The 57,671-nt window shown below is 44.8% G+C and carries 50 protein-coding genes and 4 tRNA genes (2 of these 54 running past the window's edge); 26 read left to right on the forward strand and 28 right to left on the reverse strand.

Annotation, left to right across the window (positions count from 1 at the left end; genetic code table 11):
- The 3 genes from HOP38_RS15220 to HOP38_RS15230 all read left to right on the forward strand — a co-directional run.
- A protein-coding gene (locus HOP38_RS15220; RefSeq protein ID WP_031494464.1) for a hypothetical protein crosses the window boundary here: on the forward strand, nt 1–1,074 show its 3' portion. It extends 255 nt beyond the left edge of the window; only the last 1,074 of its 1,329 coding nucleotides appear in the window; the start codon falls outside the window, past its left edge; it ends in the stop codon at nt 1,072–1,074.
- Between the two features lie 4 nt (nt 1,075–1,078).
- Nucleotides 1,079–2,341 (forward strand): lipid IV(A) 3-deoxy-D-manno-octulosonic acid transferase, encoded by a 1,263-nt coding sequence (gene waaA / locus HOP38_RS15225; RefSeq protein ID WP_198558421.1) that lies wholly within the window; start codon nt 1,079–1,081, stop codon nt 2,339–2,341.
- Nucleotides 2,342–2,645: 304 nt separating this feature from the next.
- Nucleotides 2,646–3,671, forward strand: a complete 1,026-nt coding sequence (locus HOP38_RS15230) for an O-antigen ligase family protein (protein ID WP_198558422.1) — start codon at nt 2,646–2,648, stop codon at nt 3,669–3,671.
- A 32-nt stretch (nt 3,672–3,703) separates the two neighbouring features.
- On the opposite strand, the gene HOP38_RS15235 is transcribed toward HOP38_RS15230, so the two are convergent.
- A complete protein-coding gene (locus HOP38_RS15235; RefSeq protein WP_242456547.1) occupies nt 3,704–4,447 on the reverse strand; it encodes a 3-deoxy-D-manno-octulosonic acid kinase in 744 nt (247 codons plus the stop codon).
- 75 nt (nt 4,448–4,522) lie between these two features.
- Here HOP38_RS15235 and HOP38_RS15240 point away from each other — a divergent pair, with 75 nt between their 5' ends.
- The gene (locus HOP38_RS15240; protein WP_198558424.1) at nt 4,523–5,575 is read left to right on the forward strand and encodes a glycosyltransferase family 9 protein; all 1,053 of its coding nucleotides are present in this window, start codon (nt 4,523–4,525) and stop codon (nt 5,573–5,575) included.
- A 217-nt stretch (nt 5,576–5,792) separates the two neighbouring features.
- Entirely contained in the window at nt 5,793–6,578 is a 786-nt protein-coding gene (locus HOP38_RS15245; RefSeq protein ID WP_031493551.1) for a glycosyltransferase family 2 protein, read from the forward strand.
- Here HOP38_RS15245 and HOP38_RS15250 read toward each other — a convergent pair.
- Nucleotides 6,547–7,581, reverse strand: a complete 1,035-nt coding sequence (locus HOP38_RS15250) for a glycosyltransferase family 9 protein (RefSeq protein ID WP_031493550.1) — start codon at nt 7,579–7,581, stop codon at nt 6,547–6,549. The genes HOP38_RS15245 and HOP38_RS15250 overlap by 32 nt on opposite strands.
- 140 nt (nt 7,582–7,721) lie before the next feature.
- Between HOP38_RS15250 and coaD the strand changes: the two genes are divergently transcribed.
- Together coaD and HOP38_RS15260 are read left to right on the forward strand one after the other, a co-directional pair.
- Nucleotides 7,722–8,216 (forward strand): pantetheine-phosphate adenylyltransferase, encoded by a 495-nt coding sequence (gene coaD / locus HOP38_RS15255; RefSeq protein WP_124940402.1) that lies wholly within the window; start codon nt 7,722–7,724, stop codon nt 8,214–8,216.
- A gap of 190 nt (nt 8,217–8,406) precedes the next feature.
- Nucleotides 8,407–9,813 (forward strand): ArnT family glycosyltransferase, encoded by a 1,407-nt coding sequence (locus HOP38_RS15260; protein ID WP_242456548.1) that lies wholly within the window; start codon nt 8,407–8,409, stop codon nt 9,811–9,813.
- A gap of 55 nt (nt 9,814–9,868) precedes the next feature.
- Here HOP38_RS15260 and pyrE read toward each other — a convergent pair whose 3' ends face one another.
- Together pyrE and rph are read right to left on the reverse strand one after the other, a co-directional pair.
- The gene (gene pyrE / locus HOP38_RS15265; protein ID WP_198558426.1) at nt 9,869–10,510 is read right to left on the reverse strand and encodes an orotate phosphoribosyltransferase; all 642 of its coding nucleotides are present in this window, start codon (nt 10,508–10,510) and stop codon (nt 9,869–9,871) included.
- 171 nt (nt 10,511–10,681) lie between these two features.
- On the reverse strand, nt 10,682–11,398 hold the full coding sequence (gene rph, locus HOP38_RS15270; RefSeq protein WP_038231040.1) for a ribonuclease PH: 717 nt from the start codon (nt 11,396–11,398) through the stop codon (nt 10,682–10,684).
- Between the two features lie 199 nt (nt 11,399–11,597).
- Here rph and HOP38_RS15275 point away from each other — a divergent pair, with 199 nt between their 5' ends.
- The gene (locus HOP38_RS15275) at nt 11,598–12,464 is read left to right on the forward strand and encodes a YicC/YloC family endoribonuclease (RefSeq protein ID WP_198558427.1); all 867 of its coding nucleotides are present in this window, start codon (nt 11,598–11,600) and stop codon (nt 12,462–12,464) included.
- Between the two features lie 22 nt (nt 12,465–12,486).
- Nucleotides 12,487–13,608: a hypothetical protein gene (locus HOP38_RS15280; RefSeq protein ID WP_198558428.1), complete on the forward strand. Its 1,122-nt coding sequence runs from the start codon at nt 12,487–12,489 to the stop codon at nt 13,606–13,608.
- A gap of 78 nt (nt 13,609–13,686) precedes the next feature.
- On the opposite strand, the gene HOP38_RS15285 is transcribed toward HOP38_RS15280, so the two are convergent.
- Nucleotides 13,687–15,057, reverse strand: a complete 1,371-nt coding sequence (locus HOP38_RS15285) for an NCS2 family permease (protein WP_198558429.1) — start codon at nt 15,055–15,057, stop codon at nt 13,687–13,689.
- Nucleotides 15,058–15,446: 389 nt separating this feature from the next.
- Between HOP38_RS15285 and gmk the strand changes: the two genes are divergently transcribed.
- From gmk to recG, 5 genes are all read left to right on the forward strand, one after another.
- On the forward strand, nt 15,447–16,070 hold the full coding sequence (gmk, locus tag HOP38_RS15290; RefSeq protein ID WP_031494034.1) for a guanylate kinase: 624 nt from the start codon (nt 15,447–15,449) through the stop codon (nt 16,068–16,070).
- 178 nt (nt 16,071–16,248) lie between these two features.
- Complete coding sequence (gene rpoZ / locus HOP38_RS15295) at nt 16,249–16,521, forward strand: DNA-directed RNA polymerase subunit omega (protein WP_006071268.1); 273 nt, start codon at nt 16,249–16,251, stop codon at nt 16,519–16,521.
- A 45-nt stretch (nt 16,522–16,566) separates the two neighbouring features.
- Complete coding sequence (gene spoT / locus HOP38_RS15300; RefSeq protein WP_006071270.1) at nt 16,567–18,684, forward strand: bifunctional GTP diphosphokinase/guanosine-3',5'-bis pyrophosphate 3'-pyrophosphohydrolase; 2,118 nt, start codon at nt 16,567–16,569, stop codon at nt 18,682–18,684.
- Between the two features lie 63 nt (nt 18,685–18,747).
- Nucleotides 18,748–19,434 carry a tRNA (guanosine(18)-2'-O)-methyltransferase TrmH gene (trmH, locus tag HOP38_RS15305; protein WP_006071272.1) on the forward strand — a complete coding sequence of 229 codons (687 nt, stop codon included), beginning with the start codon at nt 18,748–18,750 and terminating at the stop codon, nt 19,432–19,434.
- A gap of 139 nt (nt 19,435–19,573) precedes the next feature.
- Nucleotides 19,574–21,652, forward strand: coding sequence for an ATP-dependent DNA helicase RecG (recG, locus tag HOP38_RS15310; protein ID WP_198558430.1), 2,079 nt, complete (start codon nt 19,574–19,576; stop codon nt 21,650–21,652).
- Nucleotides 21,653–21,776: 124 nt separating this feature from the next.
- Here the strand turns inward: recG and envZ are convergent, their stop codons facing one another.
- The gene (gene envZ, locus HOP38_RS15315) at nt 21,777–23,096 is read right to left on the reverse strand and encodes a two-component system sensor histidine kinase EnvZ (RefSeq protein WP_006071275.1); all 1,320 of its coding nucleotides are present in this window, start codon (nt 23,094–23,096) and stop codon (nt 21,777–21,779) included.
- A gap of 93 nt (nt 23,097–23,189) precedes the next feature.
- Nucleotides 23,190–23,909: an osmolarity response regulator transcription factor OmpR gene (gene ompR / locus HOP38_RS15320; protein WP_006071277.1), complete on the reverse strand. Its 720-nt coding sequence runs from the start codon at nt 23,907–23,909 to the stop codon at nt 23,190–23,192.
- Between the two features lie 355 nt (nt 23,910–24,264).
- Here ompR and HOP38_RS15325 point away from each other — a divergent pair, with 355 nt between their 5' ends.
- Nucleotides 24,265–25,128: a helix-turn-helix domain-containing protein gene (locus HOP38_RS15325; RefSeq protein WP_006071279.1), complete on the forward strand. Its 864-nt coding sequence runs from the start codon at nt 24,265–24,267 to the stop codon at nt 25,126–25,128.
- A 57-nt stretch (nt 25,129–25,185) separates the two neighbouring features.
- Here the strand turns inward: HOP38_RS15325 and greB are convergent, their stop codons facing one another.
- Complete coding sequence (greB, locus tag HOP38_RS15330; protein ID WP_198558431.1) at nt 25,186–25,677, reverse strand: transcription elongation factor GreB; 492 nt, start codon at nt 25,675–25,677, stop codon at nt 25,186–25,188.
- Between the two features lie 282 nt (nt 25,678–25,959).
- Here greB and HOP38_RS15335 point away from each other — a divergent pair, with 282 nt between their 5' ends.
- The 6 genes from HOP38_RS15335 (at nt 25,960) to HOP38_RS15360 (ending at nt 32,004) form a co-directional block, all read left to right on the forward strand.
- A complete protein-coding gene (locus HOP38_RS15335) occupies nt 25,960–26,493 on the forward strand; it encodes a hypothetical protein (RefSeq protein WP_198558432.1) in 534 nt (177 codons plus the stop codon).
- Between the two features lie 468 nt (nt 26,494–26,961).
- Nucleotides 26,962–27,720: a hypothetical protein gene (locus HOP38_RS15340; protein ID WP_107307269.1), complete on the forward strand. Its 759-nt coding sequence runs from the start codon at nt 26,962–26,964 to the stop codon at nt 27,718–27,720.
- Nucleotides 27,721–27,781: 61 nt separating this feature from the next.
- Complete coding sequence (locus HOP38_RS15345; RefSeq protein WP_198558433.1) at nt 27,782–28,441, forward strand: fimbrial biogenesis chaperone; 660 nt, start codon at nt 27,782–27,784, stop codon at nt 28,439–28,441.
- A gap of 11 nt (nt 28,442–28,452) precedes the next feature.
- Entirely contained in the window at nt 28,453–30,783 is a 2,331-nt protein-coding gene (locus HOP38_RS15350; RefSeq protein ID WP_198558434.1) for a fimbria/pilus outer membrane usher protein, read from the forward strand.
- Nucleotides 30,784–30,786: 3 nt separating this feature from the next.
- On the forward strand, nt 30,787–31,488 hold the full coding sequence (locus HOP38_RS15355) for a winged helix-turn-helix domain-containing protein (protein ID WP_198558435.1): 702 nt from the start codon (nt 30,787–30,789) through the stop codon (nt 31,486–31,488).
- A 36-nt stretch (nt 31,489–31,524) separates the two neighbouring features.
- Complete coding sequence (locus HOP38_RS15360; RefSeq protein ID WP_198558436.1) at nt 31,525–32,004, forward strand: hypothetical protein; 480 nt, start codon at nt 31,525–31,527, stop codon at nt 32,002–32,004.
- Nucleotides 32,005–32,095: 91 nt separating this feature from the next.
- Here HOP38_RS15360 and HOP38_RS15365 read toward each other — a convergent pair whose 3' ends face one another.
- Entirely contained in the window at nt 32,096–32,683 is a 588-nt protein-coding gene (locus HOP38_RS15365; RefSeq protein WP_006071293.1) for a YjaG family protein, read from the reverse strand.
- A 65-nt stretch (nt 32,684–32,748) separates the two neighbouring features.
- Between HOP38_RS15365 and HOP38_RS15370 the strand changes: the two genes are divergently transcribed.
- Nucleotides 32,749–33,675 carry a D-2-hydroxyacid dehydrogenase gene (locus HOP38_RS15370; RefSeq protein WP_198558437.1) on the forward strand — a complete coding sequence of 309 codons (927 nt, stop codon included), beginning with the start codon at nt 32,749–32,751 and terminating at the stop codon, nt 33,673–33,675.
- 211 nt (nt 33,676–33,886) lie between these two features.
- Here the strand turns inward: HOP38_RS15370 and HOP38_RS15375 are convergent, their stop codons facing one another.
- From HOP38_RS15375 to nudC, 3 genes are all read right to left on the reverse strand, one after another.
- Entirely contained in the window at nt 33,887–34,417 is a 531-nt protein-coding gene (locus HOP38_RS15375) for a DUF4136 domain-containing protein (protein ID WP_096444373.1), read from the reverse strand.
- Nucleotides 34,418–34,519: 102 nt separating this feature from the next.
- The gene (gene hemE / locus HOP38_RS15380) at nt 34,520–35,587 is read right to left on the reverse strand and encodes a uroporphyrinogen decarboxylase (protein ID WP_006071299.1); all 1,068 of its coding nucleotides are present in this window, start codon (nt 35,585–35,587) and stop codon (nt 34,520–34,522) included.
- 309 nt (nt 35,588–35,896) lie between these two features.
- Entirely contained in the window at nt 35,897–36,670 is a 774-nt protein-coding gene (gene nudC, locus HOP38_RS15385) for an NAD(+) diphosphatase (protein ID WP_124941201.1), read from the reverse strand.
- A 164-nt stretch (nt 36,671–36,834) separates the two neighbouring features.
- Between nudC and rsd the strand changes: the two genes are divergently transcribed.
- Nucleotides 36,835–37,323: a sigma D regulator gene (gene rsd / locus HOP38_RS15390; protein ID WP_198558438.1), complete on the forward strand. Its 489-nt coding sequence runs from the start codon at nt 36,835–36,837 to the stop codon at nt 37,321–37,323.
- A 248-nt stretch (nt 37,324–37,571) separates the two neighbouring features.
- Here rsd and rpoC read toward each other — a convergent pair whose 3' ends face one another.
- From rpoC to HOP38_RS15455, 13 genes are all read right to left on the reverse strand, one after another.
- Complete coding sequence (gene rpoC, locus HOP38_RS15395) at nt 37,572–41,774, reverse strand: DNA-directed RNA polymerase subunit beta' (protein ID WP_006071303.1); 4,203 nt, start codon at nt 41,772–41,774, stop codon at nt 37,572–37,574.
- An 87-nt stretch (nt 41,775–41,861) separates the two neighbouring features.
- Complete coding sequence (rpoB, locus tag HOP38_RS15400) at nt 41,862–45,887, reverse strand: DNA-directed RNA polymerase subunit beta (protein ID WP_006071304.1); 4,026 nt, start codon at nt 45,885–45,887, stop codon at nt 41,862–41,864.
- A 249-nt stretch (nt 45,888–46,136) separates the two neighbouring features.
- On the reverse strand, nt 46,137–46,505 hold the full coding sequence (gene rplL / locus HOP38_RS15405; RefSeq protein ID WP_031493851.1) for a 50S ribosomal protein L7/L12: 369 nt from the start codon (nt 46,503–46,505) through the stop codon (nt 46,137–46,139).
- A 59-nt stretch (nt 46,506–46,564) separates the two neighbouring features.
- Nucleotides 46,565–47,059, reverse strand: coding sequence for a 50S ribosomal protein L10 (gene rplJ, locus HOP38_RS15410; protein WP_038231063.1), 495 nt, complete (start codon nt 47,057–47,059; stop codon nt 46,565–46,567).
- A 259-nt stretch (nt 47,060–47,318) separates the two neighbouring features.
- Nucleotides 47,319–48,020, reverse strand: coding sequence for a 50S ribosomal protein L1 (rplA, locus tag HOP38_RS15415; protein WP_031496662.1), 702 nt, complete (start codon nt 48,018–48,020; stop codon nt 47,319–47,321).
- 4 nt (nt 48,021–48,024) lie between these two features.
- Nucleotides 48,025–48,453, reverse strand: coding sequence for a 50S ribosomal protein L11 (rplK, locus tag HOP38_RS15420; RefSeq protein ID WP_008078231.1), 429 nt, complete (start codon nt 48,451–48,453; stop codon nt 48,025–48,027).
- A 165-nt stretch (nt 48,454–48,618) separates the two neighbouring features.
- Nucleotides 48,619–49,167, reverse strand: a complete 549-nt coding sequence (nusG, locus tag HOP38_RS15425; RefSeq protein WP_031496663.1) for a transcription termination/antitermination protein NusG — start codon at nt 49,165–49,167, stop codon at nt 48,619–48,621.
- 13 nt (nt 49,168–49,180) lie between these two features.
- Nucleotides 49,181–49,558, reverse strand: a complete 378-nt coding sequence (secE, locus tag HOP38_RS15430; protein ID WP_031496664.1) for a preprotein translocase subunit SecE — start codon at nt 49,556–49,558, stop codon at nt 49,181–49,183.
- 300 nt (nt 49,559–49,858) lie between these two features.
- On the reverse strand, nt 49,859–51,043 hold the full coding sequence (tuf, locus tag HOP38_RS15435; protein WP_062462317.1) for an elongation factor Tu: 1,185 nt from the start codon (nt 51,041–51,043) through the stop codon (nt 49,859–49,861).
- 137 nt (nt 51,044–51,180) lie between these two features.
- Nucleotides 51,181–51,256 (reverse strand) — tRNA-Thr (locus HOP38_RS15440).
- A 13-nt stretch (nt 51,257–51,269) separates the two neighbouring features.
- Nucleotides 51,270–51,344, reverse strand: a tRNA-Gly gene (locus HOP38_RS15445).
- A gap of 35 nt (nt 51,345–51,379) precedes the next feature.
- Nucleotides 51,380–51,464: transfer RNA gene (locus HOP38_RS15450), tRNA-Tyr, on the reverse strand.
- Nucleotides 51,465–51,512: 48 nt separating this feature from the next.
- Nucleotides 51,513–51,588: transfer RNA gene (locus HOP38_RS15455), tRNA-Thr, on the reverse strand.
- A gap of 212 nt (nt 51,589–51,800) precedes the next feature.
- Here HOP38_RS15455 and coaA point away from each other — a divergent pair.
- Nucleotides 51,801–52,724 carry a type I pantothenate kinase gene (coaA, locus tag HOP38_RS15460; RefSeq protein WP_006074988.1) on the forward strand — a complete coding sequence of 308 codons (924 nt, stop codon included), beginning with the start codon at nt 51,801–51,803 and terminating at the stop codon, nt 52,722–52,724.
- 148 nt (nt 52,725–52,872) lie between these two features.
- Here coaA and birA read toward each other — a convergent pair whose 3' ends face one another.
- A complete protein-coding gene (birA, locus tag HOP38_RS15465) occupies nt 52,873–53,832 on the reverse strand; it encodes a bifunctional biotin--[acetyl-CoA-carboxylase] ligase/biotin operon repressor BirA (RefSeq protein ID WP_198558439.1) in 960 nt (319 codons plus the stop codon).
- Nucleotides 53,829–54,863 carry a UDP-N-acetylmuramate dehydrogenase gene (gene murB, locus HOP38_RS15470; protein ID WP_006074985.1) on the reverse strand — a complete coding sequence of 345 codons (1,035 nt, stop codon included), beginning with the start codon at nt 54,861–54,863 and terminating at the stop codon, nt 53,829–53,831. The genes birA and murB overlap by 4 nt, the downstream gene beginning before the upstream one ends.
- Before the next feature lie 59 nt (nt 54,864–54,922).
- On the opposite strand from murB, the gene HOP38_RS15475 reads away from it, so the two are divergent.
- Both HOP38_RS15475 and pssA read left to right on the forward strand, forming a co-directional pair.
- Nucleotides 54,923–55,354, forward strand: a complete 432-nt coding sequence (locus HOP38_RS15475; protein ID WP_006074984.1) for a GNAT family N-acetyltransferase — start codon at nt 54,923–54,925, stop codon at nt 55,352–55,354.
- Between the two features lie 91 nt (nt 55,355–55,445).
- Entirely contained in the window at nt 55,446–56,786 is a 1,341-nt protein-coding gene (pssA, locus tag HOP38_RS15480; protein ID WP_038223155.1) for a CDP-diacylglycerol--serine O-phosphatidyltransferase, read from the forward strand.
- Nucleotides 56,787–56,871: 85 nt separating this feature from the next.
- On the opposite strand, the gene typA is transcribed toward pssA, so the two are convergent.
- Nucleotides 56,872–57,671 carry the 3' portion of a translational GTPase TypA gene (gene typA, locus HOP38_RS15485; RefSeq protein ID WP_006074982.1) on the reverse strand. 1,033 nt of this gene lie beyond the right edge of the window, so the window shows 800 of its 1,833 coding nt (coding positions 1,034–1,833); its start codon lies beyond the right edge, outside the window; its stop codon occupies nt 56,872–56,874.

The following is a 57,671-nucleotide window of genomic DNA, read 5'->3' on the forward strand; positions in this document are numbered from 1 at the left end:
TCACCTTGGGCCCCAGTAGTTTTGCTATTTGCTCTGCGCATTTTGTCACTTTTCCTTTTAGACTCGGTGATTAAGCAAGTTTTCAATAAGCCAATGCGTCTGGCATTGTTAGCACTTTATTGGCTAAATCCATGGCTGCTGTACGATAGCCTGCTCTATAACCCATCTTATTTGTGCTTCTTTGCCGCTTTGCATCTTTGGAGCGCCTTCAAGATGCGCGAAGGTGGCAACACGTTCTCGTATACCTTCCTGCACATCCTGTCTATCGGCTTAGCAATGCAGCTTCATTATTCCTGGCCTGTGCTGGCTGTACTTTCTCTCTATCTACTATATCGAGGTATGGGGAAAGTCTCGTGGTTAGGTTTGGCAGCAGCCATACTGGCACTTGGACTGTCGTTGATTCCGTATCTACTAGAGTACATGGTTAATGAGCAGCTAAGCCGTGAAAGCGATCGCTATATTGGCTACGGGCTTGTTCACGTCTACCCTGTGCTCAAAGCATTGCTATATTGGTTCCGCTACGCCTCTCTGCTTTTTTCGAATAAGGTAATTGCATATAGTGAGTTTGATTGGCTCACCAGTATCGAGTGGTTAAGAATGACCGCTTTATACGCCTGGAAAGGTCTCATTTTTATTATTGGCGGACTCAGTGTGCTGATTTCAATAAAAGCGAATTGGGACTGGTGGCAACAAATCAAAAGTAAAATTAAACGCTCAACATCTACAGAAGTCCTTTCTGACAAGGCGTTATGGCTTAAACTGTATGCTTTTGGTGCCGTAATTGGGGTACTAGTCAGTGCGGGCTTGTCTCCGATTACGTTTTCTTATTGGCACTTGATCCTAGTCTACCCAATTGCCCTTATTCCAATGTTGTTCGCGGTGCAGAAGTGGAGCAACGAGAAGCCCCAGGTAATGAACAAGATTGCACCATTGTTCTGCGTTTATATTATTATGATCAACTTACTTGCCTCTCACGACAGCATTAAGTACTCATATAAGGTGAACTACGCCGACCAAGTAGAAGCGTTCCTGCAAGCAACGCCTGAAAAATACAACTTGCAAGAACATAGGTAGAGCAATGCTGCGTCAAGTCTATACGTTGTTGCTCTCTATCGTCAGCCCCTTTTTTCTATACGGTTTGTTCAAAAAGAAAAAGGATAAGCCGAGTGTTAGTGGACGATGGAAAGAACATTTTGGGTTTACGCCTGTTCTCTCAAACACTAGCTCTCAGCCTATATGGATTCATGCTGTCTCTGTCGGTGAAGTCATTGCAATATCTCCACTGATAAAAAGGCTCAAGAAAGCTCACCCGGAAACTGTTGTTGTATTGACCACAACAACACCAACAGGAGCAGAGCAAGCCTGTAAGTTAGGAGATATAATCGAGCATCGTTATATGCCGCTCGATTTTGGTTTTGCTGTGAAAGGATTCTTAAAAGCAATCCATCCAAGTCAACTTCTTATTGTAGAAACTGAGCTTTGGCCAAACACTCTACACTGGGTAGCAAAAAACGGCATCCCGATTACCATACTTAACGCCCGGCTTTCCGAGCGTTCTTGTCAACGCTATGCCAAGATTCAGCCTATTTTCAACCTGCTATCTAGCCGTATTTCAACCTTTCTCTGCCAACACCAAGATGACGCTGAGCGATTTATTCGTCTCGGCGTCCGACCAGAAAAAGTTAGTGTCACGGGCTCGCTTAAGTTTGATATTTCCGTTAATGAACGAGATATTGAAGCGGGTAAAAAACTACGACAACAGATGGCAGATCGCCCGGTGTGGATCGCTTCTAGCACTCATGAAGGAGAAGATGAGCTATTACTAGCTGTCCATAGAGAAATTCTAAGGCAGTTGCCTGAGGCTCTGATGATTCTGGTACCAAGACACCCAGAACGTTTTCAAAGCGTGCTTGATGCTATTAAAAAATACGGCTTCACGGTTACTAGACGAACGGAGAAGCAGCCTATCACTCCAAATACTGAGGTCTTTTTGGGCGATACCATGGGTGAAATGATGACTCTGCTGTCCGCATCTGATGTTTGCTTTATGGGAGGTAGTTTACTAGGTAACAAAGTAGGGGGGCACAATCTTTTGGAACCAGCTGCACTTGGTATCCCAATGATAACAGGGCCTAGTTATTTTAATTTCAAAGACATCACTGAACAATTAAATCAGCTTGGAGCATGCGATATCATAGACAATACAGCAACCGCTTCGACCAACATTCTAGCGCTAATGAAAGATCCATCACATAGAGCCCAAATTGGGGAAGTAGCAAAGAGCTTTGTTCAGTCTAACAAAGGGGCCATCGAACGGACATTAAGTGCTTTGTACCTATAAGCCTACCCGCAGCAATCGCGGTTACCCTTACTAATTGATATATTATGAAATGAGAGACAACACAGTGACAAAGTCTTATGACATCTTAGTGCGAAGTAATATTTTCTTTCTAATCGGATTGGCTTTATCTATCCCATCCTCTAAAGCTGGGATGAATATATTTCTATACCCTTACTTGCTAACTACTTTCGCACTTTACTTCAAAAATGAGATTCAACTAAACCGTTCACAGTCTCTTGTACTAAGATCTTCTACTTTAGTATTTGTCTTAGGCCTACTATTCTCCTTTTTTTCAAAAGGAACAATGCTTGATTCACTGGTATATATGCAGAAGTATTTATACTTACTTCTCCCTGCCGCCTTTTTGGTAACAGCCTATACGAAGCCAAAAGCAATATGGTGGTCCTTGACTGCCTTTCTATTAAGTATACTAGTTTGCATTTTTATCGACCTATACCTATTTGCCTTTGTTTATGACTTCTTTAGCGAACAGACGGTTAGGCTATGGGGACGTATCGGCTACAGCCGTTGGCCCGTAGTTCTGACAACTGGAATAACAATTTCATTAGTCTATATTCTGAGTAGCAAGCAGTTGCCAAAAACGGTTTTAGCTTTAGCATTTGTTGCACTATCAGTATTTGCCGCGGTACTTGCAGGAAGTAAAGGTGGCATTGTTTCTATTGCTATTATTTTATTTGGATTTTCGATAGTCATCATTAAAAGTAGCTGGAAATATATTTTCGTTATTTTATTGCTTACATTTTCAGTGTTTCAAATGGATACATTCCAAAGAGAGGTCGTTGATCGAGGCTTTTCAGCAGAATCGATTCAGGGCGAGTCGATTCAAGCTCGAGTTGTCATGATTAAAACTGCGTGGGAGTTGTCCAAAATTAATGCATCTGAAGATAAACAATACCTACTCTTTGGTGGTGGCTTAGACAAGCCTGAAATTGCATTTGAGAACACACTCAACTCACTCCCTAAAGAGCTACGTGAAAGCCTCACATTTGGCGGAAATAACTGGGGCTTTACGGACCTTCACAACAGCTATTTGGACCAAATATTTAAAAATGGGCTTGTTTTTTCTTTGTTATACGCCGCTTTACTCATGATATTGATCATACAAGGTTACCGGGCTGCTGAAGTATCCAATGAAAAATTCCGGTACTCCAGTTTTATGTTTGTGGTTACGATTTTTTCCTACATAATGTTTAACAGCTTTTACAGTAATTTTGCAGATTATGCTGTTTATTCGCAATTTTACTTCCTATCTTTTGTCCTAACGCTTCCTATTCTGTTAGCTTCATCCAATAAGCCATCAGTTCAATAGAGAAATAACGGCAGCTTAGTCTTTGTCTGAGACTAAGCTGCTGAAGACAAGAGTAAAACAATGTCGTTTTCGGTTACCTGTATATTAGCTTTGAGTATTTCTTTATGGAACGATCTCTTCAGTCGATCTAAATTAGATTGCTTCCAGTTGTCACCAGCCTGCTTACCACACTTATCAAAATCAATAATCCAAACCTTCTCCTGATTATCAATCAGAATATTGTGGATATTGAGATCAGTGTGGTTCACCTGAGCTTGATGCATCTTACGAATTTCTTTACCAATCTTTCGATACATTGACTCTGGTAACACCTTCTCCTGCAAAATAGAAACAAGATCTCGAGCATTGGGGATTTTTTCACTCAGCAAGTCAGCTTTGTAATAAATGCCCATTTTAGTTGCCTGTGCAGCGATCGGTCTTGGCACATTGACCCCAGCTTTAATCAAGGTTTGAAGCAATTGAAACTCTTGATAGCTGCGAGTTTTGTCCCAGCTCGAAAACCAATACTGGTCTTTCACCAATTTACCGAACAAGCCTCCACGGCGATAATGACGTAGTGCCCCCTCGATAGTTTGTGTTTCTACAAACCACGTTGTTCCACGCCCTTGAGCGCTGCCAGTGACTCGGTTATTTTCTTGCCAATATTGGGGGTCAAACACCTTTTCGATCGGTTCCTTCAGCAAGCTTTCATCAAACCAGTAAGTTGTGTTGTTGTTTTTAACTGTTTTCAATTTCTTGCTCCAATATAAGGGGGCTACATGAAGGTGGAGAGTCATTTTCCATCCATCTGATTTTACATTCATTCCGCCCCCCTGCATAATCTTTACATCTGACTCTAGCTTTGCGATTTTATGGCACTTTTTGATACCCCACCTCAATCCATATGTATTTTGCGTCTGTCTGCCATTGGTGATGTCTGTAATACCATTGCAGCCGTGCAAGCCATTCAGGCCTATTGGCCTGAGACTAAAATCACTTGGATTACTGGTAAGCTTGAGGCTCGGTTGTTAGAGAGCATTACTGGTATCAAGGTTGTTGTATTTGATAAAAAAACTGGTTGGCAAGGCTACAAGCATCTTTGGCAGCAATTGAAAGGACAGCAATTTGACGCTCTGTTACACATGCAATACGCATTTCGCGCTAGCATTGCGACATTAGGCATCAAGGCAAAATATAAGCTTGGTTTTGATGGAGAGCGTGCGCAAGACTTTCAAGGGCTATTTACTAATGTAAAAGTTCCTTCCCCGAGAAAAATGCACGTTCTTGATGGGCTAATGGCTTTTACCGAAACGCTGGGAATACTAGCCACAGAACCTACATGGCAACTTCAATACTCTGAGGGAGATCATGCTTGGGCTAAGCAATATGTTGCTGATAAGCGCAATTTGGTCATCGTGCCCGCGGCAAGTAAAGGCTATAAGAACTGGACCGCCGACGGCTATGTGGATGTGATTGAACATGCGATACAGCTAGGCTGGAATATACTACTCGCGGGAAGCCCTGCTCAGATCGAAATTGAGCTTAGTGAAAAGATTGAGAAAAGTCTCTCATCGCCTATTACTAATCTGGTTGGTAAAAGTAGCTTGCTCCAAATGCTTGCCCTTCTTGATCTAGCCGATTTAGTTATTGCACCAGACACTGGTCCTACTCATATGGCTAACGCCATGGGAACTCCAGTTATAGGCCTGTATGCTCACCATAACCCAAAGCGTACTGGGCCATATAATTATCAGGATTATGTAGTGTCTGTATATGAAGAGGCGATTTTAGCTGAGACGGGGAAACCAAGTGCAGAGCTTAGTTGGCGCGCTCGAGTTAAGGATAAAAAAGCAATGCAGCGAATTTCGTCAGATAACGTGATTGAAATGTTCGATCGGGTTATCGAGGCGGAAAGACTAGGTTAATCCAAGGGGTAAATCCACCGTCATCCCCTTGAAAAATGGGATCTCATGAAGCGCACTGTGGAGTTGAGTACGCTTTAATTACTAGGCCGTTATTCACGTATAGTCACTCGCTTTGGGAGATCCTCACTTTCGTGAGGATGACGAGATAATTGGGGACGGCGAAAATTTACGAATTACATTACCCCTCTATAATAACCGGGGGTACAAACCAAGGACCATTACCGTGACCAAACCAACACTTGCTGTCGCAATGATTGTAAAAAACGAATCCAAGCACCTACGTGCCTGTCTCGAGTCTGTGCAAGGCTGGGTGGATGAAATCGTCATTATGGATTCTGGTAGTACTGATGATACCGCGGAAATAGCAGCGGAGTTCGGTGCGAAGTTTCATGCAAACCCTGAGTGGCCGGGGTTTGGACCACAACGACGCTTGGCACAAAGTCATGTAGAGTCAGACTTTGTATTCTGGCTTGATGCCGATGAGCGAGTTACTCCTGAACTTAAGCACAGTATTGTAGAGGCTGTAGAAAAGAACCTACCTTCCACTATCTACCAATTTGCCCGCCTTAGTTGGGTATTTGGGCGCTTTATTAAGCATTGCGGTTGGTATCCTGACAAAGTATTGCGTCTTTATCCAACCAAACTAACTCAATACGATGATTCTTTGGTTCACGAAAAAGTTGAAACGAATGGCGACATGCAAGTTGAGACGTTGAAAGGTGACTTAATCCACTACACCTACGATGATATCCATCATTATTTAGTCAAATCTGCTGGCTACGCAAAAGCTTGGGCAGAACAGCGAGAGAAACGTGGAAAACGCTCAAGTATCTCTCAAGGGATCATTCATGCTATTGCTTGCTTTGTAAAAATGTACATTATTAAAGCTGGATTCTTGGATGGTAAGCAGGGCTTTTTGTTATCAATTTTGTCAGCGCACTCCACCTTTGTGAAATACGCTGACTTGTGGGTTAGGACAAGTACTCAGCCGCCCAAGGATTAAGCTCCGCTGCTACCTGAACTAAATCAATGCGAGTCATATTCTCTTGGCTCGCTTTGTCCTCAGCTTTTGGTGGACAGAAAGCAATGTGCCTGCCATCTGAATTCAAAGGCTTCCAACGCAGCGGTGTTGCTGAACGCTTAGCGGGGAAAAAACCAACAGTTGGAACATCTAAAGCCGCCGCGATATGTAATGGACCTGTCGAACCAGCAACAAACAAGCTTGCACATGCGAGTGAGCATGAAAAATCCACCAGCCCGTCATTCTTATCATAAACCACACTGCGAATATCGTTGCTCGCAAGCAGTTGTTGCAGCACTCTTGCCTTGTCTTGTTCTCCGGGCCCAGCAGTCAGCACGATTTCAGCACTATGTTTGATACCTGCAATCAACTCGCAATATTGTTCTAAAGATAGATTATTGGCTGAGCCACCACTTCCAGCATGTACGTAGATCCATGGTTTAGCTTTATTTAGTTCTAGTTGAGAAGAGAGCTTTTCTTTTTGCTTAGCTAACGCATCAAGGGAGAAAGAGAAATATGGTGCGCGAGGCTCGACAATATCGATTTTTTGGTCTTTTAAAAATGCTCGAATTAGATCTAGGTTATATTCGTATTCTGGCTTAGCACTTTGCGAGCGCTTTTGTTTGATGCGTTTGTTGTAGAAGATTTGCGCTAACTTAGTTGCAGGGGCGAGTCGGTATGGGATTTTTGCTTTCCAAACCAATAAAGCGTTATATGTCGTTGAGAATAAATTAATCGATGCATCGAATTTCGCACCTTTTAAGGTATTTACGAGTGTTGCCTGAGTGTGTTTATCCGCCTTTTCTCCACAATCAATAATCACTTCATCAATCCACGGACATGCTTTCGCTAAAGCGACAGTATAACTGGGTACAAGCGCAGTAATGCGGCATTCCGGCATAGACGCTTTTAGCATAGCGAAGCTCGGCCAAGCCAACATAAAATCACCGATTTTATCGTTTCGAACTACCAGAATGTTTTTCATGTGATCTTTCTCTTTTATCTCGTATACCTAGCAACTCAGGATAATAGCAAGTCATTGGATTAATGATAACTGTTGCATGCCTGTTTGTTCGCATCTATAAAATGTTACACTGAACAAAATTTCTTACTAGAGCAAACATTGTGACCCAAAAGCGTTTATCTCGAGTTATCTACCCGGGTACATTTGACCCTATCACCAATGGCCACCTTGATCTTATTGAACGAGCGGCCACTATGTTTGATGAAGTGATCATAGCGATTGCAGCAAGTCCAAGTAAGAACACCATGTTTACGCTGGATGAACGTGTAGAATTCGCTCGCGAGGTCACCAAGCATTTAGAAAATGTTTCAGCCAAAGGGTTTTCTGGACTACTGGTGAATTTTGCTGAAGAACAGAAGGCCAATGTACTTATTCGTGGTTTACGAACCACTGTCGATTTTGAGTATGAATTCGGGTTGACCAATATGTACCGACGCTTGCTACCCGGTTTAGAGAGTGTGTTTCTAACTCCGGCAGAAGAGCATGCCTTTATTTCTTCAACCTTAGTTCGAGAAGTCGCCATCCATGGCGGTGATGTTAGTCAGTTTGTACCACCTTTAATTGAAAAGGCACTTCAAACTAAAAAAGTCGTCTAACTGTGGAACTTTGTTTATAAAATTACACTCCCTAACAATAGATTGATTGCCAATTTATTGACCTACACTTAAAGAATGTGTGAGACTTCGTGAGTTTTTATTTGGCAGGATGATATAGCTATCATCCTGTTTTGGTTTGTAACAGAGACCCTGTTATCTTTTTTGGCGACAAGTTGGAGCTAACAAAATGATGAATAAAGAGCGAACGCTGTGGACCTTGCTAATTGGTGCGTTGCTCATCCGCCTACTTTCTCTTGGACTTTATCCTCTTATGGATACAACCGAGTCACGTTATGGAGAAATGGCGAGAATGATGGTGGAAACCGGAAACTGGTTAACACCTCTGTTTGATTATGGGGTGCCTTTCTGGGGCAAACCGCCGCTATTCACTTGGATGAGTGCGGCAAGTGTCGAGCTATTTGGCTTGTCTGAGTTTACTTTACGTCTTCCACACTGGATGGCCGGAGTATTAGTGGTATGGGCAGCGGCATGGTTCGCGAAAAAGAATGGTTATAACCCGCTTGTCACTGCGGTTGTGTTATCGACGACGCTCATTTTCTCCATCTCTGCAGGTGCAGTGATGACAGACATGGCCCTTACCGTGGGTCTAACACTAGCGATGATTGGCTTCTATCAATGCTGGCGTGGTGAGACTCTATGGGGCTACGTTGGCTTTGCAGGTCTCGCTATTGGCTTACTGGCTAAAGGACCAGTAGCCATCGTCTTATTTGGTATCGCGGTCTTCCCATGGATGGTGGTTCAGCATGGCATTATCGGTGCGTTTGTTGAACTTTGGCGTCGTTTCCCGCTCATCAAAGGCACCTTGTTAATGCTTGCCATTGCCCTACCTTGGTACATTATGGCTGAACGCGCTACACCTGGCTTTATCGATTACTTTATCGTTGGCGAACACTATAAGCGTTTTGTTGAGCCTGGCTGGACAGGTGACCTATACGGGTCTGGTCATGAAGAGCCCAAAGGAAAAATCTGGTTCTTCTGGCTATTGGCAGTATTACCATGGTCAATCATTCTGCCTATTTTGATGCTAGTTCGCGCCAAATTTGGTTGGGAGCAAGCAAAGCAGAATCACGGTTTTACCAGTTTTGCAATTTGGTGGACGTTGTCTCCGTTGATTCTATTTACTATGTCGAGCAATATCTTGCCAACCTATGTTCTCCCAGGCACACCAGCTATCGGTATTTTGTTGGCCATTTTCTGGAAGAAGAAGGACACCATTTGGTTTGCCATTGCATCACTGATTGTTCCAGTGGCGCTGATTGCAGCAACTTATATGCTCGCTACAGGTAAGATTGCTGATAACAGTGATAAGGCGATCTTTGAAACTATCGATCCTAATGTCCGTACTTTCTACGTCTACCCTAGATCATACTCAGGCCAGTACTACAGTAACGGTCAAGCTAAGGTGTTTGAGTCGGATGACCAAGTGAAAGGGTTAAACGAGTTCTACATCATCTCGTACAAAGATAGACAGCGTGACTTTATTCCATTTAAGGAAAAGTACGACTGTAGCAAGCAAGCTGTAGCCGAGAGTCACGATAGAATGGCGTTACTTTGTAAAATAAAGCCAAGTAACTAAAAAATAAAAGGGTCGGTATGCAAGCATACCGACCCTTTTTTAACTTTGCTAATAGTTAGATACCGTACTCTGCACGATACGCTTTCACTGCCTCTAAGTGCTCAGCGTTATCACCTTTCTCTTCAAGGAAAGCTACAAGGTCAGTTAAGCTTACAATCGAAATGACCGCACAGCCGAAGTCACGTTCTACTTCTTGAATCGCTGATAGCTGGCCTTTACCCTTTTCTTGACGGTCAATAGCAACAAGTACGCCTGCTAGATCCGCGCCATTAGCTTTAATGATTTCCATCGACTCGCGAATCGCTGTACCGGCGGTAATCACATCATCAACCAACATAATGCGGCCTTCTAATGGGCTGCCAACCAAATTACCACCCTCACCATGGTCTTTTGCTTCTTTACGGTTGAAGCAGTAAGGAGTGTCCACATTGTGGTGGTCAGCCAGCGCAACCGCTGTCGTTGTCGCAATAGGGATGCCTTTATATGCAGGGCCAAACAGCACGTCATAATCAATGCCAGAATCTGCTAACGCTGCTGCATAGAAGCGACCTAGACGTGCAAGGTCACGGCCAGTATTGAAAAGCCCAGCGTTAAAGAAATAAGGGCTTTTACGACCAGATTTAAGGGTAAATTCGCCAAATTTTAGAACTTCTTTTTCTAGTGCAAATTCAATAAATTCACGCTGGTATGCTTTCATTTTTTCTCTCTCGGTTGTTGTGTTTAGGTATGCCATTGTCATACCTGATTTAGACAAAGGTCTAGTCAAAGTTGTCGCTCGCTTTGAGTAGATTCCTGCCTACGCAGGAATGACATACGACGTTAGTCTGTATCTTAGTCAAAAAAATAGCCCCCTTACGGGAGCTATCAATCAATCTTCTAATGCCAGCTTCTGAGCTGCAACGATCTCGGCAATGCCTTTATTTGCTGACTCCAGCAATGCCATTAGTTCTTTGTGAGTGAACGGTTCGCCTTCCGCTGTCCCCTGAATCTCAATCATTCGACCGTCTTCAGTCATTACCACGTTCATATCGGTATCCGCAGCTGAGTCTTCGGTATACTCAAGATCGCATAGGATGTCTTCGCCTAAAATACCGACAGATACTGCAGCAACGTGGCCTTTCATTGGGTTCGCTTTTAGTTTGCCTTTCGCAACTAAGTGAGCGAACGCATCTGCCATTGCCACACTTGCACCTGAAATAGACGCCGTACGTGTGCCACCGTCCGCTTGAATCACATCACAATCGACAGTGACCATGATTTCACCCATTGCTTCCAAATCAACAACAGCGCGAAGGCTACGTGCGATAAGACGCTGGATTTCCATAGTACGACCGCCTTGCTTACCACTCGCTGCTTCGCGACGCATTCTCGAATGCGTTGAGCGTGGTAGCATGCCGTATTCTGCAGTTACCCAGCCTTTACCTTGGCCTTTTAGCCAGCGAGGTACATTTTCCTCTACCGTTGCATTACACAACACTTTGGTATTGCCGAACTCGACTAATACAGAACCTTCTGCATAAGCGGTATAGTTGCGAGTAATTTTTATTGGGCGCACTTGGTCTGCTGCGCGATCATTTGGACGCATGGACATTACCTTTGTTGGGGAAGAGGATTTGGTTGGGCGAGGATTATAGCGAAGATGGCTTTACGGGTCTAGCATCCTAAGTGCTAGAGACAATTCAATACATCCACCATTGGATATCTCATCGTGTATGACTTAGCGCACCTCACTATGCTAACATGAAGACAGTTTGAACAATTTATCAATCCAAGGAAATCAATCCATGATCTACAGCATGACCGCATACGCGCGTAAAGAAGTCAAAGGTGACTGGGGTAGCGCAGTATGGGAAATCCGCTCAGTAAACCAACGTTATCTAGAAACTTACTTCCGTCTTCCTGAGCAGTTTCGTGGTCTAGAACCTGTACTTCGTGAACGTTTCCGCAAACGCCTAGCACGCGGTAAAGTAGAATGCCACTTGCGCTTCGAAGCAAACCCTGCTGCAAAAGGTGAGTTAAGCATCAACGAGACACTGGCTCAGCAAGTAATTGGTGCAGCAAAGCAAGTTATGACAATGACAGGTGAAGATAGCCGCCTAAATCCATTCCAAGTGATGCAATGGCCTGGTGTTATGGAAACACCTGAACAGGATATGGATACCATCAATAAAGCATTGCTTGAGGGTTTCGATCAAGGTCTTAGCGACTTCATCGATGCTCGTGCTAGTGAAGGTGAAAATATGAAGGCGCTAATCGTCCAGCGTCTTGAAGCGATCACTGCTGAAGTAGTTAAGGTCCGTGCGCGTATGCCAGAAATCCTTGAATGGCAACGTGAACGTCTACTGAACAAGTTTGAAGAAGCAAAAATCGAGCTTGATACCTCACGCGTAGAGCAAGAACTCATTCTACTGGCACAGAAATCAGACGTTGCTGAGGAACTGGATCGCCTAGACTCTCACGTAAAAGAGACAACCAGCATTTTGAAGAAAGGTGGCTCTATAGGTCGTCGTCTCGATTTCATGATGCAAGAGTTCAACCGTGAGTCGAACACACTGGCGTCTAAGTCTATTAGCACCGATATCACGGCATCGGGTGTAGAACTTAAAGTTCTTATCGAGCAGATGCGCGAGCAAATCCAAAACATCGAGTAGCACCAACAAGGCCCTAAACACCATGAGATTAATAGATAAAAATATCATCATTGGCAGCTATGGTCAGATGTTCGCCGAGCTTTACATCGATTTATTGATAAATCGATGTGAAATACCTTCTGATGATATTTGTTTTGTCGCGTTGGACAATCAAATTAGCAATCAGTGCAACTCAGTTTGTGGAGTACCTGCATACAATTTTAGTGATTGTAGCTTAGATGAGTTTAGTGAGTGCAGAAGTATCACTACGATATCACTCAACCCCAATAATAGTAGTCAACTAGAGCAGATGATTACCACAACACCCAAGCTGATTGAAAAAATCTATGTGCATCTTACTGAAGATGAAGTGAATCGTTGGGTGAGTACGAAAAAGCAGTACGGAGAGCTAACTATCACCAAGAAGAATTTTATGAGTGATGCTTGCTTACGTATTATACCCAAAATAGAAAATTTCATTGCTGCAGAAACCCCTTTCAGAGAGAAACTTCAGTATGTCTTAGAACGCGATAACTTCAAGATATTTGATGCTAGAGATGCATTCCGTTCGTTGCCAGACAATACTTGGCGGTTGTTCTCACGGTTATATGAAGAAGATAAGAAAAGCTCTAAGCCGGAACAGAAAATTCTCTTCGGAGCAAAGCAGGGAGTATTTAGCATCAAGTACATTCTGGGTGTTTTTAAGGAGTTATCCTCGAGAGGGAAACTTCTTGATTACAAGTACATGGTTTTTACTTACAAAAAAGATAAGTCGGTACGAATTATTCTTGACCTTTACTGTATTTACATGAGGAACATCAAGAGGAAAAATATCGATATAAGCTATCCAACAGCATCGAATGCAATATCTTACAATGCCCTAATCAATTCTTGTAATCACCTTATCCTCCAATATAGAGGGAGCATGACAACAGCGAAGAGTTACATTGCTCTTGGATGTGGCAGTGTACATGTTGAACGTGGCTCTAATAATGAGATAGAACTTTGCCAAAATGATGGCATTAATGCAGGTATCTATAGCAATACAGCTGAGCTCATTGACAACATTACAAACAATGCAATTGATATTGTCGATAATAAAAGGCTCATAGAGGAAAACTACGATTACAAGTATAAAGTCCTCAACAAAATATATCGTGCATAGCTAACCAATGGTCCTTTTGAATCTCAAAGGACCATTGGGCTCATCACCTAACTAGTGGCGACTCTCTGTCACTAGTTTCTATAGCAAAATCAAATACGCCATAAACACCACAGACAGCACATAAATCACAGGATGCACCTGTTTCCCTTTCCCTGCCACAACCATACTAAATGCATAACTGATAAAGCCCATCGCCATACCATTCGCTGGTGAGAAGCTTAATACGGTAAACATAATTGTGAAGAATGCAGCAATACGAGACTCTTTCTTTTCCCATTTAATATCGCCCAAGCGACCAATCATGTAGATACCAACCACGACCATAGCTGGCGCTACCATCGCCGCAGAGAATAGCGAGAACAACGGATATAGGAAGAGTGATAGCAGGAATAAACCCGCTACGACGACTGCAGCTAAGCCAGTTTTTGCACCTTGCGATGAGGCAATACCAGACTCTGAGAATGCCGTGACTGATGTGGTACCAAACACTGAACCCATTACTGTACCGCCTGCATCTGCAATCAGCGCTGAGCGGGCGTTAGGCACCTTACCATCTTTATCAATGATACCGGCATCACGACCTACCCCTACGATAGTACTGAGCCCATCGAAGAAATCGACAATCAAAAAGATGATCATAATAAACAGCAGATCAAACATCTTCTCTGCGGTAATCCCTGAGAAATCGAAGATGGCGCCAAAGCTGCTCGCCATGCTTGGTGGCATTGCCACGAGTTGTTCAGGGATTGGCGCATTGTTGGTTCCCATGAAGGTATCAGCCAAAATCGTAAGCACGATGGCAGACACAAAAGAGATAAATGTCGCCAACTTAATATCGCGAACCATACAGCCTAATGCGATAAAGATACTGATATAAGCGATGATGACTTTCGGGTCAGAAATATCGCCCATACTCACGAGAATAATCGGGTTGGATACGATAATGCCCGCATTCTTAAGACCAAGAAACGCAATAAATAAACCAAGAGATACGGTAATAGCGAGTTTCAAATCTTCTGGAATCGACTCAATCATCGCTTTGCGTATTTTAGTTAGCGATAAAATAAGATAGACAACACCCGAGAAGAAGATGCCAAGCAGCGCTTCATGCCAAACTAATGCCACTGAGCCACTTAGTAGCATACCTTTAAAGAAACCATTCATGCTCATGCCGGGGGCTAGCATCACTGGGTAGTTTCCAAAAATACCCATGATTAGCGTAGCGAAGGCCGCAGCCAAAGCCGTTGCTGTAAATACAGCGCCACGGTCCATTCCAGGAATGTCCCCCAAAATGGCTGGGTTTACCGCCAAAATGTAGCTCATAGCGAGGAAAGTGATAAAGCCAGCATATACTTCAGTACCGATAGTGGACTTACGCTCACTCACTTTGAAGGTGGATTCAATGATAGTAGGGCTAGCTTGGCGTTGCCCGGTTAGTTCTGCACTCACAGTAGGACCTATAGCGATAAAATGGGAGACGCAAACGTATGCGCGATAGAAATATTGGCGCGAATTCTAATCAGACTCAGGAATAAATCAATGCTTTTGTGAGTTATTTTTATCTCTTTAAAAACAAAACGTTGATATTTAAGCAAACGTTTGCTTTCAGGCAAAAAGAACAACTGGCTTCCGCGGTGTTTTTGCTCCCTTTTAAAATGCAGCCACACGTTGCCTGAGCACTCACCGGATGACTTGTCGAGCTCCTAGCAAACATGATACTCTTCGCCTCCATTTTTCTGGCCGATTTTTAAACGCTTTGGTCAGTGAACGTATAGAATAGAAGTATCAAATAACGATATTCTCTACCCCTTCAACCAAGATGTGGACTCTGAAAAATGATAGGTAAAGGTACGCTTTATATCGTGTCAGCACCAAGCGGTGCTGGTAAATCGAGCTTAATTTCAGCAATGTTGGAAAAAAACCCGACATACGCAATGAAAGTATCAGTGTCTCACACGACTCGTGGTATGCGTCCTGGTGAAGAAGACGGCGTTCATTATCACTTTGTTGAGAAAACCGATTTTGAATCGTTGATCGAACAAGGTGCGTTTTTGGAATACGCCGAAGTCTTCGGAAACTACTACGGTACTTCTCGTCTATGGATTGAAGAGACGCTAGAAAAAGGCATCGATGTATTCTTGGATATCGACTGGCAAGGCGCTCGTCAAATCCGCGAACAAATGCCAGAAGCGAAAAGTGTCTTTATTTTGCCACCATCTAACAGTGAGTTAGAGCGTCGCTTGAACGTACGTGGCCAAGACAGTGATGAAGTGATCGCCAAGCGCATGAGCGAAGCGAAGTCAGAAATGTCTCACTACAATGAGTACGATTACGTCATTGTCAACGACGACTTCGACGGCGCACTTGTTGATTTTAAAGCTATTTTGCGTGCTGAGCGTCTTAAGCAAGACAAACAAGCGGTGAAATACAAAGGTATGTTAGACGCCCTACTCGCCGAGTAAGGTAGATTTTAACCACTTCCTTGCAAAGTGAGGCTCAAAATAGGGTCTCACCCTAAGCAAATAATGCAATAAACCAGAAGTAACAGTAGCTAATAGGATCATTTGTGATCTAGAATCTAAACGTAATAGCCTGTATACTTTCTCGTCATCAAAAATTTAGTTAACTATTGGAGTTCTTATGGCACGCGTAACTGTTCAAGACGCTGTTGAAAAAGTTGGTAACCGTTTCGACCTAGTTCTTATTTCGGCTCGCCGCGCACGTCAGATGCAAATCGGTGGTAAAGATGCATTAGTGCCAGAAGAAAATGATAAGCCAACGGTTATCGCACTTCGCGAAATCGAAGAAGGCTTGATCACGAAAGAAGTACTAGATGCACGTGAACGTCAAGAGCAGCAAGAGCAAGAAGCTGCAGAACTAGCGGCAGTAAGCAGCATTGCTCACAACCGTTAATTCCTAGTACCTAATCAGAGTTCCATCGACTTTCGGGCCTAAAATTTGTACCTATTCGATAGCCTTAAAGACGTTGCCCAAGAATACCTAACAGAGCCTCAAATTGAGGCTCTGCGTCAATCTTATGTGGTAGCAAGAGATGCCCATGAAGGGCAGACCCGCTCTAGCGGTGAACCATACATCATCCACCCTGTTGCTGTAGCTCGTATCCTCGCGGAAATGCGTCTGGATATTGAAACGCTACAAGCGGCACTGCTGCATGATGTTATTGAAGATACGGAAGTCACCAAAGAAGAGCTAGAAGAACAATTTGGTACGACGGTGGCGGAACTCGTCGACGGCGTATCTAAGCTCGATAAGCTTAAATTCCGCGATCGTAAAGAAGCCCAAGCAGAGAACTTCCGTAAAATGGTTCTCGCTATGGTGCAGGACATTCGCGTTATTCTTATAAAGCTGAGTGACCGTACCCACAACATGCGCACGCTTGGGGCTCTTCGTCCTGACAAAAAGCGACGCATTGCTCGTGAAACCCTTGAAATCTATGCGCCACTTGCGCACCGATTAGGTATTCACAACATCAAAACCGAGCTTGAAGAGCTTGGCTTTGAAGCACTTTACCCAAACCGTTATCGCGTACTAAAAGAAGTAGTGAAATCGGCACGTGGTAATCGTAAAGAGATGATTCAGCGAATCCATAGCGAGATTGAAGGACGACTTAATGAAGTTGGCCTCAACGTTCGCGTATTGGGACGTGAGAAAAACCTCTTCTCTATCTACAACAAGATGAAAACCAAAGAGCAACGATTCCATACCATCATGGATATCTATGCTTTCCGCGTCATCGTAGATACTGCAGACACTTGTTATCGAGTCCTTGGTCAAGTCCACAGTCTGTATAAGCCACGCCCTGGTCGCATGAAAGATTACATCGCGGTACCAAAAGCGAACGGCTATCAATCCTTGCACACCTCAATGGTGGGCCCTCATGGCGTTCCAGTAGAAGTACAAATTCGTACTGAAGACATGGATCAAATGGCGGACAAAGGTGTTGCAGCGCACTGGGCATACAAGGGTAATGGCGACCGTACTGGCACCACTGCACAAATTAAAGCGCAGCGCTGGATGCAAAGCCTACTTGAGCTACAACAAAGTGCTGGCAACTCCTTTGAATTCATTGAAAACGTAAAATCGGATCTGTTCCCAGACGAAATTTACGTGTTCACACCAAAAGGTCGTATTGTCGAACTGCCACTTGGCGCAACCGCCGTCGACTTTGCTTACGCCGTCCATACCGATGTCGGTAACACCTGTGTGGGTGCGCGAGTGGATCGTAATCCATACCCACTTAGCAAAGCACTGAAAAACGGCCAAACCGTCGAAATCATCAGCGCACCAGGTGCAAGACCTAATGCCGCATGGCTTAACTATGTGGTGACTTCACGTGCCCGCACTAAGATCCGTCAGGTTCTGAAGACAATGCGCCGTGAAGAATCTGTAGTATTAGGACGCCGCCTGCTGAACCATGCTCTAGGCCGTCACTCTGTTGATACGATCTACCCAGAAAACATCAACGAAGTGCTAACTGATCTCAAACTGGGCAGTATTGATGACCTGCTAGCCGCTATCGGCCTTGGTGAGTTGATGAGTATCGTTATTGCTCGTCGTCTACTTGGCGATACCGATGAACTGACGCAGACCAGTTCAGTACCAACGTCGGGTAAACGCTTACCGATCCGTGGTGCAGAAGGTATCTTGCTGACGTTCGCGAACTGCTGTCACCCTATTCCAGATGATCACATCATCGCACACGTTTCTCCGGGCCGCGGCTTGGTGGTACACAGAGAAACTTGTCCGAATGTTCGTGGTCACCAGAAAGAGCCTGATAAGTACATGGCGGTTGAATGGAGTGACGATTACGAGCAAGAGTTTACTGCTGAGCTAAAAGTTGACCTGCAGAATCACCAAGGTGCGCTCGCAGAGCTGACCAATGTGATTGCCAAGACTGGCTCTAATATTCACGGTATCTCTACAGAAGAACGCGATGGCCGTTTGTACACAGTCACTGTACTGCTAACGACTAAAGATCGTGTTCACTTAGCTGGTATTATGAAGCGCATTCGTGTGATGCCACATGCACTACGTGTTAGACGTCGTAAGAACTAACACAACTGCTTGATCTAATACGGGTTCGATAATTATCGAGCCCGTTTTATTTGGAACCTATTGATGAACTTAGAACGCTACACTCGTATCCAAGAAGTGCTTAAGGCACGCCAACCTGACCTGACTTTACTGCTAGAACAAGTCCATAAGCCCAATAATGTCTCAGCGGTCATTCGTACTGCCGATGCTGCTGGAGTGCATAAAGTTCATGCAGTTTGGCCGGATGAGAAAATGCGTACTTTAAGTCACACCTCCGCAGGCGCTAGAAACTGGGTTGAGGTTGAAACTCACGATACTGTAGCTGATGCCGTTCGCACGTTAAAATCTCAAGGTATGCAAGTATTGGCCACTAACCTTTCCGAAAACGCTGTCGACTTTCGTGATATCGACTACACCAAGCCAACCGCGATTATTCTTGGTGGCGAGAAGCACGGCATCACCCAAGATGCACTCACCGAAGCAGATCAGGACATCATTATTCCTATGGTAGGCATGGTGCAATCCTTAAACGTCTCAGTCGCCAGCGCACTGATTTTGTTTGAAGCTCAAAGACAACGCCAGAATGCCGGCCTGTACGATCGCGATGTCAGTGCTCTGCCCGAAGAAACCATCCATCGAATCCTATTCGAACGCGGCCACCCCGTACTGGCGAAAGTTGCCAAGAAAAAACGCCTCCCTTATCCGCCACTCGATGACCAAGGCCAAATTGTAGCAACAGAAGAGTGGTGGCAGGAAATGCAGAAAAAATAGAACTGAGTATGGTTTAAGGCTGGTTTTATAGTTCCTTTGAAGCGCTTCGGCAATCACACACCAGACCTCGCTAAAAACTGTACAAAAAGACAGTAAAATGCTTGAATATCTGCATATAACATTTTGATGGATGGTAAATATGGCTCAGCTGTTATCGGCAATTTCTCTTTCTTCGCTTTCTGGCGTAGGAGCTAAAGTCGCTGAAAAACTGGCGAAAGTCGGCTTACACTCGGTTCAAGATTTACTGTTTCACTTACCTCACCGTTATGAAGATCGTACTCGTATCTATCCGATCGTTCGTTTGCATCCTGGCCTTTGGGGATCGGTGCAAGGGAAAGTCATGAGTAGTGATGTGGCTTTCGGGCGTCGCAAGATGTTGACGGTTAAAGTGAGCGATGGCAACGGTACTATTACACTACGCTTCTTCAATTTTACCGCAGCGATGAAGAACAACTTCTCTGAAGGTCGCCTTATTGTCGCTTATGGTGAAGTAAAGCGTGGTAACCATGGTCTTGAGATCATCCATCCAGAATACAAATTTCAAACCGAAGGTAAAACACCAAAGTTAGAGCAAACCTTAACCCCGGTTTATCCAACTACAGAAGGATTAAGGCAGCTCACACTGCGTAACCTTACTGACCAAGCGCTTGAGCTCATGGACAAAGCAGCAGTAGACGAATTGCTTCCAAGCGGTCTGTATAACCAACAGATTACCCTTGCCGAGGCGCTACACACCATCCATCGTCCACCACCAACGATTAATTTGGACGACTTTGATGAGGGTAAGCACCCTGCTCAGCAGCGACTGATTATTGAAGAGTTGATGGCGCAAAACCTTTCTATGCTAGCGGTGCGCAGTAAAGGTCAACAAGATACAGCCATTGGCTTAGCGCCTGTTGAAAAACTGAAAGATCAACTTCTTGAACAATTGCCTTTCTCCCCAACGGGTGCGCAATCACGAGTGGTGCAAGAAATCGAAACTGACCTTGCTAAACCTATTCCTATGATGCGCCTAGTTCAGGGTGATGTGGGGTCTGGTAAAACCTTGGTAGCCGCGCTCGCTGCTGTTTGTGCGATAGAACATGGCTATCAAGTGGCTATGATGGCACCGACCGAATTACTTGCAGAGCAGCATGCCATCAACTTTGCAGGTTGGTTTGAAGCCATGGGGATACAAGTTGGTTGGTTATCAGGAAAACAGAAAGGCAAGGCTAAGGAAGCAGAGCTGGCACGTATTGCCAGCGGTGAAGCTCAAATGGTCGTAGGGACACATGCCCTATTCCAAGAGTCGGTTGATTTTCACAACCTTGCGCTGGTTATTATTGATGAGCAACACCGTTTTGGTGTCCACCAGCGCTTAGAGCTGCGTGAAAAAGGTGCTAAACAAGGTTTCTACCCTCATCAGTTGATTATGACTGCCACGCCAATCCCAAGAACCTTAGCCATGACGGCATATGCCGACTTGGAGACCTCGGTAATCGACGAACTGCCACCAGGAAGAACCCCGATTCAAACCGTTGCCATTCCAGATACAAAACGCGACGACATCATTGAGCGTGTCAAAAATGCTTGCTTATACGAGGGCAAACAAGCGTATTGGGTTTGTACATTAATCGACGAATCAGAGGTATTAGAAGCACAAGCCGCCGCTGAGACCGCCGAAGATCTGCAACGTAAACTGCCTGATCTTAAAATCGGTTTAGTTCATGGTCGAATGAAGCCGGCTGAAAAACAACAAGTGATGAAGCAGTTTAAAAATAACGAGCTGCACCTTCTGGTTGCAACCACCGTCATTGAGGTCGGTGTGGATGTCCCTAACTCCAGTTTAATGATCATCGAAAACCCAGAGCGCCTTGGTCTAGCTCAATTGCATCAGTTACGGGGCCGTGTTGGCCGTGGTAGCGTGGCAAGTCATTGTGTGCTGTTGTATCACTCCCCACTCTCTAAAACTGCTCAGAAGCGCTTAGGCGTACTGAGAGAAAGTAATGACGGCTTTGTTATTGCGCAAAAAGATCTAGAGATTCGTGGCCCAGGTGAGCTACTTGGCACCAAACAAACTGGATTGGCTGACTTTAAGATTGCCGATTTGGTGCGTGACCAAAGGCTGGTACCGGAAGTCCAACGAATTGCACGGCATGTGCATGAGCAATATCCAGAGAATGCTAAGAGAATTATTGATCGTTGGTTAGGCGATAGAGAGTTTTATGCCAAGGCATAAGACGTCTACTCTTTCTTTATGACGGCGCTATTCAATGAAATAGCGCCTTCATCACCTTGAGAAAGGGATCTTATTCAGCACGCCGCTTACGTAAAGCAAACCTTCTGCACAACCAATAAGTCCTCTACCTCAAACCATTCTTAGCTACAGGGAAACTCACTTGTGCCTTCAGTCCACCAGCGCTGCGATTCGAAATACTCACAGAGCCGTGATGCTGGCTAATAATCCGCTTCACAATCGCCAGTCCTAGACCTGTCCCTTCACTGCCTCGTGCGGTATCACCTCGCGTGAAAGGTTCGAATAGACGACCGATTTGGCTCTCTTCGATACCGGGACCATTATCTTCAATAGTGACCCAAGCCAGTTTGTTGTCCGCCGTCATACCTGTGGTTACTTTCACCCAGCCATTGCCGTAACGAACCGCATTAACCACCAAGTTGGTAATAGCACGTTTAATCGCAATTGGACTGCCTTCAATATCTTTGATAGTTGCCATTGGGGCATATTCTATCTGGATCTCATATCCGCCTTCCGATGAGACAATATCAGAAGAAATGTCATTCAGGCTCATCGGTTCAAATGACTGAGTATTAACCGGTTTTAGGTAATCCATAAACTGGCCAATGATTTCATTACACTCCTCAGTGTCGCTGATGATGCCCTCTGCTAAGTAGCTATCTTCGGGCGACATCATTTCTGTCGCAAGGCGAATTCGCGTTAATGGGGTGCGAATATCATGGCTGATGCCCGCCATTAATAAGGTACGGTCTTGCTCAAGCTCTTGAATACCTTTTGCCATTTGATTAAAGGCACGCGTAACCGAGCGAATCTCAGACGCCCCCTTCTCAGGTAAAGGTGGCGGGATTTCCCCTTTACCCACCAAATTGGCGGCATTTTCGAGTGCGGTAAGTGGCCGGTTTTGCAAGCGAATGAATAGCCAACCACCCGCAATCACCAATAGCGCCATAATCAAACTGTTTCTAAACAGCGGCGCAAAGTCTTCTTCCTGCAACTCTGACAGCGGAATGCGTATCAACGAGTTGGGCAGTGCGTCTATCTTCATCCAGAGGATGTAGCTTTCAGCTCCCAGAATCAGCCTAACTTCAGTTTTTGAATCCAGCTCATCACTCATCTCCTCGCTCATCAGGTCGATAGGCATCGCATGGTTAAACTCGTTCGCCATCGCGCTGTCATCAGCATGAATAGTGACACCCAACTGCTCCAATACACGTCGGCGTAAAGGAGCATCCATTTCAAGCTGCTCATCAATCGCTTCATTGTCTTCCAAGAAAAACGATAGCTCATGCGCCAGTATCTTATTGAACTGCTGCAAACTAGGTACAAGAGCGTAGTTGTACACGGCGTAATAAGAAAAAACTTGGCTAGCAATCAAGAGTGTAAAAAACAGCAGAATGGATTGCGTGAAGGAGCTACGAAATCGCATAGGTTTTCCTTAGAGAGCGAAGATGAGAAGAATCTGAGGTAGATAATAAACAAAAGGCCCTGAATCCATCCAGAGCCTTATCGACATTTCTGATTATGCTTCTTTGCCGTCCGGCACAAACACATAACCTAGACCCCACACAGTTTGAATGTAGCGAGGTTTGCTTGGGTCGATTTCCAGCATACGACGCAGACGAGAAATCTGTACGTCGATAGAACGTTCCATTGCCGAGTACTCACGACCACGAGCCATGTTCATCAGCTTATCACGGGACATCGGCTCACGTGCGTTGGTCACCAAGGCTTTTAGTACTGCAAATTCACCAGATGTTAGAGGCATTGCCTCTTCACCACGGAACATTTCACGTGTACCAAGGTTCAAACGGAAATCACCGAACTCAACCACTGACTCTTCTTGGCTTGGCGCGCCAGGAGCTTCAATAGTTTGACGACGTAATACCGCTTTAATGCGAGCAAGTAGCTCACGAGGGTTAAATGGTTTCGGTAGATAGTCATCCGCACCGACCTCTAGGCCGACAATACGGTCAACTTCATCACCTTTGGCTGTCAGCATCAGAATCGGCAACATGTTGTTGGCGTTACGTAAACGACGACAAATCGACAGGCCATCTTCACCTGGTAGCATTAAATCCAATACCATAAGGTGAAAGTTTTCACGGGTTAACAGGCGGTCCATCTGCTCACTGTTAGCAACACTGCGTACTTGGAATCCTTGCTCTGATAAGTAACGCTCTAGTAATGCACGTAGACGTGCATCATCATCAACAACTAAAATCTTGTGATTTTCTTGCATATTCGATTCCACCACTAAAAAGCAATTTACCGACCCCTCCGTCAACAAAAAGTGTGTCAGAAGAGTATCTGCACTAAATGTAACATTTCATGGCCAATAATTGCGCAGAGAATTGTTAACGTTTATTAATTATGGCTCATATCAGACACATTCGTCACTGCTCTAAGTGATATAAGTGATGTATATCTAATGTTGCCTAATTTTACTTGCTGCAACTTCGTTAACCTGCACGCTAACTATTCAACGTCTACTAACCCTTTGTAACGTTTTAAAATATGCTTTTGTGCGCCCCACCAAGCCCATGTCATATAACCTAAGTAAACTATCACTAGTTTATCGAACTCAAGGAGAGATTATGACATTTGAAGCACAATCGGAGAGTCCGTTTTCACGCGATAACTTCGCACAAGCACTGAAGTATTGGCGCAATTTTAATGGCATGTCTCAATTGGAACTGGTTGAAGCACTGAGCTTATCCCATCGAGCATTTCAAGGGATAAACCAGCCAATGCTCAGTAAGTGGGAGCATGGCAACGGACAGCCTTCATTGATGCGCCGAATCGGGGTCGCCACGTTTTTCCAGCAAAGTTACCATTATTCAGAAGATGAACGTCGCATCATTCAAGGGGTCGAAAAATATGATGACTTCTTTAGAGGGTTTGACACGCTCTACCCTTATACGATTGATACTTATGAAAGCTATCGTTGGGATAATCTGCCAGAGATCTATCGAGAGCAAATCGTCTACGCACAAGAGCACTATCGTTTTATCACGTTTCAAGAACTGATAGACGTCATGTCCATTCAAGAAATCAACGTGGTTCTTGCTAAGCACCGGGACGCGGTGGTTGGTCATATTGTGCATGGTAAGGATATTAACGGGCAGAACTGCCTACTTAGCTATGTGGCGCTTAATAAAGACTTGCATCGATTAGTGCATAACTACGCGTGTGAGCTGTTTGAAGGTAAAACCTTATTGATCACCGCGATCAAGCCTTACGCTAAAACTCTGATCTCGGATATCTATATTCCTGAAAAGTACCAAAGCGGACATATTACTGTGTATGAATGCCAAGTCGACACGCTAGCCGCCAATCCGTTTTTCGACCAAATTCACGATGAAGGGCGAATCCTAACGTTACTGAGCCATCATCAGAAGATTCAACGTAACCGCCGCTCAGCTCCCACACACAAAACGGACGAGTTAGCTCTGTCATAAATCACAGCACGCAATTTGAGCTCTCAAAGACATACCACTTTAGGAGCTCAAATCGCTCTATTTATTCAAAGAGTGCTGTTGGTAAGTGATGGAGTTAATAAACCACTCCTTATCTCCTTGAGGGGTCTTCACCACTACCTCATCATCCACTTGTTTTTTTAGCAGCGCCCTCGCCATAGGAGAATCAATCGATATATAACCTTTTGCATCGCCGTAAATCTCTTCGGGACCAACAATACGGAAATGCATGGTTTCACCTTCTTCATTTTCAATCTCCACCCAGGCACCGAAAAAGACCTTCCCTTCTTGTTGAGGTGAATAATCAACGATGGTGACCTCAGGTAAGAACTTGCGCAGAAAGCGAACACGGCGATCGATTTGGCGAAGCAAACGCTTATTGAAGGTATAGTCTGCGTTTTCAGAGCGATCACCTAAACTCGCCGCCCACGTCACTATCTTAGTGACTTCAGGACGTCGCTCGTTCCAGAGGTAATCATGTTCTTGTTTCAGTTTGTTGTAGCCTTCACGCGTGATCAATTTGGTCTTCATTTTGCTCTCTATTAATAGCAACTGCTGCTGAGAGATTATAACGAACTATTTGACTTTGTATGAACCCAAAATCCTCCCTCCTTGCACACCAACGAATTGCTGAAATGATAGTAAACCGTCAAAACACCATTTTAAACTACCTAATTATCAACATGGTTACCCAATGATTTATATCGTTTTTATTTTTTATTAGGACTTATTCTTTTACTTACCCCCTTAACTAATACCAATAATGAATTCTCAACGCATCACTTTCGAACATTCACTGTTAAGGAAAACATCATGTTTAGAAATAAAGCCTCTTTTCTACCTCCACTTAAACTTACCAAAAGAGATCTTCAATTAGAGGATATGGAGCAATTAGGCGTACATTTTGTTCATGGCACTAATTCAAGCGCTTTAGAAGGGTTGGTGAAATTCCGAGCGTTACTATCGGCTGAAGAAATAGACTGTACCCCTTGGTTCCATCGAGCCGAAGGACTAAAATCTGGAGAAAGGGGGAATACATTTGACAACTTGTTTCGCAATCAACCCATAAGCCAAGGTGTTAGCCTAAATTATACTCGTAGGTACCACGAAAGCCTTAATCATTATGCCAAACTCGGTTTACTCGATGAGGACAACTATGAAGTGCTAATCGGTTTAGACTCATTTGTCCCACTGCGTGCTAAGTTTACCGCACATCCCGTTAGTATCAGCGGTATTAGCATAATGAGAATCTGCGCTATTTATGTTCCTGCACAATATGTTTCAGACGTAAAAGAGATGTTCCAAACAATTCCCTTTTTAGTCACCAAAATACGAAGTTTTAGATAGTTGACCAATACTTTCGTGAAGATAAACCCCATAGAGTGCTGAAAATCTTACTTCGCTTAGCACTCTTTCTTCGAAAGTCGTTGACCTCTTTTTATTTATCAACTTTAGAAGCATATTTCAAATAACTCCACCAACCAACAACTTATCTAATTGTTGCCCCCATATCAAACTGTAAACTAATACCAGATTCTAATATTTAACTTTCCGTAATTTCTCTCTCAAGTTTGTTTATTTTAGTGCAATAGGCTCTACAGCTAGCGAAAAGCTCAACATCAACAAGAATCAGTGCTGTATAAAAACACAATGAAAATTATAAGACACTGATATATGTGACTTTTTATTTTTTATAATCATTTATTAGTTAACTGGGTTCCAAAAAAACAATAAATTTCGTCTCGAATCAGAACACACTGACATTCATATTTAACCTCACTCAAGCAACAAACTATTTAATTTGGAAAATAACTCATGACTTTTAACTTAACAAAACAAACTCTAGCTAGCAGCGTTGGCCTTGTATTAGCACTAAGCACATCATCAGCAATGGCAATCGATAAGGATGTGCATCCGGGACAAAATGGCGAATATGACTTCTCATCTTATTATGGCGAACACAACAACATAAAAGATCGAAACGTGGAAAGCAAAGACCTTCAACTAAACATCACAGCAAATGTTAACTATGAAGGCGCCATTTGTTCATTTGATTTTGCTACTGGTGCCGGGTTTGATGTTCAATTTGGCGATGTGACACTCAATAATGAGAAAGACAATACTCTTGATACTCGAGAAACGGGCTTACAATTAACTGGTAATGGCTGTGAAATGGCGTTTTTTAATATTGAAAATACATCAATGAAGGGAAAAAGTGCAACAGAAGGAAAGTTTGCCTATCCCGTTCAGGATGCCTATTGGAAGGAAAATGGTCAGACTTGGTATGCACTAGGGGACGATATTGGCGTATGGTTTACAACGGTTATCAAGAAAAAAGACTTCGAGATTACAGCATCTATTGATGGCAATAATAAAGTCCAGATCGAGAATGGCTATAACATTGTAAAAGCAGGAGAAACATCAGAATGGCACCGACTTGCAGAATTTGCCAAAGATAATACTCTTACATTAACAACGATTATGAATATTGACCATAGGAAGTACGCTATGTGGAATCACACGGCAGATAAAGAAGTCAATAAAGTAATGTCTTTTACTGCAAAGATTCAATAATACTTATTTAATTCCTATCTTTGGAGTATTTATATACTCCAAAGATATAGAGATGTAAAAAATGAAAAAACATATATTTCTAATACTAATGCTACCAAGTATTTGCTATGCCGTTGCCATTCCCGGAGCTAGGGTTGTTTATATTGAAGGGAGTAAATACTTTCAAGGTGAAATCGTTAATAACTCAGATTCTGCGACATTAGTACAGCTTTCTATATTAGATGACAGCTTTGATGAAGAGAAGCTGCCGATAATAACACCGAATATCATTCTATCTAAAGCAGATAGCCGCTCAGGGTTCAGAATCTATAATTTAGAGTCAGTAATGGACTCTAATGAGGTAGAAACATATCGAACTCTTAGTGCTGTCTCTATAAAAGAGCAGTCAGATACTCCATCTGATGTCATTGCTAGCATGGATATGCATTACAAGTTATTTATCAGGCCGAAATCCATTGCGACAGTAACCATGGCAGACGCAGTAAAGAAACTCGTTATTAACAAACAAGGTGATGATTTTACAGTAAGAAATGATTCTCCATTACACATCACGCTCATCTCTATTGAACAAAGAAAAGAAGAGACGATGGTAGTACAAATGATTGCCCCTTATCAGGAGATTACATTTACTAAAAGTAGCAATTTTAACCCCAAACGTTCTTTTGAATTAAATTACATCGACGACATTGGATTACTTGCTAAAGATAAACGCTCGCTATAGAAATATTACCCATGTTACGCTCCCTAATTCTGCTCTTTCTGACTACTCCTTTACTATCTTTTGCGGGAGGCTTTGATCTTGCTCTCCTTAGTGGCATCTCTGAAGGAGCTTCCCTCGGTAGCTTGGTTAATCACATCCCTGATGGCAACTATGACTTTAAAATTACCGTCAATAAAAGGCGAACGTATTTTGAATCCATTCGCTTCTACACCAATGAGCAAGGAGAAAGCACACCATGCTTCTCAGAACAACAATTAAGTGAGTTCGGCATTAAACCGGATATCAACTTAACACAAGGCTCGTGTGTGCTAAGCAGCGAAATTGGCTTGGATATTGATTTTGGCAGTTTCGAAATAACCATGAACATCCCTTCCAGATTTTTGCTGTCAGAAAAGCAGTATGCTCTGGCTCATTATGATGATGGTGTCACAGCATTAATGTTACCGTATTCGGCTGGAATGACGACTAGGTTTGACGATAACTACCAAGCGTACGGTTCAGCAAGCCCTCAATTCAATGTGGGACGGTTTCGCTTCAAGAGCAGCCTCTCGGCTTCTCTGATGAATCAAAAGACGACAATGTCCAATGGATATCTCTATGGATATACCAATATTCCTTCACTGCGCAGCAAGTTCATGTTTGGTGAGCTTAGTCAAAGCACAGCAGTCATGGGGTCGGTCGATATGCAAGGCGTTAGCTTGAGCAGTAATAGCCGTTTGTATCAATCAGGGCAAATGACGGACACTACGACCATTCGTGCCAATGCGGAAACGAATGCCGAAGTGCGTGTTTATCAAGACAACGAACTGATTCACACCGAATACGTGGCGGCCGGCGAATTCACTATTAACGATATGAACATTCGTTCCAATAGTGATTTCGTGGTCAGTATTAAAGAAGAAGATGGACGTGAAGCGGTTTTTTCAGTTCCTAGTCAATTGGTACTCAGTGTCCTAAAGCAAGGCACTAGCGAACATAGCTTATTTACAGGGCTACAACGAACCAACTCACACGCCTTTTTAGGAGGAGAATTGATCTATGGCCTAACGGATACTCAATCTTTAACTACTGGGCTTTTTGTCGAACGCGACTATAGTAACCTATCTGTAGCTAGTACGATGAACTTCGACCTATTGGGTGGTGTTCGCTTTTCTGCTGCACATTCTACTTATCTACCGACGGGTCAGTCAGGGACTAAAATCAATTCAAGTTTAACCAAAAGCTTGCCATTCTGGTCACTAAATTTTCAGACCTCTCTGAGTCATTTTTTGGGAAATGGGTACCGAGATATCAATAGTAGCCATATTGCCGATACGGTTAGAAAAGGCTATCAGTTCTCTACATCAGCGAGTAGCGACCTGCCCTTTCAACTTGGAAGCGTCAGTCTGTTTCAGTCTCTGGGAGGATCAGACAAAGCACAATTCCAAAGCTTTGGCTTAGGGTACTCATTTGGTAATGAATACTATCGATACTCCGTTAGCGCGCTAAAGGCCTATTCTAAAGAGAGTAACCAGAATAACTTTGCCGTCGACAATCGACTCTCAATGAATTTTTCGATGCCGCTCAACTGGGGAAAATCGCGCGTAAGCCTATCTCGCTCACACAGCAGTGGTCGCCCTGCGAGTACCTCGTTGTCTAGTGGTATGAGGTTCGGCGACAGTAGCTCCGTATCAGGCTCTCTGCGTCTCGATGATAAGAAGGGCATTGTTGGGCATGGGTTGTCTTTATCAAGCAATAGTGAATATAACAATTATTCTCTGCAATACTCCAACTCTCAATCGGGCTCACAGGTTAGAGGCACCGTGAAAGGTGGCTTGGTCGTTGCGGAAAATACCGTGCTTCCCACTCGGCGTCTATCTGACACCAATATATTAGTCAGAGTTGACGATGTGGAAGGGTTAAAAATAAGAAATGCCGGTAAAACAAACGCGGATGGCTTTGCGCTCATCCCTTCAGCCTCTGCGTACAGTCAAAATCGAGTTTCAGTCGAATCCAAGTCGATTCCTGATGGAGTCTACCTTGACAATACCGTCGCAAATACGATTCCAAGTGAAGGCGCTCTCACCTTAGTCACTTATCACGTTAAAAAAGGGCGCGACACCATGCTTAAGCTGAGGCAAGAGGTTTCATTAGGAACTAAGCTTTATAGTAATGATGCCCCGATTAGTAGCTACTTTGACAGTGATGGCCGTGTATTTATTGCGGCATTTGACAAAAATGAGGAACACCTAAGTGTTCCTATGCTCAGCTGTGACGTAAACATTATTGAAGACAGCTATATCGATATGTCTGGCTTAGATTATTATGAAGCCGAGTGTCTGTCCCCAAGTAATAGAAGCTAAATCATGACACCAACCACAAATATAACCTTGAACCCGAATAATGGTCACCTGGCGGAAGACGGGCTTACTATCGCAAAATTAAACAGCAGTGAGCGACTTATCCTTGAAGCTCTTTGCAATGCTCATGGGCACCCATTAACCAAGCAACAGTTATTGGACGTTGGCTGGCCTGGCAAGATTGTTGTCGCTAATTCGCTCAATGTCGCCATCCGAAATATTCGGACAGCGTTGGATAAAGTTGGCTTAGTGATGTGCTTAGAAACCGTTCCAACTATTGGTTTCCGGTTAGACCCTAATGTCATTTTGATCACAAATGACGTGCCTTTTGTCAGCGTGAACGTAAGTTCAGCCAGCGCTAATGACAATGATGCTAGCTCTTCTGAACTAGCCGCTCAGCCAGTCGAAGAATGCCCTTCATCCAACGACGCAGTTGCGACACCAACTCGGTTTGGGTTAGTCAAAAAGGTGCCTTTAATGGCACTTTATGCCGCCTTGTTGTTTTGTGCTTTAGTGATTTTTTACGTGTCATCGATAAAGCCAAGTATGCACACCTATAAGCGTGGCAACACCACTTTAGTCGGCTCATTCTCTCTGCCAGATAACACGGTACACGCCCTCTCTAAAGAGACGGAGGGTCATGTGGTGTATTTTCGGGATACTTCTGATGAAGATGGCATTATTCGCTTGGTCCCAATAGAACACTGAACCGAGATTTTAGCTTCGAATAGTAAGGAATACTGAATGCGCTCTACCAATGCTATGGCCAACCTTCGAACAATAGCGACATCAAAATGCTTCGTTGCTTTGCTGCTAATGGTTTCTGTTATTTGGCTATTGTACCCCTTCGTTAATGGCTTGGGATGTAGCTATAGGTTTACTCATGATGGTGAGCTCAACTTGCAAAAAGGCAAATGCCGCTCGGGCGTGTTGTCTGTGTATATTGAAAATAAAGCCAGCGGGAGAGTCATTAATAAGACCATGCTTTGGGGTAAACGAGGTTCGGAGATTTACACGCTATTTATTAGTCAGAGAGAGGTAAAACCTGCAGTGGCCACCGATAATCAAGCACTGTATGCCGATACGTTTTATGATAATCAGCTGTTAATTGTTGGACTGTTGCTCAAGACAAAACAGCCTAATCAGTACATCTCTGTGTTTGATTACCCTTTTGATATCGGCTACGACATCACCTTGTTTGGCAAGACGAGTTTTTTTGATTAATACGAGAAGGTATTGAGTTTAGTTTGGTCGTTCTCAGGCGGGTCGTGGAAAACTTACCTGAGAACGTACTTTTCTATCCTGAAGGCGTACGCTAGATACTTACACCAATGTTACTGACTCCCTCTTCCTTAAGCTCAAGGCGAAGATCTTTAATCAGCTCTATATCACGCTCAGTGCAATCACGTAGTGGACGGAAAATAGCCCACTGAACATCCCATTCTTCACACACAGCTTCGTTTTCTTTTTGGTTCTCATTGGTGATTTCCACACCGGTTTCTGCTTGCTCAAGCTGAGCCACAGTCGCGACAGACTGTTGACTGATCTTAAGCGTTGATTCCAGTAAGTAATCACGATCGAGCAAACCATGCAGTAAAGTCGATAAGGCAAAACACGCATCAATCGCTGGATAGACGCCGTAGATATCAAAATCTTCTGAGTTCGGAATGACCTCTTCTAGCTTTTCTAGCTGCTTTTCGAAGTTGATTTTGGCGGTTTTCACCGTCAGCAGTTCCCATACAGCATCCAAAATATTGCGGTACACGCGCGCTTCAGCAAACTCGGTTTGCTCACAGAACATAGCGAAGTTGGGGTACATACGCTCGCACAAACAGGTCATAAAAGTGATATGCTGCCAAGGCTCAAATTTTTCGATACGTACCTGAATAGGGTTCTTTAACATGGTCGCTCTGCCGTAGTGAATATAGTCTGCGGAAGTGTAACCAAACGGATAGGGAATAGCCAGAAATGACGACGCAAAAGCATCGCTTAGCACTTGTGACGGACAACAATGAACACTACCTGCCACTGCTTGAAGCAAGACAACTGCCTGATTTGGAGATTATCTCTGAGTTGAGTAATGCCACTATTGTACTGGCAGCGCCGCCAAAGCTTGCTTCCGAACTCGATAGTGCAGAGCAGTTACAGTGGGTTCAATCTACCTATGCTGGCATTGATGCCTTACTTGGTGAATCTCTGCGTAAAGACTACAAACTCACTAACGTAAAAGGCATTTTTGGTCAGCAGATCAGTGAGTATGTGCTGGGTTACGCCATCAATTACTTCCGTCATTTCGATCTCTATAAACAACAGCAGCAAAAACGTGACTGGCAGCCACACAGCTATCAATCGCTGATTGGCAAACGTATGGTGATTTTTGGTACGGGTGCGATTGGTAGTCATCTGGCGAATACCGTCAAGGTATTGGGCATTGTGCCTATCGGTGTCAATCGCACCGGCATTCCTCCTCGCCAAAGTGCGTTTGCAGAAACTTTTCATATCAATGAAGCAGAAAAAGCGCTTGAGCACGCGGATATTATCGTCAATACCTTGCCCAACACCCCGACGACAGATGGACTGTTCAACGAACAACTCTTTGCGGCCTGCCGTCATGCTTTGTTCTTCAATGTAGGTAGAGGCCAAACCGTTGATAGTAATGCGCTACTTAGTGCGCTGGATAAAGGTCACTTGGTCCATGCTTTCTTGGACGTATTTATCAACGAGCCAATTTCTCAAGAGTGCCCTTACTGGCATAACCCAAATGTCACCGTAACCCCACATATTGCTGCCATCAGCTTTCCTGAGCAAGTAGTCGAGATTTTTGCGGAGAACTATTTGCGCTGGCGTGATGGGTTTCAGTTGCAGAATTTGGTGGATTTTGAGCGTGGGTATTAAAGGGGGATGCTATAGCGTTATCAGGCATAACTCTCAAAAAAGTTGTCACTCCTGCGAAGGTAGGAGTCCTCTCAACGCACGCACTAAGCCTCAAATAGATTCCAGCCTTCGCTGGAATGACGTGAGTTGTGAATCAGTCATACTAAAGAACAGTCACACCACTCGCAGCTAGTGGAATGACGTATGCAGTAAGCCACCTGAGACAGATAAACTATTTCGTAGGGTATTCTTCGAACATCTTGTGCACCTGCTCTTGCACAAACACATCTCTATCTGCGGGCTCCATGGTTTCAGTCAATTGGCGCTGTGACACCGAGCGCCATACCACATCGTTCGATTTGGCATCAATAAGCTCAACGCTCAGTTTACCGAACTTCTTCTCTTTCACTCGAGTTGGCGTCCGTACCCCTACTCCATAAGCACTGTTGTATCCACCTGACCCGATACCGAAACCAAAACTTGGCCCGTCCGCCAACAACTCTGTACCTTCTAGGATGTCATAATACACCAGCACATCGGCATCTTTATCCACCAGCGTCAGTCCTCGCAATGCCATTTCATTGTCGACCGCTTTTTTGATGCGGGCTCCATCAAGGCTAACAGGATCTGCACTGTTTTCTTGATATTGATAGGTTTTGAATGCTGAGAAGTTAGTACTTGAGTCGTAATCCGTCGCCACATCAGAGGCGCAACCAATGAGAAAGAGCAGCGAAGTAAGGAATGGGGTGACCACTTTAAACATAATCAGTCCTCTTAACGAGTGCCTCTGTTTAGCTTAGTCAAAAATAGAAAAAAAGCCGTCATCTGCTTAAGATGACGGCTTTAAAAAAAACATTAACTTGATTTACTTGTGATACGGTTTAGATAACTCGTGCACCGCTTCAACAAATACACCTGCATTTTCAGGTGGCACATCTAGATGAATACCATGGCCTAAGTTGAAGACGTGACCAGTGCCACCATCACCGAAGCCTTCCAGAATGGTCGCAACTTCTTCACGAATGCGCTCTGGCTGAGCGTAAAGCATTGATGGGTCCATGTTACCTTGCAGTGCTACTTTGTCGCCGATACGCGCTTTAGCGTCCGCGATGTTAATCGTCCAATCTAGACCTACTGCGTCACAGCCTGTCGCTGCGATTTGTTCAAGCCACATACCGCCATTCTTAGTAAATAGCGTTACTGGAACGCGACGACCGTCGTTTTCACGTATAAGACCATCAACAATCTTGTGCATGTACTGAAGTGAGAACAAGTTGTAATCACGAGGTGTCAATACACCGCCCCATGTATCAAATACCATAACCGATTGGGCACCCGCTTTAATTTGCGCATTAAGGTACTCAATAACACTGTCCGCTAACTTATCCAGTAGTGCGTGCAGAATTTGTGGCTCTGCGTACATCATCTTTTTGATCTTAGTGAAGGCTTTCGAACTGCCCCCTTCAACCATGTATGTCGCCAGCGTCCAAGGACTGCCAGAGAAACCGATAAGTGGTACATCGCCATTCAAGTCTTTACGAATTTGACGTACTGCATTCATGACATATTGCAGCTCGCCTTCTGGATCAGGTAAACCAATTTTGTCGACGTCTGCTTTGCAAGTAATAGGACGTTCAAACTTAGGACCTTCACCCGCTTCAAAGTGTAAACCTAAGCCCATCGCATCTGGAATAGTCAGGATGTCAGAAAACAGAATGGCAGCGTCGAGTGGGAAACGACGAAGCGGCTGTAGCGTCACTTCAGATGCTAACTCGGCGTTCTTACACAAAGACATAAAGTCACCAGCCACAGCACGTGTTTCGCGATACTCAGGCAGGTAACGTCCTGCTTGGCGCATCATCCATACTGGTGTGTAATCTACAGGTTGCTTTAACAACGCTCGAAGATAGCGATCGTTCTTTAATTCCGTCATTCTTTTTTCTCCAATTCGAAAGGCGTTAGTTTAACGCTAATCGTTGACCGTGTGCAGCCATAGATAACAATTCTTTTACCAAAATTTGAGGGCTATCCGGTCTTATGCTTGAACGCTCAAAAAAGAGTCACTTTGCAAGCCAGATCATATTATTAATGACCAATCTAATAGCGAATTTGCAACCCATTAATAGGAATGTTAAAAGTTTGTTTGCTAGCGAAAATTACAATAATACAACTGAGTATCGCACTCAGCATCTCATAACGACATCTTACTTACCCCCTCCGCTTGCGGAGGGTTTTTTTTATCCTACTTAACTTGCTCTGCCGTGGCATTGATCAATGCTCGGGCAATGGTCCCTTCTGGTGCCACTAGAGGCAGTGCATTGGTTTCAAACCACTGCGCATCTTTCAGCTCGGAGAAGTCAGGTTTAATTTCACCACTCTCATAATCAGCCAAAAACGCCATCATCATGCTTGATGGAAACGCCCAAGGTTGGCTGCCGAAATAGCGAATGTTCCCCACCTTAATGCCCGTTTCCTCTTCCACTTCGCGCGCGACACATGTTTCTAGGGTTTCGCCCACTTCTAAAAACCCAGCAATCACGGTATACATGCCGCCTGCATGGCGATTATGCTGAGCTAATAGAATCTGCGACCCTTTGCGGACCGCCACAATAATGCATGGGAAAATTCGTGGATAATGTAGCGTTCGGCAATCTTGGCATTGCATAGCCAGTTGATTGTGATTGAGATGATTTCGTCCACCACATTGAGGGCAAAATCGCATCGACTGACTCATGTAGCCATATTGGATAGCTTTGGATAACTGGTAGAAAAGCGCCTCTGGTAAATGCAGTAACTCACGTAAAGAAGTAAGTGGTCGCTCACCGTCTAGGTCTGCATCATTGAGCCACATTACTGGTGTACCTTCAAACTCTCCAACCTGAATAGCCTGCGCCGCTGGGAGTTGAAATTGCTCCGCCGAACCTTGCGGCACCTCACCGTCTACAAGCCATAATTCGTTCCCTGACACCACACACCAATAAGCTTGATGAATATGGTTTTCACTTTTTTTTAACATCATGAATCCTCATTGCTTGCAGTTCGACCATTTTACTGGCAATCTAAATTCATACCAGCTAGAAAAACGAAATTCTAATTCTGGTACCATGAGAAACGAATTCTCAGTAACTCTTTGTCATTACAAAGCTAGAGACTGCCTATTGCGGTCCCGATCATGAGGACATGGTCATGTTAAATAAATTCAAACAAGTACAAGAACAATGGGGTGGCTCCAGCGAAGTCATCGACCACTGGCTAGAAACTCGCCAAGCGCTTATCGTCGAATACTGTAAGCTTGGTTCTCTACAACCTTCTCAAGCTCAATCCAACGTCGTCGAGCTGCCTTCTCCTAAAGACATCGGTTCCTTTTGCGACCATCTTGTCGACTATATCTCTGAAGGTCATTTTAAGATCTACGATATGGTCATGGATAAGTGGAAAGCGACTGGCTTCAAGACCAACGATGAGATTGATGCCGCTTACGCCAAGATTGTCCTGACCACTGACCCACTGCTTGAATTCAACGATAAGTACAAGAAAGTGGATGATGAGATGCCTAACTTCGAACAGGATATGTCAAAAGTTGGGGAGATATTAGAGTTACGCTTTGCGGTAGAAGATAAGCTGATCCAACTGATTGCTGATAGTTTAGCGATTCCTCCAGGGGCATAGAGGACGCTGTTGTAAGCAGCAGTAGGCTTATAGCTTTGACAGGCCCGCAAGGTGGGTCTGTCCTGTTGCGTCTTCACCTTCTATATTATCGTCATCCTAGACTTTCATTACCCTTGCGAAGGCAGGGGTCTAATCACCACTAACACCAAGTCTCAGCTAGATTCCCATCTGCACAGAAATGGCGATAGAGCGATAATTCAGATACAAAAAAGGCGCCTTTCGGCGCCTTTTGTCATTTCTTTCTACGATTACTCGTCAGAAGAGAAACCTGCGTTTAGAAGCGCAGCTAGGTTATCCGTCGCTTGTTCAGCTGATGGACCTTCCTGAGCTTCGTCACGCTTAGCTTGACGGTCTTGGTGATACGCAAAACCAGTACCAGCTGGGATCAGACGACCCACGATAACGTTCTCTTTCAGACCACGTAGATCATCACGCTTACCAGATACCGCTGCCTCTGTTAGTACGCGCGTCGTTTCTTGGAACGATGCCGCAGAGATGAACGATTCTGTTGCTAGAGATGCCTTAGTGATACCTAGTAGGTCACGCTCAAAACGTACAAGTTCTTTGCCTTCAGCTTCTAGCTGACGGTTTGCGATCTTAACGCTTGAGTATTCAACCTGCTCGCCTGGTAGGAACTCAGAGTCACCTGCATGCGTGATTGTACACTTACGTAGCATTTGACGAACGATAGTCTCGATGTGCTTATCGTTAATCTTTACACCCTGTAGACGGTATACTTCTTGAACTTCGTTCGCGATGTATTGAGTCACAGCGTGAATACCACGCAGACGTAGAATGTCATGCGGAGTTTCTGGACCATCAGCGATTACGTCACCACGCTCAACGCGCTCACCTTCGAACACGTTTAGCTGACGATGCTTAGGAATCATCTCTTCGTAGTTATCGCCACCATCACGAGTGATGATTAGACGACGCTTACCTTTCGTCTCTTTACCGAATGAAACGGTACCAGAGTGCTCAGCAAGAATTGCTGGCTCTTTTGGTTTACGAGCTTCGAATAGGTCCGCAACGCGAGGTAGACCACCGGTGATATCTTTGTTACCGCCAGATTTTTGTGGGATACGTGCTAACGTGTCACCCACACCTACTTCTGCGCCATCTTCGATGTTCACAATCGCTTTACCTGGTAGGAAGTAAAGTGCTGGCATTTCTGTGCCTGCGATCATTACGTCTTTACCATGCTCATCAACAAGTTTGATAGCTGGACGCATATCTTTACCTGCTGCTGGGCGAGCGGCTGCTTCTGTTACTTCGCTTGAAGATAGACCTGTTAGGTCATCTGTTTGACGAGAAACAGTTACGCCATCGATCATGTCTACGAATTGGATACGACCCGCTACTTCAGTAATGATTGGCAGCGTGTGCGCTTCCCAGTTCGCTACTGTTTCACCAGCTTGAACTGCATCGCCATCACCTTTAGTTAGCAATGAACCGTAAGGAAGTTTGTGCTTCTCTTTAGTACGGCCAAACTCATCGATAATCGTCATTTCTGACGCACGAGAGGTGATAACCAGTTTCTTATCTTTGTTGATAACAAACTTAGCGTTGTGAAGCTTCACAGAACCTGTGTTTTTCGCCTGGATGCTGTTCTCTGCTGCTGCAGTAGATGCCGCACCACCGATGTGGAACGTACGCATCGTAAGCTGTGTACCCGGTTCACCGATAGACTGAGCAGCGATAACGCCCACTGCTTCACCTTGGTTCACTAGGTGACCACGTGCTAGGTCACGACCGTAACACTGTGCACAACAACCGAAGTCTGCATCACAGGTAACTACTGAGCGCACTTTCATGCTATCTACAGAGTTATCTTCCATGATCTGACACCACTTCTCATCAATTAGAGTGTTACGTGGAATCAGAACATCTTCAGTACCTGGCTTAAGAACGTCTTCAGCAACTACACGACCAAGCGCTAGCTCAGAAAGTGCAACTTTAACGTCACCACCTTCGATATGAGGCATCATATCGATACCTTCGTGCGTACCACAGTCGTGCTCGTGAACAACTACGTCCTGAGCAACGTCTACTAGACGACGAGTTAGGTAACCCGAGTTCGCTGTCTTCAGTGCCGTATCCGCAAGACCCTTACGAGCACCGTGCGTTGAGATAAAGTACTGAAGTACGTTTAGACCTTCTTTAAAGTTCGCAGTGATCGGTGTTTCGATGATTGAGCCATCTGGACGAGCCATCAGACCACGCATACCAGCTAGCTGACGAATCTGAGCTGCAGAACCACGAGCGCCCGAGTCAGCCATCATATAGATGCTGTTGAATGACTCTTGTTGCTCTTCCGCACCTTCACGGTTAATTACCGTTTCAGATGAAAGGTTGTCCATCATCGCTTTCGCTACGCGATCGTTGGTCGATGCCCAAATATCGATCACTTTGTTGTAGCGCTCACCCGCAGTTACAAGACCAGATTGGAACTGTTCTTGAATTTCGCGAACTTCTTCTTCCGCTGATTCGATTTCGTCGTACTTCGCTTGAGGTACAACCATGTCATCGATACCAACTGATACACCAGAAAGTGCAGCGTATGCAAAACCTGCGTACATCACTTGGTCAGCAAAGATTACTGTATCTTTCAGACCCAGCTTACGGTAAGCCTCGTTAAGTAGGTTAGAGATTTGCTTCTTACCTAGCTTTTGGTTTACCAAGCTGTATGGAAGACCTGCAGGAACGATTTGCCACAGCATTGCACGACCGATAGTCGTATCGACCATCTTCGTTTCTGTTGTGCTGTTGCCATCTTCGTCCACTACCGTTTCAGTGATACGTACTTTAACGCGAGCGTGTAGCTCTGCGCTCTTAGTACGGTATGCCTTCTCAGCCTCTTCAGGGCCAGCAAGGTACATACCTTCACCTTTCACGTTGATCTTTTCACGAGTCATGTAGTAAAGACCCAATACAACGTCCTGAGAAGGTACGATGATCGGATCACCTGACGCTGGCGACAGAATGTTGTTTGTCGACATCATCAGTGTACGAGCTTCAAGCTGTGCTTCTAGAGTTAGAGGCACGTGAACCGCCATTTGGTCACCATCGAAGTCCGCGTTATACGCCGCACACACTAGTGGGTGTAGCTGAATCGCTTTACCTTCGATTAGTACTGGTTCGAACGCCTGGATACCAAGACGGTGAAGTGTTGGTGCACGGTTCAATAGTACTGGGTGCTCGCGGATTACTTCGTCTAGGATATCCCAAACGATCGCTTCTTCGCGCTCTACCATCTTCTTAGCTGCTTTGATTGTCGTCGCCATGCCACGAGTTTCTAGCTTGCTGTAGATAAATGGTTTAAATAGCTCTAGTGCCATCTTCTTAGGAAGACCACACTGGTGCAGACGAAGGTATGGACCTACTGTGATTACAGAACGGCCAGAGTAGTCTACACGCTTACCAAGTAGGTTCTGACGGAAACGACCTTGTTTACCCTTGATCATATCAGCAAGAGATTTCAGAGGACGCTTGTTCGAACCTGTAATTGCACGACCGCGACGACCGTTATCTAGGAGGGCATCAACAGACTCTTGCAGCATACGCTTTTCGTTACGTACGATGATGTCTGGAGCCGCTAGCTCTAGAAGACGCTTCAAACGGTTGTTACGGTTGATTACACGACGGTATAGATCGTTCAGATCAGACGTTGCAAAACGACCGCCATCTAGTGGTACTAGAGGACGTAGATCTGGCGGAAGAACCGGAAGCACAGTTAGGATCATCCACTCAGGGTTGTTACCTGATGCAATGAACGCTTCAACTAGCTTCAGACGCTTAGTGATCTTCTTACGCTTAGTTTCTGAGTTAGTAGACTCAAGTTCTTCGCGCATCATCTCTGCTTCAGCGTGCATGTCCATAGTGGCAAGCAGATCTTTGATCGCTTCTGCACCCATCTTAGCAGTGAATTCGTCACCCCATTCTTCTAGACGATCAAGATACTCTTCTTCAGTTAGCATCTGACCTTTTTCTAGATCCGTCATACCTGGTTCAGTTACTACGTACATTTCGAAGTAAAGAACACGCTCGATATCACGTAGCGGGATGTCCATTAGCAAACCGATACGAGATGGTAGCGATTTTAGGAACCAGATGTGAGCGACAGGAGACGCAAGCTCGATGTGGCCCATACGGTCACGACGAACTTTAGTTTGCGTTACTTCAACGCCACACTTCTCACAGATAACACCACGGTGTTTCAGACGCTTGTATTTGCCACAAAGACATTCGTAGTCTTTAACTGGACCAAAAATACGCGCACAGAACAGACCATCGCGCTCAGGTTTGAACGTACGATAGTTGATCGTCTCAGGTTTTTTAACTTCACCAAAAGACCATGAACGAATCATGTCTGGTGAAGATAGACCGATTTTGATTGCATCAAATTCTTCGGTCTTATGCTGTGCTTTTAGAAAGTTTAATAAGTCTTTCACAATCAGCTCCTGTAAGGAGTTTAAAAAGGTGCTCGCTTGGTCAGCAAACCTGCGCGAGCCCCTTTTCTACCAGATAATCCTGATGGATTATTCGTCTTCTAGCTCGATGTTGATACCTAGCGAGCGGATCTCTTTCAACAGTACGTTGAACGATTCTGGCATGCCAGGTTCCATGCTGTGGTTACCATCGACGATGTTCTTATACATCTTCGTACGGCCGTTAACGTCATCAGACTTAACCGTTAGCATTTCTTGAAGCGTATATGCTGCACCGTATGCTTCTAGTGCCCATACTTCCATCTCACCGAAACGCTGACCACCGAACTGAGCTTTACCACCAAGTGGTTGCTGAGTTACTAGGCTGTACGAACCAGTTGAACGAGCGTGCATCTTGTCATCAACAAGGTGGTTCAGTTTCAGCATGTACATGTAACCTACAGTTACAGGACGCTCAAACGCATCACCAGTACGACCGTCAAACAGAGTTAGCTGACCAGATTCTGGTAGGTCACCCAGTTTTAGAAGTTCTTTAATAGACTTCTCAGACGCACCGTCAAAGACAGGTGTAGCAATCGGTAGACCGCCACGTAGGTTCTTAACCAGAGTACGTACTTCGTCATCAGACAGAGATGCAATATCAACGTTCTGACGAGTACCACCTAGATCGTAAACCTTCTGCAGGAATTCGCGGAATTTCGCTAGCTCTTGCTGCTCTTTAACCATCTGGTTGATCTTGTCACCGATACCTTTCGCTGCCAGACCTAAGTGAACCTCAAGGATCTGACCGATGTTCATACGCGAAGGTACACCCAGTGGGTTAAGTACGATGTCGACAGGTTGACCCTTCTCATCGTAAGGCATGTCTTCAACAGGGTTGATCTTAGAGATAACACCCTTGTTACCGTGACGACCCGCCATCTTATCACCAGGCTGGATACGACGTTTAACCGCTAGGTAAACTTTAACAATCTTAAGAACGCCAGGCGCTAGGTCATCACCTTGAGTGATCTTACGACGCTTAGTTTCAAACTTCTTATCAAAGTCTGCACGTAGCTCGTCGTACTGCTCTGCAAGTTGCTCAAGCTGAGATTGCAGTGCATCGTCTTCTAGCGTTAGTTCTAGCCACTTCTTACGATCGATAGTATCTAGTTTAGCGTCAGAGTAACCACCTTGAAGTAATACAGCTTTCACACGGTTTAGAAGGCCACCCTCAAGAATCTGGAATTCTTCAGTTAGGTCTTTCTTCGCTTCTTTCAGCTGCATTTGCTCGATTTCTAGAGCACGCTTGTCTTTCTCTACGCCATCGCGAGTGAAGACTTGAACGTCAATGATGGTACCTGAAACAGAGTTAGGTACACGTAGTGAAGTATCTTTAACGTCAGATGCTTTTTCACCGAAGATCGCGCGTAGTAGCTTCTCTTCAGGAGTTAGCTGAGTTTCACCTTTAGGCGTTACTTTACCAACTAGGATGTCGCCACCCTTAACTTCAGCACCGATGTAAACAATACCTGACTCGTCTAGTTTAGACAGAGCAGACTCACCTACGTTTGGAATATCCGCTGTGATCTCTTCAGAACCCAGCTTAGTATCACGTGCCACACAAGAAAGCTCTTGGATGTGGATAGTCGTGAAGCGGTCTTCTTGAACTACGCGCTCAGATACTAAGATCGAGTCTTCGAAGTTGTAACCGTTCCAAGGCATGAACGCGATACGCATGTTTTGACCAAGCGCTAGTTCACCAAGGTCTGTTGAAGGACCATCAGCAAGAACGTCACCACGTGCTACTGGCTCACCAGGTAGTACAGTTGGGCGCTGGTTAATACAAGTGTTCTGGTTAGAACGCGTGTACTTAGTTAGGTTGTAGATGTCGATACCTGCTTCGCCAGGGATCAGCTCGTCTTCGTTAACTTTGATAACGATACGAGAAGCATCTACAGACTGAACTGTACCGCCACGTTTAGCTACTGCTGTAACACCAGAGTCAACCGCTACATTGCGCTCGATACCAGTACCAACTAGAGGCTTGTCAGCCTTAAGTGTTGGAACAGCCTGACGTTGCATGTTCGCACCCATCAGTGCACGGTTCGCATCATCGTGTTCTAGGAACGGGATAAGCGATGCAGCGATAGATACTACTTGGTTTGTCGCAACGTCCATGTAGTTAACATGGTCGCGTGGGTGAAGACCAGATTCACCTTTTTGACGTGCAGTGATTAGCTCGTCAGCAAAAGTACCTTCTTCAGTTAGCGCAGCGTTAGCCTGTGCGATAACGAATTGGCCTTCTTCGATTGCTGATAGGTAATCAACTTCGTCAGTTACTACACCATCTACAACGCGACGGTATGGCGTCTCTAGGAAGCCGTACTCGTTACAACGCGCAAACGCAGATAGAGAGTTAATTAGACCGATGTTCGGACCTTCAGGTGTTTCGATAGGACATAGACGACCGTAGTGAGTTACGTGTACGTCACGTACTTCGAAGCCAGCACGCTCACGAGTAAGGCCACCAGGACCCAATGCAGAAATACGACGCTTGTGCGTTACTTCTGAAAGCGGGTTGTTCTGGTCCATAAACTGAGAAAGCTGTGAAGAACCGAAGAATTCTTTAACTGCCGCAGAAATAGGCTTAGCGTTGATTAGGTCTTGAGGCATGATTGCATCAAGGTCACCTAGGCTCAAACGCTCTTTTACTGCACGTTCAACACGTACAAGACCAACACGGAATTGGTTCTCAGCCATTTCACCTACAGAACGGATACGACGGTTACCTAGGTGGTCGATATCATCAACTTCACCAATCCCGTTACGGATCGCGATAAGCTTCTTCATCACTTCGATGATGTCTTGCTCATCAAGCGTACCCTGCTCTAGGCCATCTTCACGACCGATAGAGCTGTTAAACTTCATACGACCAACAGTCGATAGATCATAACGCTCTTCAGAGAAGAATAGGCTTTCGAATAGTGCTTCTGCAGCTTCTTTTGTTGGCGGCTCACCAGGGCGCATCATGCGGTAGATTTCTACCAACGCAGAGATGCGGTCTACCGTGCTGTCGACACGTAGTGTGTCAGACATGAACGGACCGTGGTCTAGATCGTTCGTAAATAGAACTTCTAGTTTCTTAACGCCTGCCTGAGATAGGTTCGCTAATGCTTCTAGGCTGATCTCTTGGTTTGCACCAACGATGATCTCACCTGTCGCTTCATTGATGTAGTCTTTAGAAGCTACTTTACCTACGATGTACTCGACAGGTACTTCAATGAACTCAACGCCATCTTTTTCAAGTTGACGGATGTGACGAGCAGTAACACGACGACCAGTCTCAACATAAGTCTTGCCATTGGCTTCGATATCGAATGAAGCAGTCTCACCACGTAGACGCTCAGGTACCAACTCCATAAGTAGAGTTTGGTCTTTCACTTCGAAGTTTACTTTTTCGAAGAAGATATCGAGGATTTCTTCCGACGTCTTACCTAATGCACGAAGAATGATCGATGCTGGTAGTTTACGACGACGGTCAATACGTACGTATAGGTTATCTTTCGGGTCAAACTCGAAGTCGAGCCATGAACCACGGTAAGGAATAACACGTGCGTTATAAAGAACTTTACCTGAAGAGTGAGTCTTACCCTTATCGCTGTCGAAGAACACGCCTGGGCTTCGGTGCAGCTGGGATACGATAACCCTCTCGGTACCATTGATAACGAAGGTACCATTGTCAGTCATAAGCGGAATTTCGCCCATGTAGACTTCTTGTTCTTTAATGTCTTTTACAGTACCTGCCGGTGCGTCTCTATCAAAGATAACTAGGCGCAGTTTTACGCGTAGTGGTTTTGAATAGGTAACGCCACGAATTTGACATTCTTTAACGTCAAATACTGGCTCACCAAGACGGTAGCTAACGTATTGCAGCTCAGAATTGCCGTTATAGCTCTGAATCGGAAATACAGAACGAAAAGCAGCTTCAAGTCCATATTGTCCTTCAGGATCCTGTTCGATAAATTTGTCGAACGAATCGAGCTGGATCGATAGCAGGTATGGAATGTCCAAAACTTGTGGACGAGTACCAAAGTCCTTACGGATGCGCTTTTTCTCGGTATAAGAGTAAACCATGGGGTTCCTCAGCTCGCTGATAAGTGACCCAAACTGCCCGTCCATCCTAGTTACTTAAGGTGGAGTATGGGGCAGTGACTAACAACTGTTTACTGTAGTGACGTTAACTCAAGCGTCGAGCAACGTTTTTTGCATGGTGCGTAGATGCTTAAACAGCAGGAAAATTCATCTACGCCCTACAGCGCAAAAAGGCCGGTGGTCAATAAACCACCAGCCATTAGCCTGTTAGGCTAAGAAATTAAGTAATAATTACTTAACTTCAACAGAAGCACCAGCTTCTTCTAGCTGAGCTTTAAGAGCTTCAGCTTCAGCTTTGTCAACGCCTTCTTTTAGAGGTGCTGGAGCTGAGTCTACAAGACCTTTAGCTTCTTTAAGGCCTAGACCTGTTGCGCCACGTACCGCTTTGATAACAGCAACTTTGTTACCGCCAGCAGCAGTTAGGATTACGTCGAATTCAGTTTGCTCAGCAGCAGCTTCGCCACCAGCAGCACCGCCAGCTACAACAGCAGCTGCAGCAGATACGCCGAATTTCTCTTCCATAGCTTCGATAAGCTCAACAACTTGCATTACAGACATTTCTGCAACTGCGTCTAGGATTTGCTCGTTAGTAATAGACATAACAATTCTCTTTTAAGTCAACAATAAGTTTATTTTGCAACCAGTAAAAAGCAAGCTGATTAAGCAGCTTCTTCTTGCTTCTGGTCGCGTAGTGCAGCGATAGTACGTACCAGCTTGCCTGCAGAAGCTTCTTTCATGCACATCATTAGGCGTGCAATTGCTTCGTCGTAAGTTGGTAGTGTCGCTAGTACTTCAGCATCAGTAACCGCGCCTTCAAATGCAGCAGCTTTGATCTCGAATTCTTTGTTCTCTTTAGCGAAGTCTTTGAAAAGACGCGCTGCAGCACCTGGGTGCTCGTTAGAGAATGCAAGTAGAGTTGGACCAGTGAAAGTGTCAGTTAGACACTCATACTCAGTACCTTCTACTGCACGGCGTGCTAGAGTGTTACGAACAACTCTCATGTAAACACCCGCTTCACGCGCTTGTTTACGTAGAGAAGTCATCGCGCCTACTTCAACGCCACGAGAGTCAGCTACAACTGCAGAAAGTGCACCACTGGCTGCTTCGTTGACTTCAGCAACAATTGCTTTTTTGTCTTGAAGGTTTAAAGCCATCTTGGATTTACTCCTGGTTGTTTTTACACCACCCGAAATCTTCACGATTTTGGGAGTTCATACGGTGCTTTTTCCAGAAGAAAGATAAACGTAAAGTTCAACTTCCTTTCAGTCTGGCACCATCTACGTAGGTATGATTAAGTTCTTTTCAGAACGCCTACGGTCTTGGACGGAGGCTAAATTCCTTAAGGAGTTTCAGCCCCAACCACAAATTTGATAGGCGCAAAATTATACATAATTTCTGCGCCTATGCAAGCAATTAAGCTTGAGTGTTTAGTGTAGATTGATCTACAGAAACACCAGCACCCATAGTAGTAGAGATGCTTACTTTCTTCAGGAAAGTACCTTTCGCTGAAGACGGCTTCGCTTTCTTAAGCGCAACTAGTAGAGCTTCTAGGTTCTCTTGTAGTTGGTTCGCTTCGAAGTTCACTTTACCGATAGTAGTGTGAATGATGCCGTTTTTGTCGTTACGGTAACGAACCTGACCAGCTTTAGCGTTCTTAACAGCTTCAGCAACGTTAGGAGTTACAGTACCAACTTTAGGGTTTGGCATAAGACCGCGAGGACCTAGGATAGTACCTAGTTGACCAACAACACGCATTGCATCTGGAGAAGCAACAACTACGTCGAAGTTCATTTCGCCTTTCTTAACTTGCTCAGCAAGATCTTCCATACCAACGATGTCTGCGCCAGCTTCTTTAGCTGCTTCAGCGTTTGCACCTTGAGTGAACACTGCAACGCGGATTTCGCGGCCAGTACCGTGAGGTAGTACAGTTGCACCACGTACGTTCTGGTCAGATTTACGAGCATCGATGCCTAGGTTAACAGCAACGTCTACAGACTCAACGAATTTAGCAGTTGCTAGTTCTTTAAGAAGAGCTACAGCTTCGTTGATTTCGTATTCTTTAGTTACTTCAACTTTTTCGCGGATAACGCGCATACGCTTAGTAAGTTTTGCCATGATCTTAACCCTCTACCACTAGGCCCATTGAACGAGCAGTACCCGCAATAGAACGCTTCATCGCTTCAATGTCAGCACCAGTCATATCAGCAGCTTTAGTTTCTGCGATTTCTTGGATTTGAGCGTCAGTCACTGTACCCACTTTTTCAGTGTTAGGACGACCTGAACCAGACTTAACGCCAGCAGCTTTCTTAAGAAGAACAGCAGCAGGTGGAGTCTTAGTTACGAACGTGAAAGAACGGTCGTTGTAAACAGTGATAACTACTGGAGTCGGTAGACCTTTCTCAATAGATTCTGTTTTTGCGTTGAACGCTTTACAGAATTCCATGATGTTCACACCGTGTTGACCTAGAGCAGGACCAACCGGTGGACTTGGGTTTGCCATACCAGCTGCAACTTGCAGTTTGATATAAGCTTCAACTTTCTTAGCCATGATATTTCCTAATTTTGGGTTCAAACGCTATCCGAGTGGAAAGCTCCCCGTGTTTTGATAAAACTTTCTACAACCAGTGCTGTAAAAAGGCGCGAAATTATAAGCATAATTCGCGCCCTATTCAACCCTAAAAAGGTGATTTTTTATACTCTTTAAAATCGAGTATTAGTCAAGCTTATCCACTTGACCGAATTCAAGCTCAACTGGTGTTGCACGACCAAAGATCGATACAGACACTTTTACGCGGCTCTTATCGTAATCCACTTCTTCAACAGTACCGTTGAAGTCAGCAAATGGACCTTCATTGACACGTACCACTTCACCCGCTTCGAACATTGTTCTTGGACGAGGAGCTTCACTAGCCTTCTCTAGACGATTTAGGATAGCGTCAGCTTCTTTATCAGTGATAGGTGCAGGACGGTCAGAGGTACCACCAATGAAGCCCATGACACGTGGCACACTGCGTACTAAGTGCCAAGACTCATCGTTCATGATCATCTGAACAAGAACGTAGCCTGGGAAGAACTTACGCTCGCTTTTACGGCGTTGGCCTGCGCGCATTTCCACAACTTCTTCAGTCGGTACTAGCACTTCGCCAAAGTACTCTTCCATTGCGTGCATTTTAATATGTTCGCGAAGAGACTGAGCCACACGTCCTTCAAAACCAGAAAAGGCTTGAACTACGTACCAGCGTTTTTTCGGAGCTTCACTCATGAATTAACACCCTCTATAACCCGGTTATGAATGCAACAAGACGAACCATAATGCCGTCGATACCCCATAACGCAAGCGCCATTACAATACTTACTGCAAGGACAATCAGCGTAGTTTGCATTGTTTCTTGGCGTGTAGGCCAAACTACTTTGCGAACTTCTACGCGAGCTTCACGTGCGAACGTGATCGCTGCCTTACCTTTTGTTGTTGTAGCTGCTACACCAAGTGCCGCAGCAATCAATACAACTACACCTGCAGCGCGAAGAACTACAGAAAGTTCTCCATACAGGTAATTACCCACAACAGCGGCGGCTAGCAGAGCAAAAGCGACAATCCACTTCATTACATCTGCTGCATTTGAGCTATCAGGAGTTTCAGCGTTTGCTTTCATAAAACCAACCTGTGACAAGTCTAACTAGACGACAACAACCCCGCTGCTGCAGGGCTTATTCCTTTAATGTTGATTAAATTTGAGTCAAACCAACATTTTAGCCAAAGGCTCAGGTAGAAATTACTTTCCAACTCAACCCTTAAAATCCTTTCTAAATTCATACAATGAGCAGTCACTGAATGAATTTTGCGCCTCTATATATAGTAGCGCAGAAAAAGGGCATCAAATGATGCCCTTTTTAGCATTGCTTAGTCAAATCTTATTCAAAGATTTTCCCAGAGCTTGCGACAATTCGAAGAATTAGTCGAAGATCTTAGCAACAACACCAGCACCTACTGTACGGCCACCTTCACGGATAGCGAAACGTAGACCTTCGTCCATTGCGATTGGAGCGATTAGCTCAACTTGCATTTGGATGTTGTCACCTGGCATTACCATTTCTACGCCTTCTGGTAGAGAGATGTCACCAGTTACGTCAGTTGTACGGAAGTAGAACTGTGGACGGTAGCCTTTGAAGAACGGAGTATGACGGCCGCCTTCGTCTTTAGAAAGTACGTATACTTCTGACTCGAACTTAGTGTGTGGGTTGATTGAGCCAGGAGCTGCAAGAACTTGACCACGCTCAACTTCGTCACGCTTAGTACCACGTAGAAGTGCACCAACGTTCTCACCAGCACGACCTTCGTCAAGAAGCTTACGGAACATCTCAACACCAGTACAAGTAGTAGTTGTAGTCTCTTTGATACCTACGATTTCTACTTCGTCACCTACGCGTAGGATACCGCGCTCGATACGACCAGTTACAACTGTACCACGACCTTGGATCGAGAATACGTCTTCGATTGGTAGTAGGAACGGTTGGTCTACTGCACGCTCTGGCTCTGGGATGTAAGAGTCTAGTGCTTCTGCAAGCTCAACGATTTTCGCTTCCCACTGCTCTTCGCCGTTTAGTGCGCCTAGTGCAGAACCTTGGATAACTGGTAGGTCATCACCTGGGAAATCGTACTCAGATAGAAGTTCACGAACTTCCATTTCAACTAGCTCTAGAAGCTCTTCATCATCAACCATGTCACACTTGTTCATGAATACGATGATGTAAGGAATACCAACCTGACGGCCTAGTAGGATGTGCTCACGAGTTTGAGGCATTGGACCATCAGTAGCAGCAACTACAAGGATACCGCCGTCCATTTGCGCAGCACCAGTGATCATGTTTTTAACATAATCCGCGTGTCCTGGGCAGTCTACGTGTGCGTAGTGACGAGTTGGAGTATCGTACTCAACGTGAGAAGTTGCGATTGTGATACCGCGCTCACGCTCTTCTGGAGCGTTATCGATAGATGCGAAGTCTTTCGCTTCACCGCCGTACACTTTTGCAAGAGTAGTACAGATTGCAGCTGTTAGAGTTGTTTTACCGTGGTCAACGTGGCCGATAGTACCAACGTTTACGTGCGGTTTCGTACGTTCAAATTTTTCTTTAGACATGAGTTGTCCCTCTAGGTACGGATTTAGGTGGCTTTGAAGACCACGCAACCAAAAAATCTTGGTAATAAAGCTTCTCTTAGCCTCTAAACATAGTTGAGGCAAAAGAAAGTATCAAAAGGAAATATTGCTTTGAGAGCTGGTGCTGATAGGCAGACTCGAACTGCCGACCTCATCCTTACCAAGGATGCGCTCTACCACCTGAGCTATATCAGCACTCTAAATGAGTTGGAGCGGGCAGCGGGAATCGAACCCGCATCATCAGCTTGGAAGGCTGAGGTAATAGCCATTATACGATGCCCGCAACACGTAACTCTGAGAGCTATTCCCTAAAGAATATGGTGGGGGGGGACGGATTCGAACCATCGAAGGCAGTGCCGGCAGATTTACAGTCTGCTCCCTTTGGCCACTCGGGAACCCCCCCAAATTTTACTTACCATTTTCGTCATCATTGCCCTAGGCAAAGTGAAAATGGTGCCGACTACCGGAATCGAACTGGTGACCTACTGATTACAAGTCAGTTGCTCTACCTACTGAGCTAAGTCGGCATAAGTGGAGCGCATTCTATTGAATGAATCTTGCTGATGCAACCGTTAAATCAAAAAAAATTTCGTTTTTTCACACATTCTTCCTTTTTGACGACTTTTTGTACACATTTCGGGGGATTACGCACGCTGTGTCGCATGAAATATTTGATTTATCCCTTTGTTCAGGTATGTTCAGCACTCTACGTGTATGGAAACCTTAAGTTAGGTGAGTTATGAGCCCTTTTATGTCATTTAGTCGCGAGCAGTGGTCTGCACTTCGCAACGCTGTCCCTATGACATTAACAGAAGATGATCTGAAAGAGCTTCAGGGTATTAATGAAAACCTGACGATACAGGAAGCCACTGATGTTTACTTGCCTCTTTCTCGTCTGCTTAACCTGTACGTTGCCGCGAGACAGAGTCGCAACTCCGTTCTTCAAGAGTTCTTGGGACAAAGTGACCATACGCCACCATTCATTATTGGTATTGCCGGTAGTGTTGCGGTCGGGAAAAGTACCACGGCTCGCTTGCTAAAAGCGTTACTCAGTCGCTGGGAAAACCACCCTAAGGTAGAACTTATTACGACTGACGGTTTCCTTCATCCTAATAAGGTACTGTTAGAAAAAGGGTTAATGGCGAAAAAGGGCTTTCCCGAGTCCTATGATATGCGTCGCTTGGTGCAGTTTGTTTCCGATGTCAAAGCGTGTAAGCGTAACGTTGTCGCTCCCGTCTATTCACACTTAACTTACGATATTACTGATGAGCAGAAAGTCGTCGACCTACCTGACGTGCTAATCATCGAAGGTCTCAATGTCCTGCAAAGTGGCATGGACTACCCTCACGATCCACATCGCGTGTTTATCTCTGATTTTCTCGATTTTTCTTTGTATGTCGATGCAGACAGTGAACGCATTGAAAACTGGTATGTGCAGCGCTTTATGAAATTCCGCCAAGGCGCCTTTACTAAGCCTGGCTCTTACTTCAGCCACTATACCCAGTTAAATGAACAAGAAGCGAAAACCAAAGCGAAGAATATTTGGGCATCGATTAATGGGATTAACTTAGTGCAGAATATCTTGCCAACCAAAGAGCGAGCTCAATTGATTTTACAGAAAGGTAAAGATCATAATGTTGAGACGGTTTATTTGAGGAAGTAGGCTGTTTTTGACGAGAGGTTGTGTGCGCCAAAGGTAGATCCCTGCCTACGCAGGGATGACAACATGCGGTGTGGTGACCATATGTAGTATGGTGACAATATTTGATGTAGTGAGTGAAGTTGCTAAATTAGTGATAAGTTAAGCCACATCAGTTCAGTTTACGCAGAGAGATCTCACCACCAATAAATGGTTGAATGCCCGCTTCTGTTTCCAGTAAAACGGCGCCAGTGGCATCGATGCCGCGCACAATACCTTGAATGTCTCGATTGCCCATCACCAGACGAACTTCTCGATCCAAAAAGTTATCATGACGATTCCAACGTTCAACAAAACCGTGTAAGCCACACATTTCGTAATCTTCTAGAGCGTTCTGCCAAGCCTTGATAAAGGCCACCACCAAATCGTTACGGCTAAATGGTTTGTCTGCCACTTCATTGAGTGAGGTCCAAGGCTGATCGATGCCTTCTACTTGTTCACTCATATTTAGATTCATACCCATACCCATGACTAGGTTTGCCGCGCCACCAGCTTGGCCTGACATTTCAACCAAAATGCCGGCTAACTTCTTGTCATTAAAATACAGGTCATTCGGCCATTTAAGTTTTACACCATCAATCCCAAGTTGTTCCAAGGCTTCAACTATCGCCACGCCAATCACCAGACTCAACCCCATCGCCGCTGCCATTCCTGCTTCTAACTTCCAATACATGGAGAGATAAAGGTTACTACCGAATGGTGATACCCATTGGCGGCCACGGCGGCCACGGCCTTTAGACTGGTACTCAGAAATGCACACCGCACCCGACTCTAAGCTGTTTTGTTTGTCGAGTAAGTATTGATTGGTAGAGTCGATAATAGGAATCAACTCAAATGGTGAGGTAACAGTTCGCGATAGTTTCTCTTTGGACAACAGTTCCATAGGGGCCGCTAGTTGATAGCCTTTCCCCTGAACGCGAAAGATATCAACCCCCCAATCACGAATGCCTTTAATGTGCTTACTTACAGCGGCACGAGAAATACCCAGCTGCTCACCCAACATCTCACCCGAGTGAAATCCGCCTTGAGAAAGCTGCTCTAAAATCACTAATTTCACATGATGCTCTCTCATAGCAGCTCCTTTAAATACACTTCTTGTTGAGCACCCATAAAGCGTACCTCATGCTCAAGCTCTACATTAAATTTCTTCAGCACACAGTCGCGGACATAAGCGGCAAGGTTAACAATATCCTCCGCCTTGGCATTATTGGCATTCACCAATACAAGAGCCTGTTTAGGATGCACCATGGCGCCACCCTGAGTATGCCCTTTCAGACCACACTGATCGATAAGCCAACCAGCAGCCAACTTCATCTTGTCACCCGATGGATACGCCACTAGCGCTGGGTATTGCGCTTTGAGCGTTTCATGCTGTTCGATACTGACAATCGGGTTTTTAAAGAAACTTCCAGCATTGCCAGTCACAGCTGGATCTGGCAGCTTCTCTTTTCTCACATTCACGACCACATCAAACACTTCTTTTGGCGTGGTCGTTTCTGGGTCAAGAGACTGTAACGGACCATAACTTAATATAGGCTGCCATGTTTTGTTTAGCTTAAGGCCAATGGCGGTCACGAGCGCCTTATCTTTCAGCTCGTGCTTAAAAATGGAGTCACGATAACCAAAACGACATTGATTATTAGACAGCCGCTTTATGGTATAGCTGTCTAAACAAAGGTACTCCACATAATCACATACTTGCTGGAGCTCTATGCCATAAGCACCAATATTCTGAATAGGTGCGCTACCAGCACAGCCAGGGATTAAAGCCAAATTTTCAACACCAGCGTAACCCTGCTCTACACACCATTCCACCAAACTCGGCCAGTCTTCACCCCCTGATACATGCAAAAGATGTTCAGTCTCTGAGCTGGAGTACGAAATACCTTGCAATCGATTAATGATAACAACGCCCTGATAAGGCTCCGTAAATAACATGTTACTGCCCTTACCTAACATCAGTTTAGGTAGCGCTTGCCAGTCTGGGTTTTGGTAAATCGCAATTAGGTCGTCGACCGATTCAGCTTCTACTAGCACCTGACACTGCTGTGAGATACCAAAGGTGTGAAATGGGCGAAGTTGGGCATTGTTTTCAGTTTGCATGGGCATTCATTGATGGCTTACACTGCCGCTATTCTATCCTTTTGAAACGAGCATTGGCTATGGATACGTTAAAATTCGGTATGCTAGACCCCATTAAACTGCCGATTGCCAAAAAACTGTATAAAGCACACTACCCAGCTGGCAAACCAAAAAGTGATGAACGTATTCTCACTCTTAGCCAAGGCCACAGCCTCTGTGCCCTCGTACGATTTCGTACCATCGAGCAGTATCGATTGATGACCGGCATGCTGGTTCTTCCAGACTTCCGCCAACAAGGTATCGGTCATCATTTCATGGCACAACTGCGACAAAATGAGCTGACCAATAACGATTTTTGTTTTGCACTAGAACATTTACAGGGATTTTATGGACAACATGGCTTTAAAGTGATTACCCAAGAAGAGCTACCAGGTCCTCTTAAGCAACTGTTTTCTCGTTATATTCACGGCGGAAAAGCACTGGCAGCTATGCGATACATTGATCCCCGTTAAACTTATCAACGCTTTACTACCCATTTAGGGCAAGAGTTTGGTAAAATTCTAGGTTCGCAATTTTGCAATGACCAAAGGTACAGTCCCTCATATGATGGCTCTTAGGAACTCTTTTGAACAGCTTCCCTCAATCGCGCAGGATCCCAATGCACTGGATGTATTGTATTCCGCTAAAGATTATCGCGAGTATTTAATTCAAGCGATACGCGAAGCACAATCAAGAATCTACCTAGTCGCTTTGTATTTAGAAGATGATGACGCTGGACGCCAAATCCTGACTGAACTTTATCAAGCAAAGCAAAAGAATCCGGCTCTCGATATTGCTGTTTGTGTTGACTGGCACCGTGCACAACGTGGTCTGATTGGCGCTGACCAGTCTGATGGCAACGCAGTGATGTATCGCGAGTTTAGACAAAACCACGAGCATGCCGTTCCTGTTTACGGTATTCCAGTGCGTGGCAGAGAAGTATTTGGGGTCTTGCACCTTAAAGGCTTTATTATCGATGATAAAGTGATATACAGCGGCGCTAGTCTTAACAACATCTACTTAAATTACGATGAGCGTTACCGATTCGACCGCTACCATGTTCTGAACAACCCTGAACTAGCAAATAGTATGGCTCAGTTTGTTGCAAACGAACTGATTGCCAATCCTGCCGTCAACGACCTGTCATTGCCAGAAAAGCCAACGACAAAAGATATTAAGGCAGAAATCCGACAACTGCGTGGTTCACTGTCTCAGGCACGTTATCAATTTAATGCCCAGCCGAGTAATGAACACCAAGTAGCGGTGACACCTATTGTTGGTATTGGTAAGCGTCGAAACAAGCTTAACCAAAGCATCAATCAGCTATTAGCTAGCGCTAAAGACGAGATTTTTATTTGTACCCCTTACTTCAACTTCCCTAAGTCGGTAGCAAAAGAAATCAAGCGTGCCCTGAAACGCGGTGTTAAAGTGAAAATCGTGGTGGGTGATAAGACGGCGAACGATTTCTACATTTCTCCAGAGGAAGACTTCAAAACCATTGGTGGTTTGCCTTACCTCTATGAAATGAATCTGCGTCGCTTTGCTAAAGCTAACGAAGCACATATCGCGAGTCGCAATTTGTGCATTCGCCTATGGAAACATGATGACAACAGCTTCCACCTAAAAGGTATTTGGGTCGATAAGCGTTATATGCTGATTACAGGCAACAACCTAAATCCACGAGCTTGGAGCTTGGATTTAGAGAATGCCATTTTGATTCAGGATCATTACTCGCATCTTGTCGACAAGTTTGAGGCTGAGGTGGAAAACATCCTTGAACACACCCAGTTGATCTGTACCTATAAGCAGTTGGAAAAAGTGGAAAACTATCCAGCGCCTGTACAAAAATTGCTGAAGAAAATTACTCGAGTTCAAGCTGATAGAGTATTGAAACAGTTACTTTAAGTTATTCAACCTTTAGCGTCTTCGAAAAAGCAAACACAAAAAAACCAGCCTCGCGGCTGGTTTTTTTACATCTCACCTAAATCAATTAAGACTTAGCTTCGCGACTTGCACGCTTACGATCGCTTTCCGAAAGGAACTTCTTACGGATGCGGATGCTTTCAGGTGTTACTTCTACTAGCTCGTCATCATCGATGAACTCAAGTGCTTGCTCTAGAGTCATAATGATTGGCGGAGTAAGAACCTGTGCGTCATCAGTACCAGAAGCACGAACGTTAGTTAGCTGCTTACCTTTAAGCGGGTTTACCGTTAGGTCGTTGTCACGGCTATGGATACCGATAACCATGCCTTCGTAAACCTCAACACCGTGACCGATAAACATACGGCCGCGCTCTTGTAGGTTAAACAGTGCGTTTGTTAGCGCTTTACCAGCACCGTTCGAGATAAGTACACCGTTTACACGCTGACCAATCTCACCGCCCTTGAATGGACCGTAGTGATCGAACGTGTGGTATAGAAGACCAGAACCAGACGTTAGTGTCATGAATTCAGTTTGGAAACCGATTAGACCGCGAGATGGCATCATGAAGTCCATACGAATACGACCTTTACCATCTGGAGCCATGTCCGTTAGCTCACCTTTACGTAAGCCGATAGCTTCCATGATGCTACCTTGGTGCTCTTCCATTACGTCGATAGTTACAGTTTCGTATGGTTCTTGCTTCTGACCATCTTCTTCTTTGATGATAACTTCAGGACGAGAAACCGCTAACTCAAAGCCTTCACGACGCATGTTTTCGATCAGGATAGATAGGTGTAGTTCACCACGACCAGATACACGGAACTTATCTGGATCATCCAGTTGCTCAACGCGTAGTGCTACGTTGT

Source organism: Vibrio mediterranei (genome assembly GCF_013364395.1).
In the GTDB taxonomy this organism is placed as follows: Bacteria; Pseudomonadota; Gammaproteobacteria; order Enterobacterales; family Vibrionaceae; genus Vibrio; species Vibrio mediterranei.

Bases quoted from the DNA above. Each gene is read 5' to 3' on its own strand.
- HOP38_RS15275 (WP_198558427.1), top strand. From the start codon at position 11,598: ATGATCTACAGCATGACCGCATACGCGCGTAAAGAAGTCAAAGGTGAC.
- nudC (WP_124941201.1), bottom strand. From the start codon at position 36,670: ATGTTAAAAAAAAGTGAAAACCATATTCATCAAGCTTATTGGTGTGTG.
- nusG (WP_031496663.1), bottom strand. From the start codon at position 49,167: ATGAGTGAAGCTCCGAAAAAACGCTGGTACGTAGTTCAAGCCTTTTCT.
- rplA (WP_031496662.1), bottom strand. From the start codon at position 48,020: ATGGCAAAACTTACTAAGCGTATGCGCGTTATCCGCGAAAAAGTTGAA.
- greB (WP_198558431.1), bottom strand. From the start codon at position 25,677: ATGAAGACCAAATTGATCACGCGTGAAGGCTACAACAAACTGAAACAA.
- HOP38_RS15370 (WP_198558437.1), top strand. From the start codon at position 32,749: ATGACGACGCAAAAGCATCGCTTAGCACTTGTGACGGACAACAATGAA.
- HOP38_RS15325 (WP_006071279.1), top strand. From the start codon at position 24,265: ATGACATTTGAAGCACAATCGGAGAGTCCGTTTTCACGCGATAACTTC.
- rsd (WP_198558438.1), top strand. From the start codon at position 36,835: ATGGTCATGTTAAATAAATTCAAACAAGTACAAGAACAATGGGGTGGC.
- rph (WP_038231040.1), bottom strand. From the start codon at position 11,398: ATGCGTCCAAATGATCGCGCAGCAGACCAAGTGCGCCCAATAAAAATT.
- HOP38_RS15350 (WP_198558434.1), top strand. From the start codon at position 28,453: ATGTTACGCTCCCTAATTCTGCTCTTTCTGACTACTCCTTTACTATCT.
- rplK (WP_008078231.1), bottom strand. From the start codon at position 48,453: ATGGCTAAGAAAGTTGAAGCTTATATCAAACTGCAAGTTGCAGCTGGT.
- HOP38_RS15340 (WP_107307269.1), top strand. From the start codon at position 26,962: ATGACTTTTAACTTAACAAAACAAACTCTAGCTAGCAGCGTTGGCCTT.
- HOP38_RS15475 (WP_006074984.1), top strand. From the start codon at position 54,923: ATGGATACGTTAAAATTCGGTATGCTAGACCCCATTAAACTGCCGATT.
- pyrE (WP_198558426.1), bottom strand. From the start codon at position 10,510: ATGAAAGCATACCAGCGTGAATTTATTGAATTTGCACTAGAAAAAGAA.
- ompR (WP_006071277.1), bottom strand. From the start codon at position 23,909: ATGCAAGAAAATCACAAGATTTTAGTTGTTGATGATGATGCACGTCTA.
- HOP38_RS15345 (WP_198558433.1), top strand. From the start codon at position 27,782: ATGAAAAAACATATATTTCTAATACTAATGCTACCAAGTATTTGCTAT.
- HOP38_RS15230 (WP_198558422.1), top strand. From the start codon at position 2,646: ATGCTTGATTCACTGGTATATATGCAGAAGTATTTATACTTACTTCTC.
- HOP38_RS15355 (WP_198558435.1), top strand. From the start codon at position 30,787: ATGACACCAACCACAAATATAACCTTGAACCCGAATAATGGTCACCTG.
- recG (WP_198558430.1), top strand. From the start codon at position 19,574: ATGGCTCAGCTGTTATCGGCAATTTCTCTTTCTTCGCTTTCTGGCGTA.
- waaA (WP_198558421.1), top strand. From the start codon at position 1,079: ATGCTGCGTCAAGTCTATACGTTGTTGCTCTCTATCGTCAGCCCCTTT.
- murB (WP_006074985.1), bottom strand. From the start codon at position 54,863: ATGCAAACTGAAAACAATGCCCAACTTCGCCCATTTCACACCTTTGGT.
- envZ (WP_006071275.1), bottom strand. From the start codon at position 23,096: ATGCGATTTCGTAGCTCCTTCACGCAATCCATTCTGCTGTTTTTTACA.
- HOP38_RS15375 (WP_096444373.1), bottom strand. From the start codon at position 34,417: ATGTTTAAAGTGGTCACCCCATTCCTTACTTCGCTGCTCTTTCTCATT.
- birA (WP_198558439.1), bottom strand. From the start codon at position 53,832: ATGAGAGAGCATCATGTGAAATTAGTGATTTTAGAGCAGCTTTCTCAA.
- HOP38_RS15335 (WP_198558432.1), top strand. From the start codon at position 25,960: ATGTTTAGAAATAAAGCCTCTTTTCTACCTCCACTTAAACTTACCAAA.
- tuf (WP_062462317.1), bottom strand. From the start codon at position 51,043: ATGTCTAAAGAAAAATTTGAACGTACGAAACCGCACGTAAACGTTGGT.
- secE (WP_031496664.1), bottom strand. From the start codon at position 49,558: ATGAAAGCAAACGCTGAAACTCCTGATAGCTCAAATGCAGCAGATGTA.
- rplJ (WP_038231063.1), bottom strand. From the start codon at position 47,059: ATGGCTTTAAACCTTCAAGACAAAAAAGCAATTGTTGCTGAAGTCAAC.
- rpoB (WP_006071304.1), bottom strand. From the start codon at position 45,887: ATGGTTTACTCTTATACCGAGAAAAAGCGCATCCGTAAGGACTTTGGT.
- HOP38_RS15260 (WP_242456548.1), top strand. From the start codon at position 8,407: ATGAATAAAGAGCGAACGCTGTGGACCTTGCTAATTGGTGCGTTGCTC.
- HOP38_RS15250 (WP_031493550.1), bottom strand. From the start codon at position 7,581: ATGAAAAACATTCTGGTAGTTCGAAACGATAAAATCGGTGATTTTATG.
- rpoZ (WP_006071268.1), top strand. From the start codon at position 16,249: ATGGCACGCGTAACTGTTCAAGACGCTGTTGAAAAAGTTGGTAACCGT.
- HOP38_RS15235 (WP_242456547.1), bottom strand. From the start codon at position 4,447: ATGACTCTCCACCTTCATGTAGCCCCCTTATATTGGAGCAAGAAATTG.
- HOP38_RS15365 (WP_006071293.1), bottom strand. From the start codon at position 32,683: ATGTTAAAGAACCCTATTCAGGTACGTATCGAAAAATTTGAGCCTTGG.
- hemE (WP_006071299.1), bottom strand. From the start codon at position 35,587: ATGACGGAATTAAAGAACGATCGCTATCTTCGAGCGTTGTTAAAGCAA.
- trmH (WP_006071272.1), top strand. From the start codon at position 18,748: ATGAACTTAGAACGCTACACTCGTATCCAAGAAGTGCTTAAGGCACGC.
- HOP38_RS15240 (WP_198558424.1), top strand. From the start codon at position 4,523: ATGGCACTTTTTGATACCCCACCTCAATCCATATGTATTTTGCGTCTG.
- HOP38_RS15280 (WP_198558428.1), top strand. From the start codon at position 12,487: ATGAGATTAATAGATAAAAATATCATCATTGGCAGCTATGGTCAGATG.
- pssA (WP_038223155.1), top strand. From the start codon at position 55,446: ATGATGGCTCTTAGGAACTCTTTTGAACAGCTTCCCTCAATCGCGCAG.
- rplL (WP_031493851.1), bottom strand. From the start codon at position 46,505: ATGTCTATTACTAACGAGCAAATCCTAGACGCAGTTGCAGAAATGTCT.
- HOP38_RS15360 (WP_198558436.1), top strand. From the start codon at position 31,525: ATGCGCTCTACCAATGCTATGGCCAACCTTCGAACAATAGCGACATCA.
- coaA (WP_006074988.1), top strand. From the start codon at position 51,801: ATGAGCCCTTTTATGTCATTTAGTCGCGAGCAGTGGTCTGCACTTCGC.